Source organism: Pseudomonas citronellolis (assembly GCF_029335315.1).
In the GTDB taxonomy this organism is placed as follows: domain Bacteria; phylum Pseudomonadota; class Gammaproteobacteria; order Pseudomonadales; family Pseudomonadaceae; genus Pseudomonas; species Pseudomonas citronellolis_A.
The window spans coordinates 1-47,430 of sequence record NZ_JARJLT010000208.1 but is presented as its reverse complement, the minus strand read 5'-3'; the positions used below and the strand labels follow the sequence as shown (position 1 = coordinate 47,430).

The following is a 47,430-nucleotide window of genomic DNA, read 5'->3' as shown; positions in this document are numbered from 1 at the left end:
GCGTGCGCTTGGTAGGAGCGGGCCATGCCCGCGATCACGCGCTCGGCGCGCCTGCGCTTTCAGAACAGTCGCTCGTCCTCCTCTTCCACCAGCCCGCCCAGCCCGTCCAGGCTGGCGCGGGTGGTGGCGCGGGCTTCGAGTTTGCGCCGGGCCGCTTCGGGCAGGTCGGTGTAGCGGATCAGGCCACGGTTCACCAGCACCCCCACCAGGTCTTCCAGCACCCGCACCAGCTCCAGGTCCGAGCGCTGCAGGGATTGCAGGCGGGCGTCCAGCGCGCCGTTCATCCAGGCCAGCACCTCGGGGGCGTCGGCGTTCATCGGTTCGGCGCCGGCGAAGGGTTCGCGTTCCACCCGCAGCAGGCGTCCATTCTCATCGCGCTTCACGTAGACCATCACCGCCTCCGGCTCATTTGTCCTTCTTGTACGCCGCCTCCAGCGCATCGTTGATGGTGCGCAGCACCTTGACCCGGGCGAAGCGCTTGTCGTTGGCCTCGACCAGGGTCCAGGGGGCGATCTCGGTGCTGGTGCGGTCGACCATGTCGCCCACCGCGTCGACGTACTGGTCCCACTTGTCGCGGTTGCGCCAGTCCTCGTCGGTGATCTTGTAGCGCTTGAACGGAATCGTCTCGCGCTCCTTGAAGCGGGCGTACTGGGTGTCCTTGTCGATCGACAGCCAGAACTTCACTACCACGATGCCGAAGTCCGTCAGCTGCTCCTCGAAGTCGTTGATCTCCGAATAGGCACGCAGCCAGTCGGCCGGCGAGCAGAAGCCCTCCACCCGCTCCACCAGCACCCGGCCGTACCAGGACCGGTCGAAGATGGTGAACTGCCGGCGCGCCGGCATGTGCCGCCAGAAGCGCCACAGGTAGGGCTGGGCGCGCTCCTCCTCGGTGGGCGCGGCGATCGGCACGATGTGGTACTGGCGCGGGTCCAGGGCGTCGGTGACGCGGCGGATGGCGCCGCCCTTGCCGGCCGCGTCGTTGCCCTCGAACACGGCGATCAGGGAATGCCGGCGGAAGCGCTTGTCGCGGATCAGCGTGGCCAGGCGTGCCTGCTCCTGGGCCAGTTGTTCCTGGTACTGGTCCTTGCTCAGGGCCAGCGTCAGGTCGAGGCTGTCGAGCAGCCCGCGGTTGTCCAGGCTGGCCACCAGGGGCGCCGCGTGGGGCTGGCGGCGCGGACGGTCCTTGAGCTTCAGCGCCGCCTGCAGGCCTTCCAGCAGGGTGCGGCCGACGGTCAGGCTGCGATAGCGCTCGTCGGCGCCCTCGACGATGTACCAGGGCGCGTAGTCGCGGCTGGTGCGGCGCAGCACGCGCTCGCCGTAGCGCACGAATCTGTCGTAGACCTCGCTCTGCAGCCAGTCGATCTCGCTCAACTGCCAGGAGCGCTGCGGGTCGTTCTCCAGCGACTTCAGGCGTTCCTTGAGCTGCTTCTTGGACAGGTGGAACCAGAACTTGAAGATCAGCGCGCCCTCGTCGCAGAGCATGCGTTCGAAGCGTTCGGCGGCGTCGATGGCGACGTCCAGGCGGTTGTCCTTGATGTCGCCGTTGACCCGCGCGTAGAGCATCTGGCTGTACCAGTTGCCGAAGAAGATCGAGGTCCGCCCCTTGGGTGGCAGGCGCCGCCAGAAGCGCCATTGCGAGGGCCGCGAAAGTTCCTCGTCCGAGGGCCGCAGAAAACTTTCCACCTGGATCAGCCGGGGGTCCATCCATTCGTTGAGCAGCTTGACCGTCTCGCCCTTGCCGGCGCCTTCGATGCCGTTGATCAGGATGATCACCGGGAAGCGCGACTGCTGCTTCAACTCGTATTGCGCCTCGAGCAACGCCTCGCGCAACTCGGCGACTTCCCTCTCGTAGGTTTCCTTGTCGATGGAATGGCCGATTTCGGCGGATTCGAACATGCACTGCCTCCTGACTGCGGGATGCATTCAAGGTAGCGGATGTGACGCAGACTGTCTGCGCGAGGGATCGGCTAAAATGCGCCCTTCGCACTCCCGCCGGTACCCCCATGCCCGATCCGCACAATGCCCAGCTCGACTGGGACGAAAACGGCCAGCCCCTGTCGCGCGCCTACGGCGACGTGTACTTCTCCAGCGCCTCGGGGATCGCGGAAACGCACCACGTGTTCCTCGACGGCAGCCAGCTGCCGCGACGCTTCGCCGCGCTGCCCGCCGGCGGGCGCCTGAGCATCGGCGAGACCGGCTTCGGCACCGGTCTGAACTTTCTCTGCGCCTGGCGCCTGTTCGATCAGCTGGCGCCGGCCGACGCGCGCCTGCATTTCGTCAGCGTGGAGAAATACCCGCTGCGCCGCGACGACCTGCAGCGCGCCCTCGGCCTGTGGGACGAGCTGCGGCCCTGGAGCGAGCAGTTGCTGGCGCAGTACCACGCCATCCACCCCGGCTTCCAGCGCCTGGTATTCGCCGGCGGCCGCGTGGTGCTGACCCTGCTGGTGGGCGATGCGCTGGAAATCCTGCCGGAGCTGGACGCGCGCATCGACGCCTGGTTCCTCGACGGCTTCGCCCCGGCGAAGAACCCGGAGATGTGGAGCGAGCCGCTGTTCGAGCAGCTGGCGCGGCTGTCCGGCCCCGGTACGACCCTGGCCAGCTTCACCACCGCCGGCGTCGTCCGCCGCGCGTTGAAAGCCGCCGGCTTCGCCGTGCGGCGGGTCGAGGGCTTCGGCAAGAAATGGGAAAACCTGACGGGTGAGTTCCAGGGCGCCACGCCCGCCGCCGAGAAGCCCTGGTACGCGCGCCCCGCCGCAGCGCCGGGGGAACGCCACGCCCTGGTGATCGGCGGTGGCCTGGCCGGCTGCGCCAGCGCCGCGAGCCTGGCCGCGCGCGGCTGGCGAGTGACCCTGATCGAACGCCATACCGGGCTGGCCCGGGAGGCCTCGGGCAATCCCCAGGGCGTGCTCTACCTGAAGCTGTCGGCCCACGGCACCGCCCTTTCGCGCCTGATCGTGGCCGGCTTCGGGCATACCCGCCGGCTGCTGGAGCGCCTGCAGCGCGACGCCGACTGGCAGGCCTGCGGCGTGCTGCAACTGGCCTTCGACGAGGCCGAGGGCAAGCGCCAGGCGAAACTGGCCGAGGCCTTCCCCAGCGACCTGCTGCGCACGCTCAGCCGCGAGCAGGCCGAAGCCGTCGCCGGCGTGGCGCTGCCCGCCGGCGGGCTGTTCTTCCCCGAAGCCGGCTGGGCGCACCCGCCGGCGCTGTGCCAAACCCTCGCCGAGCACCCGCTGATCACTGTGCTGAGTGGCCGGGAAGTGCGCCTGGAGCGCGACGGCGAGCAGTGGCGCGCCTGGGCCGGCGACGAGTGCCTGGCTGCGGCGCCCGTCGCGATCCTCGCCACCGCTGCCGAGGTGCGTGCCTTCCCCGGCGCCGCCAGCCTGCCGCTCAAGCGCATCCGCGGGCAGATCAGCCGCCTGCCGGCCAGCCCGGAAAGCGCCGCGCTGCGCACCGTAGTCTGCGCCGAGGGCTACGTCGCCCCGCCGCGCCACGGCGAGCACACCCTGGGCGCCAGCTTCGACTTCCACAGCGACGACCTGCAGCCGACCGTCGCCGAGCACCAGGGCAACCTGGAGCTGCTCGCCGAGATTTCCCCGGACCTGGTGCGCCGCCTGCACGCCGACCAGCTCGATCCGGCTACGCTGCAAGGACGCGCGGCGTTCCGCTGCACCACCCCGGACTACCTGCCGCTGATCGGCCCGCTGGCGCACCGCGAGGCCTTCGCCGAGGCCTACGCGGTGCTGGCCAAGGATGCCCGCCAGGTGCCGGACACGCCCTGTCCCTGGCTCGACGGCCTGTACCTGAACAGCGCCCACGGCTCGCGCGGGCTGATCAGCGCGCCGCTGTCCGGCGAGCTGCTGGCGGCGTGGATCGACGGTGAGCCGCTGCCGCTGCCGCGCGCGGTGGCCGAGGCCTGCCACCCCAACCGCTTCTTCCTGCGCGAACTGGTACGCGGCCAGAAGCACTGACACTCCAAGCCACCGGACCACCGGAGCCCGCCAAGCGAATGGACGCCCTGCTCGTCGAATCCACCTTCATCGGCCTGATCCTCGGCGTGCTGCTCGGGCTCACCGGCGCCGGCGGCTCGCTGGTCGCCCTGCCGCTGCTGCTCAGCCTGCACCTGCCGCTGCACGACGCCATCGGCGTGAGCCTGGGCGCGGTGGCGCTGTCGGCGCTGGTCGGCGCCATTCCCCGCGCGCGCCAGGGCCAGGTGGCCTGGCGTCCGCTGGTCTGGCTGACGCTGACCGGCTGGCCGGGCAACGCCGCAGGCCAGTGGCTGGGGCGCTTCATCCCGGACGCGGTGCTGATCCTCGGCTTCTGCGCGCTGGTGTTGTGGTCGGCCTGGCGCATGTGGCGCGGCTCGAGCGCACCCAGGGCGCCGGGCGCCGCCACCGGTCACGCGCCCCTGCTGGGCCTGGGCCTGGCGGTGGGCCTGCTGTCGGGCTTGATGGGGGTGGGCGGCGGCTTCCTGATCGTCCCGGGACTGTTGTGGTTCACACCGCTGTCGATGCTGGCGGCGACCGCCACCTCGATGGCGGTGATCGCCCTGGTTTCCGGCGGCGGCTTCCTGCTCTACCTCAGCCATGCCCAGCCGCCGTTGCCGTTGCTCGCAGCCCTGGCCGCCGGCGGCGCGCTCGGCGTGCTGGCCGGCAACCGCCTGGCGCTGCGCCTGGGCGGCGCCACCCTGCAGCGGATCTTCGCGGTGATGCTGGTGGCGGTGAGCCTGTCGCTGGCGGCGCAGAAGCTGCTGGCGTGATCGCCGGGCAGTTCCTTACCCGCCGGCCGACGGCGGATCACCGCGAACGGTTATTCGCCCCACGCTCACGCGCAGCCTGGCGCTAATCCTCTTCCTCTTCCTCGGGCAGCTCGAACAGCTCCGCCGCCCGCAGCAAGCCGGCCAGCACCGCGTGGCGCTCCCACTCCGGCAGTTCGGCGAAGCGCTCCATCACGTACTCCGGCAACAGCGGCGGCGCCGAGCGCAACGCGTCGCGGCCGGCGTCCTCCAGCAGCAGCCATTGCTTGCGGCGGTCCTGCTCGTCGCGCCGGCGGGCCAGCAGGCCGCGACTTTCCAGGCGGTCCAGCACCCCGGACAGCGAGGCCTGGGACAGGCTCACGCGCTTGGCCAGGCGGCTGGCGGTGATTTCCCGCTCCACCAGCAGCACCTGCAGGATCAGCAACTGCAGCGGCGTCAGCCCGCCGAACCGGCCCAGGCGCTTGGCGTGCACCTCGCTGCCCTGCTGCAAGCGTCGCAAGGCCTGGAACATCGACAGCGCATAGGCTTCTTCCATCGCATTTTCCTTTCAACAAAAATTAATAAACCGTGTGTAAACCGCATTAATTCATAAAAAAATCATAGAACTACTTTCACATGAAAGAGTCAGTCTGTTAACTGGAAAGAAGGGCCCCGGCCTGATCACCCATTCATCCCCAACGGAGAACCGGTAAGGAAAATGTGCGGATTAGCAGGAGAACTACGTTTCGATAACCGACCGGCCGACCTCGCCGCGGTCGAACGAATCACCCACCACCTCGCCCCTCGCGGCCCCGACGCCTGGGGCTTCCACAGCGAAGGCCCACTGGCGCTCGGCCACCGGCGGCTGAAGATCATGGACCTAGCGGAGGCCTCCGGCCAGCCGATGGTCGACACCGCGCTGGGCCTGTCCCTGGTGTTCAACGGCGCCATCTACAACTACCCCGAGCTGCGCAAGGAACTGGAAGCCCTGGGCTACCGCTTCTTCTCCGGCGGCGACACCGAAGTGCTGCTCAAGGGCTACCACGCCTGGGGCGAGGACCTGCTGCCCAGGCTCAACGGCATGTTCGCCTTCGCCATCTGGGAACGCGACGCCCGCCGCCTGTTCATCGCCCGCGACCGCCTGGGCATCAAGCCGCTGTACTTCACCCACGACGAGCAGCGCCTGCGCTTCGCCTCCAGCCTGCCGGCGCTGTTGCAGGGCGGCGGCATCGATACCAGCTTGGACCCGGAAGCGCTCAACCTCTACCTGAATTTCCACGCCGTGGTCCCCGCGCCGCGCACCATCCTCGCCGGCGTGCGCAAGTTGCCGCCGGCGAGCTGGATGAGCGTCGACGCCGACGGCCAGGTCGAGCAGCGCTGCTGGTGGCGCCTGGAATACGGTTGCCGCGACGACGAGCGCGAGCTGCGCCTGGAAGACTGGGAAGACCGCGTGCTGGAAAGCCTGCGCGACGCCGTGGGGATTCGCCAGCGCGCGGCCCGCGAAGTGGGCGTGCTGCTCTCCGGCGGGGTGGACTCCAGCCTGCTGGTCGGCTTGCTGCACGAGGCCGGGGTGGCGGACCTGCTGACCTTCTCCATCGGCTTCGAAGACGCCGGCGGCGAGCGCGGCGACGAATTCCACTACTCCGACCTCATCGCCCGCCGCTACGGCACGCGCCACCACCAGCTGCGCATCGCCGAGCGGGAGGTGATCGAGCAGTTGCCGGCGGCGTTCCGCGCCATGAGCGAGCCGATGGTCAGCCACGACTGCATCGCCTTCTACCTGCTCTCCCGCGAGGTCTCCAGGCACTGCAAGGTGGTGCAGAGCGGCCAGGGCGCCGACGAACTCTTCGCCGGCTACCACTGGTACCCGCGCATGGTCGGCGCCGCCTCGCCGCTGCACGCCTACCGCGAGGCCTTCTTCGACCGCAGCCACGGCGAATACGAAAGCACCGTGCGCCCCGCCATGCGCGTGGAGGACGTGGCCCAGGCCTTCGTCGCCGGGCACTTCGCCACCCCCGGCGCCAGCGACCCGGTGGACAAGGCGCTGCGCCTGGACAGCACCATCATGCTGGTCGACGACCCGGTCAAGCGGGTGGACAACATGACCATGGCCTGGGGCCTGGAAGCCCGCGTGCCGTTCCTCGACTACCGCCTGGCCGAGCTTTCGGCGCGCATCCCGGCGCGCTTCAAGCTCGGCGACGGCGGCAAGCAGGTGCTCAAGGCGGCGGCGCGCAAGGTGATTCCCGCCGAGGTGATCGACCGGCCCAAGGGCTACTTCCCGGTGCCCGGCCTCAAGCACCTGCAGGGCGACACCCGCGCCTGGGTCAGCGAGCTGCTGCTGGACCCCAGCCAGGACCGCGGCCTGTTCGAAGCGGCCTGGATCGACCGCCTGCTCAGCCAGCCGCAGGACGACCTCACCCCCTTGCGCGGCTCCAAGCTCTGGCAGCTGGCCGCCCTCAACCTCTGGCTGACCGAACAGGGACTCTGACCCCAGCCAGCAACGCGGCCGCCGCCCCGCCGGCGGCCCGTTCCAGGGAGCGAACCATGAAAAGCCATTTCAACCTGCCCCACCCGCACAACCAGCGCCTGCTGCGCGGCCAGGTGCCGACCTACCAGCGCCTGCAGGCGCGCTTCGCCGAAGACCACGAGCAGCCCGGCTGCGAACCGCGCAGCCTGCATTGCGGCTGGGGCCGGCTGCTGATCGGGCACACCTTCGCCGAAGCCGAGATCCTGGCCGGCGAACTGCTCAACGAGCGCCCCGGCGAGCGCGACATCGCCCTCTACGTGGCGGCGCCGCAGCAGGTGCTGGCGCACGCCCCGCAACAGCTGTTCCTCGACCCCTCCGACACCCTGCGCCTGTGGTTCACCGACTACCGCCCGGCGCGCCGCTCGTTCCGTGGCTTCCGCATCCGCCGGGTGCACGGCGAGGCCGACTGGGCGGCGGTCAATCGCCTGTACCTGGCGCGCGGCATGCTGCCGGTGGACGCCGGACGGCTGACTCCGCACTACCAGGGCGGGCCGACCTACTGGCTGGCCGAGGACAGCGAGACCGGCGTCGCGGTCGGCGCGGTGATGGGCCTGAACCACGCCAAGGCCTTCCACGACCCGGAGCGTGGCTCCAGCCTCTGGTGCCTGGCGGTGGACCCGCAGTGCAGCCGCCCCGGCGTCGGCGAGGCGCTGGTGCGCCACCTCATCGAACACTTCATGAGCCGCGAGCTGGCCTACCTCGACCTCTCGGTGCTGCACAGCAACCAGCAGGCCAAGGCGCTCTACCGCAAGCTCGGCTTCCGCGAGCTGGCGACCTTCGCCATCAAGCGCAAGAACGGCATCAACCAGCCGCTGTTCCTCGGCCCCGGCCCCGAGCAGGGGCTCAACCCCTACGCCCGCATCATCGTCGACGAGGCGCACCGGCGCGGCATCGAGGTGCAGGTGCAGGACGCCGCCGCCGGGATCTTCAGCCTGACCCAGGGCGGCCGGCGCATCCGCTGCCGCGAGTCGCTCTGCGACCTGACCAGCGCGGTGAGCATGACCCTCTGCCAGGACAAGCAACTGACCCACCGCGCCCTCGCCCGCGCCGGCCTCAAGCAGCCGCAGCAGCGCCTGGCCGGCGACGCCGAGGCCAACGCCGCGTTCCTCGCCGAGCACGGCGCGCTGGTGGTCAAGCCGGTGGATGGCGAGCAGGGCCAGGGCGTGGCGGTCAACCTGGGCAGCGCCGAGGAAGTCGAGGCGGCGATCGCCCACGCCCACCAGTTCGACGGCCGCGTGCTGCTGGAGAGCTACCACCCGGGGCTGGACCTGCGCGTACTGGTGATCGGCTACGACGTGGTGGCCGCGGCGGTGCGCCACCCGGCCACGGTGATCGGCGACGGCCGCCACAGCATCCGCCAGCTGATCGCCGCGCAGAGCCGCCGGCGCCAGGCCGCCACCGGCGGCGAAAGCCGCATCCCGCTGGACGGCGAGACCGAGCGCACCCTGCACGCCGCCGGCTTCGGCTACGACGACGTGCTGCCCGAAGGCCGCCGCCTGGCCGTGCGCGGCACCGCCAACCTGCACACCGGCGGCACCCTGGAAGACGTCACCGAGCGCCTCCACCCGGCCCTGCGCGAGGCCGCCATCCGCGCCGCGCGGGCGCTGGAAATCCCGGTCACCGGGCTCGACCTGCTGGTGCCGGCGGTGGACGCCGAGGACTACGTGATCATCGAGGCCAACGAACGCCCGGGCCTGGCCAACCACGAGCCGCAGCCCACCGCCGAACGCTTCCTCGACCTGCTCTTCCCGCTGAGCCGCGAGCCCCTTGAACGCGAGGTACCCGCATGAGCCGCCTGCCGCAACCCGACCTGAACTACCTGCAACGGGTGCTGCTGGAGATGCTCGCCATCCCCAGCCCCACCGGCTTCACCGACACCATCGTGCGCTACGTCGCCGAGCGTCTCGAAGAGCTCGGCGTACCCTTCGAGATGACCCGCCGCGGGACCATCCGCGCGACCCTCGCCGGCCGGCGCAAGAGCCCGGACCGCGCGGTCTCGGCGCACCTGGACACGATTGGCGCGATCGTCCGCGAGATCAAGCCCAACGGCCGCCTGGCGCTGGCCCCGGTGGGCTGCTGGTCGAGCCGCTTCGCCGAGGGCAGCCGGGTCACGGTGTTCTGCGACAACGGCGTGCTGCGCGGCAGCGTGCTGCCGCTGATGGCTTCCGGGCACGCCTTCAACACCGCGGTGGACAGCCTGCCGATCAGCTGGGACCACGTCGAACTGCGCCTGGACGCCTACACCGTGAGCCTCGCGGACAGCTCCACCCTCGGCGTGTCGATCGGCGATTTCGTCGCCTTCGACCCGCTGCCGGAGTTCACCGACAGCGGCCACATCAGCGCCCGCCACCTCGACGACAAGGCCGGCGTGGCGGCGCTGCTGGCGGCGCTCAAGGCCATAGTCGAAAGCGGCGAGGAACCACCGATCGACTGCCACCCGCTGTTCACCATCACCGAGGAGATCGGCTCCGGCGCGGCCGGCGCGCTGCCCTGGGACGTGAGCGAGTTCGTCGGCATCGACATCGCCCCGGTGGCCGAGGGGCAGAACTCCAGCGAGCACGCGGTGAGCGTGGCCCTGCAGGACTCCGGCGGGCCCTACGACTACCACCTGTCGCGGCACCTGCTGCGCCTGGCCGAGCGCCACGAAGTGGCGGTGCGCCGCGACCTGTTCCGCTACTACCACAGCGACGCGCAGTCGGCGATCGAGGCCGGCCACGACATCCGCACCGCGCTGCTGGCCTTCGGCTGCGACGCCACCCACGGCTACGAGCGCACCCACATCGACAGCCTGGCCAACCTGGCCCGTCTGCTCTGCGCCTACCTGCTGAGCCCGCCGGTGTTCGACAGCGACGCCGAGCCCCAGGAGAACGCCATCGAGCGCTTCAGCAAGCAGCTGGAACACCCGGTGCACATGGAGAGCACCACCCACGTGCAACCGGTGGGCGAGCTGCTCGACCAGCCCCGGGACGACGACAAGGAGCGCCGCTGAGGCATTCCGGGCTCGCCGGCGGGACGGCGCGCGACTAGAATCGCCGCCTGTTCCGCCGAGTACCCGCCATGCTGATCCCCCACGACTTGCTCGAAGCCGAGACCCTGGAAAACCTGCTGGAAGACTTCGTCACCCGCGAAGGCACCGACAACGGCGACGAAACGCCGCTGGACACCCGCGTCGAACGCGCGCGCCGCGCGTTGAAGCGCGGCGACGCGGTGATCGTCTTCGACCCGGAGAGCCAGCAGTGCCAACTGATGCTGAAGAGCGAAGTACCGAAGGAGTGGCTGGAGGACTGAGCGTGCAAGCCACGCCAATGTGCTTTTCGTAGAATGGGTATCGCTTCGCTCAACCCGTCCTACGACGCTGAACGTAGGGCGCATAACGCCTACGGCGTTATCCGCCGAATCGCGGACAGAGTCCGCTCCTACGGTTCAGGGAAGCACGGGCGTAGGAGCGGACTTCGTCCGCGATTGGATTCCCAGGCTGCGCCTGGCCTACCCCCATCAGGGCGCCAGCTTCGGCCCCAGCAGCACCACGCTGGCCCCGGCGATGCACAGCGCCGCCCCCAGCCAGTCGCTCCATAGCGGCCGGCTCTTCTCGATGAACGCCAGCCAGAACAGCGACGCCGCCACGTAGATGCCGCCGTAGGCCGCGTAGGCGCGCCCGGCGTATTGCGCTTCGACGCGGGTCAGCAGCAGCGCGAAGCAGACCAGGCTGAACAGCCCGGGAATTATCCACAGGGGCGTGCGCTCCAGGCGTAGCCAGAGGAAGAAGGCGTAGCAGCCGGCGATCTCGCAGAACGCGGCGAGGAGGAACCAGAGGTAGTTGAGCATGGGATGTCCTTGTCGGTCAGCCGCGCAGGTTGCCTTCGCGCTCCCACACGCAGCGCACCCGCAGGTCGTCTTCCTGGGGGCTGTGGAAGCCGCGCTCGGATTCCCAGCGGAAGGTGTGGCAGCCGTTGAGTTCGGTTTCCAGGTGCACCACCGCGCTGGCCCAGTACAGGCGCTTGAGCAACGCCTCGAACTGTTCCACCCAGAGGCTCCATTCGTATTCGATGGCCTGGTAGCTGGCGCCGAAGTGAATCACCTGCGACTGGTACAGGCCGGCGCCTTCCTGTTCGCAGCGGCTGAACATCTCGCGGCCGATGAACGGCCAGGCCTCGCCCACCGGCAGGCTGTCCAGCACCTTGCGATTGGCCGCGCGACGCATGCGCCGCTCCATGGAGTCGCCGGGCCAGTCGCGGATGCAACCATAGACGATGGATTCGGACTGCAAGGCGGTGAAACTCCCACGGAAAGACGCTGCCTTCTAGCACAGGCGCGGGCGCCGGAAAAGCGCCGCGAGGCAAAGTTGCGCGGCGCATCGCCCGGGCCCTGAAAAGCAAAAGCCCCGCGAACGTGGCGGGGCTCTCACTGGGGTCCAACATAGATCGGCAGGCAGGCCGGTGAAGCAAAACTACGCCTTTGCACCGCCATGGGCAAGCCCTGTTTGAGCCTGCACCGAAGCGGTGCGAAAACTCAGGCCAGGCTGCGCTGCTTGGCCTTCATCTTGCCGGCCATGCTGGTCATTTCGTCGTAGATCGCCTGCGGGTTCTGCTGCTTGATCTTCCAGGCCATGCGGCCCTGTTCATGGGGCAGGATCATGAAGCTGTCGCGGCCGACTTCCTGGTGGATGTAGTCGGCGATGTCGGTGGCGCTGATCGGCGAGCCTTCCAGCAGCTTGCCGACCTGGCTCTTCATTTCCGGGCTCGGGCCGCGGAAGGAGTCCAGCAGGTTGGTCTGGAAGAACGACGGGCAGACCACGTGGACCTTCACGTCCACCAGCGCCAGTTCCGCCAGCAGGCTTTCCGAGAGCGCCACCACGCCGGCCTTGGCCACGTTGTAGTTGCTCATCGCCGGGCCCTGCATCAGTGCGGCCATGGAGGCGATGTTGATGATCCGCCCCTTGCTGCGCTCGAGCAGTGGCAGGAAGGCCTTGCAGCCCTTGACCACGCCCATCAGGTTGATCGCGATCTGCCAGTCCCAGTCTTCCAGCGACAGCTCGTCGAAGAAGCCGCCGGACGCCACGCCGGCGTTGTTGACGATGACGTCGACGCCGCCGAACTTCTCGTCGCAGGCCTGGGCCAGGGCGGTGAGCTGGCTGTAGTCGCGCACGTCGCAGCGCTGGGTGAAGCCGTCGCCGCCGGCCTCGCGCACCAGGCGCAGGGTTTCCGCCAGGCCCGCGTCATTGATGTCGGCCAGGGCCAGGCGCCAGCCTTCGCGGGCCCAGCGCAGGGCGATTTCACGACCCAGGCCGGAACCGGCGCCGGTGATCATCATGCGATTTTGCATAGGGAGTTGCCTTGTCTTGTCTGGGGAGTTGTCGCCAGTTTAGCCAAGGCCTCCCGCCTCCCGCGCTTACATCAGGCTGCTGAATGGCGCCGGCAAACCGACGCCACAGCCCGATGGGACGCGGCCTTCAGAGGTGTGGAAGGAGCAGGCAGGAAAGCTTGCCAAGGACCAGCGCGATACCGGCCGAGACCAGTACGAAAGCGGCGCAGTTGACCTTTTCGCGGCGCAACCCGGCGATAGAGCGCACGCGGTAGCGCAGGAGGAAGAACCCCAGCGCCAGCAGCAGCGAGGGCACCAGGTAGACGAACTGCCAGTAACGCTGGGGGTCGGCCTCGCGCGCCAGCCAGTCAGCCAGCGGCAGGGCCACCAGGCCGCTGAGCAACTGGCCGAGCAGCCACAGGCTGCCCAGTGCGACCAGTACCAGTCCGAGCATTCCCTCTCCCCCCATCCCGAAAAAGCCGCCATGGTAGGACCTGGGGGGCCGGCGGGCTGTGTCCTGGATCACCTTGCGCAGCTCCCGCCGGCCATGTAGCGCGAAAGATACAAGCTAGATGTGTCCCAGTAGCAACATCACCAGCAGCACCACCAGGAGCACGCCGAGAATCCCCGACGGGCCGTAGCCCCAGCTGCGCGAATAGGGGTACACCGGCAGGCCGCCGATGAGCAGAAGGATGAGGATGACCAGCAGAATGGTTCCCATGGTGCGTCTCCCGTAGACAGTCGGGCGACGGCGCCGGCAACGCCGGTCCGCCGACCGCGGAACGGGCAGCGCGCCATGGCTGCCCACCTGCTATTGGGACCGACGGCGCGACAATGGGATTCAGTTTTTTTCCGCCCCGCGTCTCAGCGTGGCGCGTCGGGCAGCGCGCCCTTGCGCAGGCGCAGGAACATCAGCGCCACGCTGCGCGCATCGCCCTGCGCGGTGTGGCGGCCTTCCACGGGGATGTCGAGGGTGCGCGCCAGGGTGTCGAAGCGCAGGTCCAGGTGCAGGTCCGGGTAACGCCGCGCCATCTTGCGCTGGTACAGCGCGGAGACCTCGATGCGCGGGTTGTCCAGGCTGGCGTCCAGCTGCGCGCCCAGGTGCCGGCGCAGCACGGCGACGTCGAACGACAGGTAGTAGCCCAGCAACGGGCGGTCGCCGATGAACGCCAGGGTCCGGCGCAGCGCTTCGGCCAGCGGCAGCTGGCCTTCGAGGTCGGCGCGGCGCAGCTTGTGGATGCGGATCGAGTCGCCGCTCAGGCTCGCCGGTGGCTCCACCAGCAGCTCCAGGCGCTCGCCGAGGACCAGCTTGCCGCGCCGGATGAGCACCGCGCCGATGCTCAGGATATCCGCCTTGCGCGGGTCGAGGCTGGTGGTCTCGAGGTCCAGCGAGACGATTTCCTCGGCTTCCTCGGGAGCGTGCAGGCACCAGTGGAGGCGGCGCCGCCAGAGCGGCCAGTGGCTCTCGGGAAGCTTGACCTGCGCGTTCATCGAGTCTCCAGGTGGAACTGCCGTTCCAGGCTCTGCTTGAATTTCTTCACCGCGTGCAGGCCGAAGCGCAGCATGTCGCGTTCGTGGCGACTCAGGCGGGCGACGTCGAGGCCCTGCTGGCGACCATCGCGCCCGCCGGCCAGTTGCTGGGTCAGGCGCAGCTGGAGGAACAGCTCGAAGGCCTCGGCGAGGTTGTCGGCCAGGCCCGCGTCTATCACCCCGCGCGCCTTCAGCGCCTCCAGCCGGGCCAGGCTGCCGCGCGCCTCCAGGCCTTCGCGCAGGGCCAGCACGCGGCAGCCGTGAACGATCGGGAAAATGCCGCCGCGCTTGATGTCCAGTTGCTCCTCGCGGGTCTTCAACTGGCCGAGGAAGGTCAACGGCGTATCGAACTGCAAGGCCGCCACGGCGATCCCGGCCAGCCAGCGCTCGCCGTCGCGGGCGAAGCACGCCAGGCCCTGGCGCAGCCCGTCGAACAGCCGCCGGTTGCCCGCCACCGGCCAGGCGTCGGCGAGGATCGACAGGCGCATCAGCTGTTCCGGTCGGCCCTCCAGGCCGGTCTGGTTGAGTTCGCGCTGCCAGGCCGGCAGCGCCTTGCACCAGTCGGCGTGGCTGGCCATGACACCGCCCGGGCAAGGCGGATAACCGCACGCCAGCAGCGCCTCGCTGAAGCGCTGCATCAATGCCAGGGCCTGCTCCTGGGGGAAGTCCTCGGCGAGGATCAAGGCGTTGTCCTGGTCGGTCTTGAGCAACTGCTCGCCGCGTCCTTCGCTGCCCATCACCACCAGGCAACAGCGGCTGCGCAGCGGCGCCGGCACCAGCAGCTCGAAGAGGCGTTCGAGCAGTTGCTCGTTGAGCGCGCTGACCAGTTGCATGATGAAGCGCAGGCGGATGCCGTTGCCGGCCAGGGTGGCGATCAGCGTATGCAGGGTCTCGGCGGCGCCGCGCAGCTCTTCCTCGGTCTCGGCGCGGGCAATGCGCAGCGCCAGCACGTGGGAATGGGTGGAGAACAGGCTGAGCACCTGGGTCAGGTGCAGCAGGCCGACCACCTGGCCTTCCTCGCGCACGGCGACGCGCTCGATGCGCAGGCGGGTCATGAGGATCATCGCGTCGAACAGGAAATCGCCCAGCTCGACGCAGGCCAGCGGACCATGGGCCAGCGGGCCGATGGCCTCGCTCTCGTCACGGCCATCGCGGAAGTGCGCGCGCATCAGGTCGGTGCGGGTGACGATGCCCAGCCCGTCGGCGCCGCGCACCAGCAGGGCGTCGGCGCCATGGCTGAGCTGCAGCCGCGCGGCGTCGCCCAGGGTCAGGCCGGCGTCCACTTCCAGGGCCGGCAGCAGGTGCTCGCGGGCGATGCGGGTGAGCATGAATTCGGCCAGGTTCTGCCCGTCGCGCCGCGCCAGCTGGCGCTTGGCCGCGAGGTCGGCCTGGAAGAAACGGGCGAAGCCCGGGTTATCGCCGCACAGCTGGTGGAAGGCGCTGGCCGGCAGTTCGTAGAGGATGCTCTCCTCCACCGCGCGGTAGGCGTGCTTGCTGCTGCCGGAGAACAGCCCGCGGATGTCGAACAGGTCGTCGCCGGCGTACTGGGCGAACAGCCTGCCGTCCTCGCCGCGCTCCTCGACCACGCCCTTGAGCACGATGAACAGGCAGGGCACGGCGGCGCCGGCGTCGAGCACGGCTTCGCCGGTGGTGTAGTAGGCGACGCTGAGCGCCTCGGCGAAGGCCTGGCGTTCGCCCGCACGCAGCAGGTCGAACGGCGGCGCGGAAAAATTGAAGCTCTCGGGCATCGCGAGCCCCTTCTGGCAGTACCGCAAAAAGAACGAAGCCGGAGGCGGGCCTCCGGCTTCGTCGTGGTCAGCCGTGGATCATCAGTGGGCTACCGCGCCACTGGCGCCCAGGCCGGTCTGCGAGCGAATGAACTGCGGGAAGAAGCGCGCGCGCTCTTCGTCGGCAGCCTTCGACTTGTCGGTGATGGAGAAGAACCAGATGCCGATGAAGGCCACGGCCATGGAGAACAGCGCCGGGTACTCGAACGGGTAGATCGGCTTCTCGTGGCCGAGGATCTGCACCCAGATGGTCGGGCCGAGGATCATCAGCACCACCGCGGTGATCAGCCCCATCCAGCCGCCGATGGTGGCGCCACGGGTGGTCAGCTTCTTCCAGTACATCGAGAGCAGCAGCACCGGGAAGTTGCAGCTGGCGGCGATGGAGAAGGCCAGGCCGACCATGAAGGCGATGTTCTGCTTCTCGAACAGGATGCCGAGGAAGATGGCCACCACGCCCAGGGCGACGGTGGTGATCTTCGACACGCGCAGCTCGTCCTTCTCGTTGGCCTTGCCGCCCTTGATGACGCTGGCGTACAGGTCGTGGGACACCGCCGAGGCACCGGCCAGGGTCAGGCCGGCGACCACCGCGAGGATGGTGGCGAAGGCCACCGCCGAGATGAAGCCGAGGAACAGGCTGCCGCCGACGGCGTCGGCCAGGTGCACCGCGGCCATGTTGTTGCCGCCCAGCAGGGCGCCGGCGGCGTCCTTGAAGGCCGGGTTGGTGCTGACCAGCAGGATGGCGCCGAAGCCGATGATGAAGGTCAGGATGTAGAAGTAGCCGATGAAGCCGGTGGCGAAGAACACCGACTTGCGGGCTTCCTTGGCGTCGCTGACGGTGAAGAAGCGCATCAGGATGTGCGGCAGGCCGGCGGTGCCGAACATCAGCGCGAAGCCCAGGGAGAAGGCCGAGATCGGGTCCTTCACCAGGCCGCCGGGGCTCATGATCGCCTCGCCCTTCGGGTGCACCTTGATGGCTTCGGAGAACAGGGTGCTGATGTCGAAGTTGACGTGCTTGAGCACCATGATCGCCATGAAGGTGGCGCCGGAGAGCAGCAGCACCGCCTTGATGATCTGCACCCAGGTGGTGGCGAGCATGCCGCCGAACAGCACGTAGAGCACCATCAGGATGCCGACCATGACCACCGCGACATGGTAGTTCAGGCCGAACAGCAGCTCGATCAGCTTGCCGGCGCCGACCATCTGCGCGATCAGGTAGAAGGCCACCACCACCAGCGAACCGCAGGCGGACAGGGTGCGCACTTCCTTCTGTTTCAGGCGGTAGGAGGCGACGTCGGCGAAGGTGTACTTGCCGAGGTTGCGCAGGCGTTCGGCGATCAGGAAGAGGATGATCGGCCAGCCGACCAGGAAGCCGATGGAGTAGATCAGGCCGTCGTAGCCGGAGGTGAACACCAGCGCGGAAATCCCCAGGAAGGAGGCCGCGGACATGTAGTCACCGGCGATCGCCAGGCCGTTCTGGAAGCCGGTGATGCTGCCGCCGGCGGTGTAGAAGTCGGCAGCGGACTTGCTGCGCTTGGAGGCCCAGTAGGTGATGCACAGGGTAAGGCCGACGAAGGCCACGAACATGACGATGGCCGAGATGTTCAGCGGCTGGCGCTGCACCTCGCCGGTGAGGGCGTCGGCCCAGAGGGCGGGGGCGAAGGCGGCCAGACCGAGGGCCGCGAGCAGGCGGGCCTTCATTGCTGGGCCTCCTTGAGGATCTGCTGGTTCAGGCTGTCGAACTCGCCGTTGGCGCGGCGCACGTAGATGCCGGTGAGGACGAAGGCCGAAACGATCAGCCCGACGCCCAGGGGAATGCCCCAGGTGACCGAGGAATCGGGGCTCACCCTGGTGCCCAGCACTTGCGGTTCGAAAGCGATCAGCAGAATGAAGGCCACGTACAGGCCCAGCATGATCAGCGAGAGCAGCCAGGCGAATCGCTCGCGTTTGGCCACCAGTTCCTTGAAGCGCGGATTGGTATCAATCCGCTGGTAGATGCTGTCGTTCATTTTGTTGTTGTCCTCACAGCGGGGATGACGCGGATGTCGTCGATCCCCACTTTAGGACTCTGGTGCAAGGCCTCCAGACGACTTTAGTCGTAGCACCGGGGAAGACCCGAGATAGAGCCCCTTGGCTGGCAACCGAGAGCTCCGCGTAGGGCGCATAACGCCTACGGCGTTATCCGCCGTCGCCCCGGTTCCGCTGTCCAGGCCAACACGGCGGATGACCGCGAACGGTTATCCGCCCTACGCGTTGCAGGACTGCGCCGACCTTCCCGCCCATGCCGGCCAGCCCCCTCTCCCGCTTGCGGGAGAGGGTTGGGGAGAGGGGCCCTTGTCCTTCGTCAGAGCGCGCCCTGGCGTGCTCGCGGCGCCAGGTACGAAAAAGCCGCTCCCCCTCGCGGGGCAGCGGCTTTTCCGGACGAGCGCCAGCGGCGCTTACTGGGTCCACTCCTTGACCCGCTCCGGATGCGCCGCCACCCATTTCTTCGCGGCCTCTTCCGGCTTGGCGCCGTCCTGGATGGCGAGCATCACCTCGCCGATCTCCGCGCCGTCCTTCCACTGCAGTTTCTTCAGCAGCGCCCAGACTTCCGGGGCCTTCTTCTCCAGCGCCGGGTTGGCCACGCTGTCGACGTGCTCTTCCTCGCCGTAGACCTTCTTCGGATCGTCGAGGAACTTCAGCTTCCACTTGGCGAACATCCAGTGCGGAATCCAGCCGGTCACCGCCACCGCCTTGTGGTCGTTCTCGGCGCGGGTCAGCTCGGCGATCATGCCGCTACCCGAGCTGGCCACCAGCTTGTAGTCCAGGCCGTAGTCCTTGATCGCCTGGTCGGTCTTGAGCATCACCCCGGCGCCGGCGTCGATGCCGACGATGCGGCCGCCGAAGTCGTCCTTCATCGCCTTGAGGTCTTCGATGCTGTTGGCCTTGACGTACTCCGGCACGATCAGGCCGATCTTCGCACCCGGGTAGTTCACGCCCAGGTTGACCACCTGGCCCTTCATTTTCTCGTAGTAGGCGCCGTGGGTCACCGGCAGCCAGGCCGAGAGCATGGCGTCGAGCTTGCCGCGCGCCACGCCCTGCCACATGATGCCGGCCGCCACCGGCATCAGCTTGACCGGGTAGCCGTACTTCTCGCGGATCACCTCGGCGGCCACGTGGGTTGTCGCCACGCTGTCCGACCAGCCGTCGACGTAGCCGATGGTGATCTCCGGCTTGGCCGCCGCACCGGCCAGCCCCGCCGCCGCCGACAGCACCAGGCCCGCGCCCAGGCCCATCAGTCGTCGCATCATTCGCATAAGTGTCTCCCCTTCTTCTCGGTTCACCGGGGCGCACGCCCCGGGACGGTCTTGGCCGCACTCCCATGATCGGCGCGGGCTGCTGGCGAACTGCTCTGAGAGCGACGCGCAACGGTCCTCTGCGCGACAGATTCCGCCCATCCACGACCCACCTGTTCCATCCACGACGGTCCGGGTGGCTATCGCCTGCATAGAGAGGCCCGATTACCCGCCGGGGTTCCATCGCATTAGGCTCCCCCACAACGGAGAATCATTCTCAAGTGGAGACCAGCGCCATGCTCAAGACCGTCACCTTCACCCTGATGTATTTCATCATCGCCTTCAGCGTCGCCTACGCGCTGACCGGCAGCATCGCCGTGGGCGGCCTGCTGGCGATCGTCGAGCCGCTGTGCAACGCGGTCGGCTTCCACTTCCACGAAAAACTCTGGAAACGCTTCGGCGCCGGCGCGACGCGCGATAATCACGGCGCCCACGGCTGCGTTCCGTTGCCCGCCTGAAGCGCCCCGGGGCACTGACGGCGGCGCCCCGGCGTTGCTAAGATGCGCGCCTCCCCCGGCCCGCGCGTCCGCCCCATGACCCCGTCCCCACGCTCCGCGTTCCTGCCCTACTGCCTCACCGTACTGCTGGCCTTCCTCGGCCTGTGCGGCCTCTGGTACGGCCTGGGCGCGGCGGTCAGCCTGCCCGACGCGGCCAGCCCCACGCACAAGCTGCAGTGCGCCTCCTACAGCCCCTTCGGCAAGGACCAGTCGCCCTTCGACCAGCCCTTCAGCCTGCGCCCGGCGCAGATGGACGCCGACCTGGCGCTGCTGGCGACCCGCTTCACCTGCGTGCGCACCTACTCCATGAGCGGCCTGGAAGGCATCCCCGAGCTGGCCCGCAAGCACGGCCTGAAGCTGATCCTCGGCGCCTGGATCAACGCCATGCCGGCCGACAGCGAGCGCGAGGTGCAGAAGCTGATCGCGGCGGCCAACGCCTACCCGGACGTGGTCCAGGCGGTGATCGTCGGCAACGAGACGCTGCTGCGCCAGGAAGTCACCAGCAAGTACCTGGAAGGGCTGCTGGCGCGAGTGAAGAGCCAGGTGCGCCAGCCGGTGTCCTACGCCGAAGTCTGGGAGTACTGGCTCAAGCACCCGCAACTGGCGACCAGCGTCGACTTCATCACCCTGCACCTGCTGCCCTACTGGGACAACCAGCCCAGCGGCATCGACGGCGCCCTGGCGCATGTCGAGGAAATCCGCCTGCGCTTCGACCACGCCTTTCCCGGCAAGGACGTGCTGATCGGCGAGACCGGCTGGCCCAGCGAGGGCCGCCAGCGCCAGACCGCCCTGCCCAGCCGGGTCAATGAAGCGCGCTACCTGCGCGGTTTCGTGGCCCTGGCCGAGGAACGCGGCTGGCGCTACAACCTGATCGAGGCCTTCGACCAGCCGTGGAAGCGCCGCATCGAAGGCGCGGTGGGCGGCTACTGGGGCCTGTTCGACGCCGACCGGCAGGAAAAGAACGTGCTCGCCGGGCCGGTCTCCAACCTGCCCGACTGGCCGCTCTGGCTCGGCCTCTCGCTGGCCCTGTGGAGCGCCGCGCTGCTGCTCGGCGGGCGCCCGCGCGAGGGCCGCGCCGCTCTGCTGCAACCGCTGGGCGCGGCGCTCGGCGCCGCCTGCCTGGGGCTGTGGTGCGCCCAGGCACGGGTCATCTGCACCTTCCTCGATGAATGGCTGTGGGCGGGCTACCTGGTGCTGCTCAACCTGCTGGTGCTGGCGCACCTGAGCCTGGCCCTGGGCGCCGCCGGCGGCTGGCGTGCGCGCCTGCTCGCACAGTTCGAAGCGCGCGGCGGCTGGCTGTTGCTGGCCAGCGGCTTCGCCGGCGCGGTGTGGATGCTGGCGCTGGTGTTCGACGCGCGCTACCGCAACTTCCCCAACGCCGCGCTGCTGTTCCCGGCGTTGTTGTATCTGTGCCGACCGGCCTCGGCTTCCGGCCGCGAAGCCTGCCTGCTGGCCGTGCTGATCGCCGTCGGAATAGTCCCGCAACTGGCCCTGGAGGGTGTGGATAACCTCCAGGCGCTGGGCTGGGCCGGGGTCGCCGCGCTGCTCACCGGCGCGCTCTGGCGCGGCCTGCGCCGGGGCGCCCGGAGCACCACCACGGATCCCGTAGGGCTCGCCGAGGGCACTTGAGGCATCAGGCCGCGCGAGCCTGGCGCACCAGCCGCAACCCGGCCAGGACCACGGCGAACACCGCCATGCTGACGCTGTAGAACACCAGCGCGGTGAGGCCGACGAACAGCGCCAGCGCCGCCAGCGCCCAGCCCCAGCGGCCGGGGATGACGAAAGCCGGCAAGGCCGCCGCCAGGGCCGCCTGGCCGAACACCCCGAAGTGGATCAGCAGGCCCAGCCCGGAACGCGCCTGGCAGGCCCAGAGCGTGGCGTCGTCGGCGCAGACGTCGACCCAGCCACCGTTCTCCAGCAGGCCGAAGCGCACCCAGTAGCAGGCGGCCAGCCAGAGCGCGACCAGGCCCAGCAGAATCAGCGACGAACGACGGGGCATGGCGCCACTCCGGAAGGAAACGGCGCCCAGCATATCCACCGCCACGGCCGATGCAAGGGCGCGCGGCGCTGCACTAGACTTCAGCGGTCCCCCGAGGAGTACGCCATGTCGCGAGCTGCGCCCTTCCCGCCGTGGTGCCTGGTCGCCCTCTGCTGCTGGCTGGCGGGCGCGGTCCAGGCCCAGGAGACGCCGAGCTTCCGCCTGGTGCGCTACAGCGTGCAGCCGTTGCAGGCGTTCCAGCTCGACGCCCTGGTGCTCGGCCGCGAGGACTACTACTTCGGCCGCGAGGCGGAACTCTCGCCCACCGACCTGGCCCTGGGCTGGGGCCCGCTGGGCGATCCGGCGCTGGCCGCGCGCATCCGCTTCAGCCAGAGCGGCCGCTGGTACCACTGGCACGCCGACCCGCTGCCGCTGCCGCGCCGCGAGATCGAGACGCACAGCGCCAACATGCACCTGATCCCGGCCAACCGCGACGTCGCCCGCACCCTGGAGAAAGTCAGCGCCGGCGAGCGCGTGCACATCACCGGGCAACTGGTGCGCATCACCGGCGACGACGGCTGGCAGTGGGTCAGCTCGCTCAGCCGCGAGGACATCGGCGCCGGTTCCTGCGAGCTGATCTGGGTGGAACAGCTGCGCATCGATGCCCCGTGAATTCGCCAGGCCGGCCCCGGCGCGGCGCCCTCGGTAGTCGAACCGACCGACAAGGACGGAACAAGGCGCCTGACGGACAGCACCGCACTTGTCGCACTTGCGCTTGTCATAGTGCTCGGTTTCACTGCATATCGCGTCTTCCTGAAAGGAATCCACTGCATGTCACTGCTAACGCGCGTGGCCGCCCTGCTCGGCCTCGTCATGGGCGTCGTCGGTCCGGCGCTCGCCAGGGACGTCGACCCGGCCAGCTACGGCTACCCCCTGAACAACCCGTTCGAAGCGACCATCGCCAGCACCCCGGCGGAATTGCGCCCGCAATTGCCGGACGACACCGACATCCGCCAGAGCGACTTCTCCCTGAAACTGCGCCCGGAGCGCGAGTACGCCCTGCCCGACAACTTCTGGCCGGTGAAGAAGCTGCACTACCGCCTGGCCCGGCAGAACCACCCGGCGCCGCTGGTGTTCGTCATCGCCGGCACCGGCGCCAGCTACCTCAGCAGCACCCCGGAATACCTCAAGCGCCTGTTCTACGGCGCCGGCTACCACGTGGTGACGCTGTCCTCGCCGACCAGCTGGGACTTCATGGCCGGCGCCTCGCTGCACGCCACGCCCGGCTACAGCCCGGACGACGCCGACGACCTGTACCGGGTGATGCAGGCGGTGCGCGCGCAGCATCCGGAGCTGCCGATCACCGACTACTACCTCACCGGCTACAGCCTCGGCGCGCTGCACGCGGCCTTCGTCAGCCAGCTCGACGAAACCCGCCGCAGCTTCAACTTCAAGCGCGTGCTGCTGCTCAACCCGCCGGTCAACCTGTACACCTCGGTGAGCAACCTGGACAAGCTGGTGCAGACCCAGGTCAAGGGCATCACCGACTCCAAGACCTACTACCAGCTGGTGCTGGCCAAGCTCACCCGCTACTTCCAGCAGAAGGGCTACATCGACCTCAACGAGGCCTTCCTCTACGACTTCCAGCACTCCAAGGAACACCTGACCAACGAAGAGATGGCCATGCTGATCGGCACGGTGTTCCGCTTCTCCTCCGCCGACATCGCCTTCACCTCGGACCTGATCAACCGCCGCGGGCTGATCACCCCGCCGAACTACCCGATCACCGAGGGCACCAGCCTGGAGCCGTTCTTCAAGCGCTCCATGCAGTGCGACTTCGACTGCTACATGATCGAACAACTGATCCCCGCGTGGCGCAAACGCCACGACGGCGGCAGCCTGCCGCAGCTGATCCAGCAGACCAGCCTGTACGCCCTGCGGCAGTACCTGCACGAGAGCCCGAAGATCGCCGTGATGCACAACGCCGACGACGTCATCCTCGGCCCCGGCGACATCGGTTTCCTGCGCCGCACCTTCGGCGACCGGCTGACCCTGTACCCGCTGGGCGGGCACTGCGGCAACCTCAACTACCGGGTCAACGCCCAGGACATGCTGAACTTCTTCCGCGGCCAGGACGCCACGCTGCAAGCCGCCGCCACCACAGGGAACCGTTAGATGACCCGCCGATCCCCCTGGCTGCTCGCCCTGCTGTTGGGCTGCGGCCTGGCCCACGCCGACAACGCCAGCGATCTCGGCCCGCAACCCAGCGTGCCGACCTCCGCCGCCCGCAAGGTGCAGCTGACGCCCGACGACGACGGCTTCAAGCACCCGCTGGACGCGCTCAAGTTCAACCCCGGCCTGGACCAGCGCGAGTTCGAGCGCGCCAGCCTCGACGCGCTCAACGTCTACGACCCCCTGGAATCGTGGAACCGCCGCGTCTACCACTTCAACTACCGCTTCGACGAATGGGTGTTCCTGCCCGTGGTGCGCGGCTACGAGTACGTCACGCCGAGCTTCGTGCGCAGCGGCGTGAGCAACTTCTTCAGCAACATCGGCGAGGTGCCGAGCCTGCTCAACAGCCTGGCCCAGTTCAAGGGCAAGCGGGCCATGAACACCACCGCCCGGCTGCTGTTCAACACCACCTTCGGCGTCCTCGGCCTGTGGGACCCGGCCACCCGCATGGGCCTGCCGAAGCAGTCCGAGGACTTCGGCCAGACCCTGGGCTTCTACGGCGTGCCCGAAGGCCCCTACCTGATGCTGCCGCTGCTCGGCCCATCCAACCTGCGCGACACCGGCGGCCTGGTCACCGACTTCGTCGCCGGCCAGCAGATCGACTACCTGGGCGTCGCCAGCGCCAGCGGCGAGCACTGGGAAATCCCCGTGCTGCAGGTCATCGACCGGCGCTACAGCAACAGCTTCCGCTACGGGCAGATGAACACGCCCTTCGAGTACGAGAAGCTGCGCTACTTCTATACCGAGTCGCGCAAGCTGCAGATCCGGGAATGAGCGTGGCGGGCAAACCATCGAATAAATCGATCATTAGCCCGCAAAACTCGCAACCATTCATTCAATGACCGGGACTACCATAGCCTCCATGCCTGACCGAGGAGGTCCCCCATGACCCAGCTGCGCAACCTGATCGACCTGAACATCGGCCGCCCCGCCTCCGATGGCGCCGGCGTGCGCCTGACCCGCGTGATCGGCGGCCCGGGCCTGGAACGTTTCGACCCGTTCCTGATGCTCGACCAGTTCGACACGCAGAACCCCGACGACTACATCGGCGGCTTCCCCGACCACCCGCACCGCGGCTTCGAGACGGTCACCTACATGCTCGAGGGGCGCATGCGCCACCGCGACCACCTGGGCAACGAAGGCCTGCTCAAGCCCGGCGGCGTACAGTGGATGACTGCCGCCCACGGCATCATCCACAGCGAAATGCCGGAACAGGTGGAAGGCGCCATGCGCGGCTTCCAGCTGTGGCTGAACCTGCCGGCCAAGAGCAAACTGGGCGCTGCCGGTTACCGCGACATCGAGCCGGCCGACGTGCCGCGCCTGACCACCGCCGACGGCGTCGAGGTGACGGTGATCGCCGGCCGCTTCGACGATGGCCGGAGCGTGGTGGAAGGCGCCGTGCAGCGCCCGGACACCGAGCCGCAGTACTACGACCTGAAACTGCCCGCCGGTGCCGCCCTCCACCTGGCCCTGCCACGCAGCCACCGCGTGCTGCTGTACGTCTACGAAGGCGCGCTGCAAGTGGAAGCCGAGCGCGGCGGCGAAGTCGGCACCAACCGCCTGGCCCGCCTGGGCGAAGGCGACGCGGTGCGACTGGCGAGCGCCAACGGCGCCCGCGTGCTGGTGCTGGCCGGCAAGCCGCTGAACGAGCCGATCGTGCAATACGGGCCGTTCGTGATGAACAGCCGCGACGAGATCGAACAGGCGCTGCGCGACTACCGCGACGGCGTGCTGGCGGTCTGACCTCGCCCCCCGTAGTCAACGTCAACGGCGGATAACGCCGTTGGCGTTATGCGCCCTACGCGCTGCCCCACATCCACGCTTCCAGGGAAACGTAGGGGGATAACCGTTCGCGGTTATCCGCCGCAGGCCAGGGCACCGGTGCCCGACGGCTGCCCCCGGCCCGTAGGAGCGCGCCATGCGCGCGAATCGCGGGCATGGCCCGCCCCTACAGGCTGCGCTCCTCCAGGCCGAGGAAGCGCACCAACTCCCCGCGCTTGTCCATCGCGTCCTTGTAGCCCAGGCGGATCAGCTCGTGGCAGTAGCCCTGCTCGAACAGCAGGTAGCTCAGCACCCCCGCCCCGCTCGCCCGCGTCGCGCCAGGGCCACGCAGGAACAGGCGCACCGCCCAGGGCAGCTCCTTGCGATGCCGGGCGGCGATCTCGTCCAGCGGCCGCGACGGCGACACCAGCAACACCTCCACCTCGCGCAACCCCGGCTCCTGGCGGCGGCGTTCTTCCGGCACCAGCGCACCCAGGTGGTTGATACGCTGCAGCACCTCGATATCACCCTCCAGGCTGTCGATGAACGTCCCGTTGAGCAAGTGGATGCCCATCTGCGCCAGGCTCGGCGGGCGCTCGCCGTGGGTAGCGGCGACGCCGGCGTTGGCCACCGGGTGCGCCGGGTTGTCGCTGACGCCGATCACCAGCACGCGGTTGGCGCCCAGGTGCAGCGCCGGGCTGATCGGCGCCTGCTGGCGCACCGCGCCGTCGCCGAAATACTCGCGCTGGATGCGCACCGGGGCGAACAGCAGCGGGATCGCCGAACTGGCCAGCAGGTGTTCCAGTTGCAGCCGCGTGGGCGTACCGATGCGCCGATGGCGCAGCCAGGGTTCGATGGTGGCACGGCCCTGGTAGAAGGTCACCGCCTGCCCCGAGCCGTAGCCGAACGCGGTCACCGCCACGGCCCGCAGCTGGCGTTGCTGCAGGGCCGCGCTGATGCCGGAGAAATCCATCTCGCGCGCCAGCAGGTGGCTCAACGGGCGGCTGTCGAGCAGCGCCACCGGCTTGCGCCGGCCCAGGCCCAGCAGGCTGTGGCCGAGGAAGCGCAAGGCCTGGCCACAGACGCCGAGCAGGTCGGCGCGGTACACCTGGCCGGTGTGGAAGCCCTTCCACACCCGCGTCAGGCTGTGGATCGCCTCGCGGAACGACAGCGCGCCACAGGCCAGGCCCACGGCGTTGATGGCGCCGGCGGAGGTGCCGACGATCACCGGAAAGGGATTGGCCGAGCCTTCCGGCAGCAGCTCGGCGATGGCCGCCAGCACCCCGACCTGGTAGGCGGCGCGGGCGCCGCCGCCGGAAAGGATCAGGCCGGTGACGGCGCGGGGCTTGTAGGGCGTGGTGGGCTGTTCGGCGGATTCAGTCACGGCTGGAGTCCTGGATGCGTCCTGCCCTCACAGTATGCAGCGGCGCCCGCCGCGGTAAAGCTCAGCGCTTGGCGTAAAGCTTGGGTTCGCCTTGCGGGCGGCTCTTGAACCGGCGGTGGGCCCAGAGGTACTGCTCCGGCTGGTTGCGGATCTCCGCTTCCACCCACTGGTTGATGCGCAGGCAGTCGGCCTCCTCGCTTTCGCCGGGGAAGTCCTGCAGCGGCGGGTGGATCACCAGGCGGTAGCCGGAGCCGTCGGCCAGGCGCGTCTGGGTGAACGGCATCACCAGCGCGCGGCCCAGGCGGGCGAACTTGGTGGTGGCGGTGACGGTGGCGGCGGGAATGCCGAACAGTGGCACGAACAGGCTCTGCTTGGCGCCGTAGTCCTGGTCCGGCGCGTACCAGATGGCGCGGCCGGCGCGCAGCACCTTGAGCATCGCGCGCACGTCCTCGCGCTCGATGGCGCTGGCGTCGGCGTTGTGCCGCTCGCGGCCGCTGCGCTGGACGAAGTCGAACACCGGGTTGTCGTGCTCGCGGTACATGCCGTCGATGGTCTGCACCTGGCCCAGCAGCGCGGCGCCGATCTCCAGGGTGGTGAAGTGCATGGCCATGAGGATCACGCCCTTGCCCTCGGCCTGGGCCTGGCGCAGGTGTTCCAGGCCTTCGATGTGGGCCAGCCTGGCCAGGCGCGCCTTCGGCCACCACCAGCTCATGGCCATCTCGAAGAAGGCGATGCCGGTGGAGGCGAAGTTGGCCTTGAGCAGGCGCTTGCGCTCGGCGGCGGAGAGCTCCGGGAAGCACAGCTCCAGGTTACGCGCGGCGATCGCCCGGCGCCCGCCGACCACCCGGTACATCAATGCGCCCAGCGCGCGGCCCAGGCGCAGCAGGATCGGATAGGGCAGCTGCACCACCAGCCACAGCGCGCCCAGGCCCAGCCACAGGAGCCAGTAGCGCGGATGGAGGAAGGCGGTGCTGAAACGGGGACGGTCCATGAACGATTCCGGGTCTTCGGGCAAAGACCGGCATTCTAGCGCGAGCGGCCCGCTTTGCGCGCCTTGCAGGTGGCGCCGCGCCAGGCTTGCGGGCGTCGGACCGGTCCGCTATAAGTCGAGGCCATTTAGTGATGCAGTGCGACCATGAGCCAAGCCGACCTTCTCGACCAAGATCCCGTATTCCAGCTAAAGGGCAGCATGCTCGCCGTCACCGTGCTGGAACTGGCGCACAACGACCTGCCGCGTCTGGACCGGCAGCTCGCGGACAAGGTCGCCCAGGCTCCCAACTTCTTCCGCGACACGCCCCTGGTGCTGGCGCTGGACAAGCTGCCCGACGGCGAAGGCCAGCTCGACCTGCAAGGCGTGCTGCACATCTGCCGCCGCCACGGCCTGCGCACCCTGGCCATCCGTGCCAACCGCGAGGAAGACCTGCGCCTGGCGACCATGCTGGACATCCCCGTGCTGCCGCCCTCCGGCTCGCGCGAGCGCCCGCTGGAGCCCAAGGACGCCGGCAGCCCGCCGACCGACGGCATAGTCCGTCGTCCGCGCAGCGAGAAGCTGGCGGGACCGGTGGTCGAAAAGGCCATCGAGCAGAACGCCCCGGCCGAAGCGGCCAAAGAGCAAGCCGAAGCCGCCAAGGACGAACCGGCGGCGCCCGAAGCGGCCGCTGAAAAGGAACCGGAGAAGCCCGCCGAGCCGCCGGCCCCGGTGGTTCGCCCGACCAAGCTGGTGACCGCCCCGGTACGCGGCGGCGTGCAGATCTACGCCGCCGGTGGCGACCTCATCGTGCTCGCCCCGGTGAGCCCCGGCGCGGAACTTCTCGCCGACGGCAACATCCACGTATACGGTCCGATGCGCGGCCGTGCCCTGGCGGGTGTCAAGGGCGACACCAGCGCACGCATCTTCTGCCAGCAACTGGGCGCCGAACTGGTCTCCATCGCTGGAAATTACAAGGTTGCAGAAGACCTTAGGCGCAGTCCGCAATGGGGTCAGGCGGTGCACGTCAGCCTGTCGGGAGACGTGTTGAACATCACCCGCCTTTAACGGATACTGCCGCGAATTTCAGGGACCTGAATTCTTCGTTTTTCATTGGGGTGAATCACCTTGGCCAAGATCCTCGTAGTCACTTCCGGTAAGGGTGGCGTCGGTAAAACCACCACCAGTGCCGCCATCGGTACCGGCCTGGCCCTGCGCGGCCACAAGACTGTCATCGTCGACTTCGACGTGGGCCTGCGTAACCTCGACCTGATCATGGGCTGCGAACGCCGCGTGGTTTACGACTTCGTCAACGTCATCAACGGCGAAGCCTCCCTGACCCAGGCCCTGATCAAGGACAAGCGCCTCGAGAACCTGTTCGTCCTGGCCGCCAGCCAGACCCGTGACAAGGACGCGCTGACCCAGGAAGGCGTCGGCAAGGTCATGGAAGAGCTCAAGCAGAGTTTCGAATACATCATCTGCGACTCCCCGGCGGGCATCGAGAAAGGCGCCCACCTGGCCATGTACTTCGCCGACGAGGCGATCGTCGTGACCAACCCGGAAGTCTCCTCCGTGCGTGACTCCGACCGCATGCTCGGCCTGCTGGCCAGCAAGTCGGCGCGCTCCGAGAAAGGCGAGGAGCCGATCAAGGAACACCTGCTGCTGACCCGCTACAACCCCGAGCGCGTCACCAAGGGCGAGATGCTCGGCGTGGAAGACGTCGAGGAAATCCTGGCGATCCGCCTGCTCGGCGTGATCCCCGAGTCGCAAGCCGTGCTCAAGGCTTCGAACCAGGGCGTGCCGGTCATCCTCGACGAGCAGAGCGACGCAGGCCAGGCCTACAGCGACGCTGTCGACCGTCTGCTGGGCAAAGAGATGCCACATCGATTCCTCGATGTGCAGAAGAAAGGATTCCTGCAACGACTGTTCGGAGGACGTGAATGAGCCTTTTAGACTTCTTTCGCAGCCGGAAAGCGCCGAACAGCGCCTCCATCGCGAAGGAAAGACTCCAGATCATAGTCGCCCACGAGCGCGGCAATCGCTCGCAACCGGATTACCTCCCGCAGCTGCAGAAAGACCTGCTGGAAGTCATCCGCAAGTACGTGCCTATCGACCAGGAACAGGTCCAGGTGGAACTGGCCAACCAGGGCAGCTGCTCTATCCTGGAGCTCAACATCACCCTGCCCGAACGCTGAGTTCGCCGGGGTACCCTGCGGCGGCCTAGGCCGCCGCAGTCGTTTCTATTCTCGGGTCGCAAACCATGCCGCTGTCGAACATCCAGATCGTCCACCAGGACGCCGCCCTGCTGGTGGTGAACAAGCCCACCCTGCTGCTTTCGGTGCCCGGCCGCGCCGAAGACAACAAGGATTGCCTGGTCACCCGTCTGCAGGAAAACGGCTACCCGGAAGCGCGCATCGTCCACCGCCTGGACTGGGAGACGTCCGGCCTGATCGTCCTGGCCCGCGACGCCGACAGCCATCGCGAGCTGTCCCGGCAGTTCCACGACCGCGAGACCGAGAAGGCCTACACCGCGCTGTGCTGGGGCGAACCGGAACGCGACAGCGGGCGCATCGAACTGCCGCTGCGCTACGACCCGGAGAACAAGCCGCGACACATCGTCGACCATGAGCAGGGTCGCCACGCCCTGACCTTCTGGCGCGTGCTGGAGCGCTGCGGGAAATACGCCCGGGTGGAGCTGACGCCGATCACCGGCCGCTCGCACCAGTTACGCGTACACATGCTCGCCATCGGCCACGCGCTGCTCGGCGATCGCCTCTACGCCGAGGGCGAAGGCCTGGCCCTGCGCGACCGCCTGTGCCTGCACGCCAGCCTGCTGTGCCTGACCCACCCGCAGAGCGGCGAGCGCCTGCGCTTCGAGTCTCCCGCACCGTTCTGACCTTTTGCCAAAGGTGTAGGGCGCATAACGCCTACGGCGTTATCCGCCATCGCCCCGGGCAGCGGTGTTCCAGCCGACGGCGGATAACCGCGAACGGTTATGCGCCCTACAGATCTGGCTCCCCTGCGCGCGAATCGCGGACGGCGTCCGTGATGAATCCCGCCCACGGAAGGTCCGGGCATTGGCACCGTCCGCCACGGTCACCATTTGCGATAAACTTCCGCCCATCGTTGTCCGGAGTTTCCCATGCGCGCAGATCTCAACCAGGGCCTGATCGACTTCCTCGCGGCCTCGCCGACGCCCTTCCACGCCACCACCAGCCTCGCCCGTCGCCTGGAAGAGGCCGGCTACCAGCGCCTCGACGAGCGCGACGCCTGGCGCACCGAAGCTGGCGGCCGCTACTACGTGACCCGCAACGACTCCTCGCTGATCGCCTTCAAGCTGGGCAACGACAGCCCGCTGGAACAAGGCCTGCGCCTGGTCGGCGCGCACACCGACAGCCCCTGCCTGCGGGTCAAGCCGAACCCGGAACTGGCACGCAAGGGCTACTGGCAACTGGGCGTCGAAGTCTACGGCGGCGCCCTGTTCGCGCCCTGGTTCGACCGCGACCTGTCGCTGGCCGGGCGCGTCACCTTCCGCCTGGCGGGCAAGGTCGAGAGCCGCCTGGTCGACTTCCGCGCGCCGATCGCGGTGATCCCCAACCTGGCCATCCACCTCAACCGCGAGGCCAACATGGGCTGGGCGATCAACGCCCAGACCGAGCTGCCGCCGATCCTCGCGCAGCTGGCCGCCGGCGAGAGCCGCGACTTCCGCGACCTGCTCGGCGAACAGCTGCAGCACGAGCACGGCATCATCGCCGACGCCATCCTCGACTATGAACTGAGCTTCTACGACACCCAGCGCGCGGCGGTTGTAGGCCTGGGCGGCGAATTCATCGCCGGTGCCCGCCTGGACAACCTGCTGTCCTGCTACGCCGGCCTGGAAGCGCTGCTGACCAGCGGCGACGAGCAGAGCGCGGTGCTGGTCTGCACCGACCACGAGGAAGTCGGTTCCTGCTCCGCCTGCGGCGCCGATGGCCCGTTCCTGGAGCAAGTGCTGCGCCGCCTGCTGCCCGACGGCGACGCCTTCGTGCGGGTGATCCAGCGCTCGCTGCTGGTCTCCGCCGACAACGCCCACGGCGTGCACCCGAACTACGCCGACAAGCACGACGGCAACCATGGCCCGCTGCTCAACGGCGGCCCGGTGATCAAGGTCAACAGCAACCAGCGCTACGCCACCAGCAGCGAAACCGCCGGCTTCTTCCGCCACCTGTGCCTGGAAAACGAAGTGCCGGTGCAGAGTTTCGTGACCCGCAGCGACATGGGTTGCGGCTCCACCATCGGCCCGCTCACCGCCAGCCAGCTGGGCGTGCGCACCGTCGACATCGGCCTGCCGACCTTCGCCATGCACAGCATCCGCGAACTCGCCGGCAGCCAGGACCTGCGCTACCTGGCCAAGGTGCTCAGCGCCTTCTACGACAGCGCCGAGCTGCCCTGACGCTACGCAGGCCCCGCAGGAGCGGGCTTGCCCGCTCCTACAAAAGCCCCCTCACTCCGGCACTTCCACGCTCACGTGGATGGCATCGTGCCGCCAGAACTCCAGGTCGCAGTCGATCACCCGCCCGTGCTGGTCACGGTTGATCCGGGTGATGCGCAGCGCCGGGCTGCCCTCGGCCACCCGCAGCGCGCTGGCCGCTTCGCCGTGCAGCGCCGTGGGAACCATATCGAAGCGCACCCGGCCGTAGCGGATGTCGTAGCGGCTGGAGTAGAGATCGGTCAGCGACTGGCGCAGGTCGCAGTCGAGGATGCCGGGGAAGTACGCCGGGTTCAGGTAGTGCTCGACGTACAGCACCAGGCGCCCGTCCACCCGTCGCGCGCGGCGGATCTGGTAGACGCTGGACAGCGCGGGCAGCTCCAGGTGCGCGCAGATCGCCGGGCTCGCCGGCACCTGCCGCGCCGACAGCGCTTCGGTGGCCGGCAGGCGGTCCTGGCCCGCGACCATGGCGTGGAAGTGACTGCGCACCAACGGGTTGTACAGCAGCCGCGGCGGCGACACATACCAGCCACGGCGCTCCTCGCGATAGATCAGGCCGCGCGACTCCAGCTGCGTCAGCGCCTCGCGCAGGGTGATGCGCGTGGTGTCGAACAGCTCGCTCAGGCGCCGCTCGGCCGGCAGCTTGCCGCCCGCGGGCAGCAACCCGCTGTCGATCTGTTCCAGCAGCGCCCGGCAGATCGCCGTCACCGTCGGTAGCGCTTCGTCGCGCATGCTGACTCCTTTTGGACTAGTCCAGCTCCGATGTGGAGCATTTCAACGTCACCGCGGACGCCCTTCACTCTAGAAACATCGGGTGACTATCGCATGACAAGGGCATGCCAAGCAGGCCCCGTGCCACCTCGGGGCACAGCATAGACCAGGCGAATCAATATGTTGCCCATGGTCTAGGCTGTATCCGGGAACCCCGGCCGGTCGGCGCGGGCCAACAGTGGACACGAAACTGTCACTGCCCCTGGGTAGATTGGCCTGGGTCTTGCTGATCTAGACCAGATTCAGAGCCCATCCTCGACACCAATGACCGAAGGAGCACCGAATGCGACGCTTGCTTGCTTCACTGCTGGGAACCGCAATCGCCCTGGGCGGCGCGACCGCCATGGCCGCCGACGCCGACCTGCAGGCGCTGGAACAGGCCGCGCGCCAGGAGGGCCAGGTGAACAGCGTGGGCATGCCCGACAGCTGGGCGAACTGGAAGGACACCTGGAAGGACCTGGAGAGCAAGTACGGCCTCAAGCACATGGACACCGACATGAGCTCGGCCCAGGAGCTGGCCAAGTTCAAGGCCGAGGGCGAGAACGCCAGCGCCGACATCGGCGACGTCGGCGCCGCCTTCGGCCCCATCGCCGCGCAGCAGGGCATCAGCCAGGCCTACAAGCCGAGCACCTGGGAGCAGGTCCCGGCCTGGGCCAAGGACCCGGACGGCCACTGGGCCCTGGCCTACACAGGGACCATCGCCTTCATCGTCAACAAGCAGCTGGTCAAGGACGCGCCGCGCAGCTGGGCCGACCTGCTCAAGGGCACCTACAAGGTCACCATCGGCGACGTCGGCACCGCCGCCCAGGCGGTCAACGGCGTGCTCGCCGCGGCCATCGCCAACGGCGGCGACGAGAAGAACGTCAAGCCGGGCCTGGAATTCTTCGCCCAGCTGGCCAAGCAGGGCCGCCTGTCGCTGACCAACCCGGTGATCAACACCCTGGAGAAGGGCGAGGTGGAGGTCGGCATCGTCTGGGACTTCAACGGCCTGAGCTACCGCGAACAGATCGACCCCAGCCGCTTCGAGGTGCTGATACCCGCCGACGGCTCGGTGATCTCCGGCTACACCACCATCATCAACAAGTACGCCAGGCACCCCAATGCCGCCAAGCTGGCCCGCGAGTACATCTTCAGCGACGCCGGTCAGATCAACCTGGCCAAGGGCAACGCCCGGCCGATCCGCGCCGAGCACCTCACCCTGCCCGAGGACGTGAAGGCCCGGCTGCTGCCCAACGAGCAGTACGCCAAGGCCCAGCCAATCAAGGACGCCGCGGCCTGGGAGGAAACCTCCAGGCGCCTGCCGCGCCTGTGGCAGGAGAACGTCATCATGAACATGCAGTGAGCCGCTTCCCGACACCGTCAGCACAGGCAGTCACGATGCTCCGTCCCACCGTCGATCACCTGAACCACAGCGGCGCCCCCGAACGGCAGGTGCCGCTGGCATGAAGCGCAGCCACGGGAAACACCTGGCGCTGCTCTGCCTGCTGCCCTTCGCGCTGTTCTTCTTCGCCTTCCAGCTCGCCCCGCTGCTCTGGGTGGCGATCAACAGCCTGCGCGGCGCCGACTGCTGGGGCCTGGGCAACTTCGCGGAAATCCTCGGCTCGCCCTTCTACCGCCAGGCGATCCGCTACAGCCTGGAAATCTCGCTGTGGTCGAGCCTGCTCGGGCTGCTCGTCGCGGTGCTCGGCAGCTACTCGCTGCGCCAGGTGGACAGCCGCCTGCGCGACTTCGTCATGGCCTTCGCCAACATGACCAGCAACTTCGCCGGGGTGCCGCTGGCCTTCGCCTTCATCATCATCCTCGGCTTCAACGGCGCCATCACCCTGCTGCTCAAGCAGGCCGGGATCATCCAGGACTTCAACCTCTACTCGAAGACCGGCCTGATCATTCTCTACACCTACTTCCAGATTCCCCTGGGGGTGATGCTGCTCTACCCGGCCTTCGACGCCCTGCGCGACGACTGGCGCGAGTCCGCCGCGCTGCTCGGCGCCGGCCCCTGGGCGTTCTGGCGGCACATCGGCATCCCGGTGCTGACCCCGGCGCTGCTGGGCACCTTCGTCATCCTCCTGGCCAACGCCCTGGGCGCCTACGCCACCGTCTACGCGCTGACCACCGGCAACTTCAACGTGGTGCCGATCCGCATCGCCGGCCTGGTCTCCGGCGACGTCTTCCTCGACCCGAACCTGGCCAGCGCCCTGGCGATGCTGCTGGTCGGCCTGATGACCCTGATCACCCTGGTCCACCAGTGGCTGCTGCGGCGGAGCTACCATGTCCAGAAACGCTAGCCCGCTGTACCACCGCCTGGTGGTCTACGCGCTGTTCCTGATCCTCCTGCTGCCGCTGGCGGCCACCCTGCTCTACTCCCTGGCCACCCAGTGGTCGGCCAGCGTGCTGCCCGACGGCCTGACCTTGAAGTGGTACCTGCAGCTGTGGGGCGACCCACGCTTCCTCACCGCCTTCGGCCAGTCGCTGCTGGTGTGCTTCGGCGCGCTGCTGCTGAGCGTGCTGCTGATCCTGCCGCTGATGTTCGTGGTGCACTACCACTTCCCGCGCCTGGACGCGCTGATGAACGTGCTCATCCTGCTGCCCTTCGCGGTGCCGCCGGTGGTCTCCTCGGTGGGCCTGCTGCAGCTCTACGCGTCCGGCCCGCTGCCGCTGACCGGCACGCCGTGGATACTCATCGGCTGCTACTTCACCGTCGCCCTGCCGTTCATGTACCGCGCCATCGGCAACAACCTGCAGGCGATCAACCTGCACGACCTGATGGACGCCGCCCACCTGCTCGGTGCCAGCACCTGGCAGGCGGCGCTGCTAGTGGTGCTGCCGAACCTGCGCAAGGGCCTGATGGTGGCACTGTTCCTGTCCTTCAGCTTCCTCATTGGCGAGTTCGTCTTCGCCAACCTGCTGGTCGGCACCCGCTACGAGACACTGCAGGTGTTCCTCAACAACATGCGCAACAGCAGCGGCCACTACACCAGCGCGGTGGTGGTCTCCTACTTCCTGTTCATCCTGCTGCTGACCTGGGCCGCCAACCGCCTGAACAAGGACCGCACATGAGCTTCCTCAGCGTCGAACGTCTGAACAAGAGCTTCGGCAACACCCAGGTGTTCCACGACATCGACTTCGCCGCCGAACGCGGCGAGTTCGTCACCCTGCTCGGCCCCAGCGGCTGCGGCAAGTCCACCCTGCTGCGCTGCATCGCCGGGCTCACTAGCGTGGACGGTGGCCGCGTGCTGCTGGACGGCCACGACCTGGTGCCGCTGTCGCCGCAGAAGCGCGGCATCGGCATGGTGTTCCAGAGCTACGCGCTGTTCCCCAACATGACCGTGCAGCAAAACGTCGCCTTCGGCCTGCGCATGCAGAAGGTCGCCGCCGCCGAAAGCCGGACGCGCGTCGCCGAGGCGCTGGAGATGGTCGAGCTGGGCCCGCTCGCGGCGCGCTACCCGCACCAGCTCTCCGGCGGCCAGAGCCAGCGCGTGGCCCTGGCCCGCTCGCTGGTCACCCGCCCGCGCCTGCTGCTGCTCGACGAACCGCTGTCGGCGCTGGACGCGCGCATCCGCAAGCACCTGCGCGAGCAGATTCGCCGCATCCAGCAGGAACTGAAGCTGACCACGGTGTTCGTCACCCACGACCAGGAAGAGGCGCTGACCCTCTCCGACCGCATCGTCCTGATGAACGCCGGGCGCATCGTCCAGAGCGGCGACGCCGAAACCCTCTACACCGCGCCGGTGGACGCCTTCGCCGCCGGCTTCATCGGCAACTACAACTTGCTCGACGCCGAGCAGGCCGGCAAGCTGCTCGGCCGCGCCTTCGCCGGGCGGGTGGCGATCCGCCCGGAGGCCCTGCGCCTGAGCCGGGAAAGCGGCGACGGGATCGCCGTGAAAGTGCTCTCGCACAGCCTCCTGGGCAACGTCATCCGTTACCGGGTGGAGGCCAACGGCGTCGAACTGACGGTGGACGCGCTCAACCGCGGCGCCGAACGCCTGTACCCCGCCGGCAGCCACCTGGCCCTGGCGATAGACCCTGACAGTATCCGGGAGGTGGGCTGATGGCCCTGGTGATCTTCGACCTTGACGAAACCCTGATCGACGGCGACTGCGCCAGCCTTTGGAGCCGGCGCATGGCCCAGCTCGGCTGGGTCGACGGCGAATCCTTCGTGCGCCGCGACACCGAGCTGATGGCGCGCTACGCCCTCGGCGAGCTGTCCATGGAGGACTACATGGCGTTCAGCCTGGAGCCCATGGCCGGGCGCAGCGTCGACGAAGTCGAGCGCGAGGTCGAGCCCTTCGTCGAGGACGTCATCGAGCCGCTGATCTACAGCGAGGCCTGCAGCACCCTGGCACGCCACCGCGCCGCCGGCGACCGCCCGCTGGTGATCTCCGCTTCCGCCGTGCACCTGGTGCAGGCGATCGCCGAACGCATCGGCATCGAAGAGGTGCTGGCGATCGACCTGGAAGTCCGCGACGGCCACTACACCGGCCGCACCCAGGGCGTGCTGACCTACCGCGAAGGCAAGATCGTCCGCCTGCTCGACTGGCTCGGCGGCGACGCAAGCCAGCTGGCCGGCGCGCACTTCTACTCCGACTCGCGCAACGACCTGCCGCTGCTGCGCCGCGTCGGCAACCCGCACACGGTCAACCCCGACCCGGTGCTGCGCGCCGAGGCCGAGACACACGGCTGGGAAATCCTCGCCTGGCGCTGAGGACGCCAACGCCCTTCGCCACGCTATTCCCCTGTAGGAGCGCGCCCTGCGCGCGAAATCGCGGGCAGGGCCCGCTCCTGCGGGTACGGTGCGGAACTGCCCGTCAGGCCAGGCTCTCGTCGATCAGCAGCACCACCTTGCCCTGCACCTGGTTGCTGGCCAGCGTCTCGAAGGCCGGCTCGGCGTCCTTGGCGGCGAAGGTGCGCTCCAGCTGCGGCTTCAGCTGCCCGCTGGCGAACAGCGGCCAGACCCGGGTGCCCAGCTCGGCGATCAGTTGCGCCTTGAAGTCGGCGTCGCGGGTGCGCAGGGTCGAGCCGGTGAGCTGGATGCGCTTGCCCAGCAGCAGGGCCAGGTCCAGCTCGGCCTTGCGCCCGCCCATCAGGCCGATCACCACCCAGCGCCCGTCCAGGCGCAGCACCTGCAGATTGATCGCCGCGTAGTTGGCGCCCACCGGGTCGAGGATCACGTCGAAGGGCGCGAAGTCACGCAGCGCCTCCAGGCCGTCGCCGCGCAGCACGCCGCCTTCGGCGCCGAGGGCCTCGCAGTAGGCCAGGCGCTCGGCGGAACCGACGCTGACCCAGCAGGGGCTGCCAAAGGCCTTGCACAGCTGGATGCCGGCCGAACCAACGCCACTGGCGCCGGCGTGCAGCAGGACCTTCTCGCCCGGGCGCAGGCCGCCGAGCTGGAACAGGTTGAGCCAGGCGGTGGCATACACCTCCGGCAGCCCCGCCGCCTCGGCCAGCGACAGGCCGGCCGGCACCGGCAGCACGTGGCGGGCGTCGACCACCACCTCGTCGGCCATGCCGCCACCGGCCAGCAGCGCGCAGACGCGGTCGCCAACCTGCCAGGTGGCGCCGGCGCCGACTTCACTGATCACCCCGGAGCACTCCAGGCCCAGGGCGTCGCTGGCCCCGGGCGGTGGCGGATAGAGCCCCGCGCGCTGCAACAGGTCGGCGCGATTCAGACCGGCGGCGGCGACGCGGATGCGCACCTGTCCCGCCGCGCAGACCGGCGCCGGGCGTTCGCCCCATTGCGCCCGACCTTCGATACCTTGCAATGCGTTCACGCTACCTCCATAGTGCTTCAACAGGCCCGCACCACTTGGTCGGGCCTTTTCTTCGCTCGTCGCACCGGCTTCCACTTTCCTCGAAAGGGGAACCGGCGCCGCCAGATACGGCCTAATATGCGTCATAACTCCGCACCCAGTCGAATAAGCATGAAGCGATTTTTGCCCCGTACCGCCCTGCTGCTGGTCCTCGGTGCCAGCGCCCTGTCCTCGTTCGCCGCGCCCACGGCCGGCACGAACTCCTGGGACGGCCTGCAACCGGACCGCGACCAGGTGATCGCCAGCCTCAACATCGTCGAGCTGCTCAAGCGTCACCACTACAGCAAGCCGCCGCTCAACGACGATCGCTCGGCGAAGATCTACGACGCCTACATCAAGGCCCTGGACCCGTCGCGGATGTACTTCACCGCCGCCGATATCGCCCAGTTCACCCCCTGGCGCACGCAGTTCGACGACTTCCTCAAGAGCGGCGAGCTGGACCCGGGCTTCACCATCTACAAGCGTCACCTCGACCGCCTCAAGGAGCGCCTGGACTTCGCCCTGGCGACGCTCGGCAAGGGCGTCGACAAGATCGACTTCAAGGTCGACGAGAGCCTGACCATCGACCGCGAGAACGCCGCGTGGGCGAAGAACAGCGCCGAACTCGACGACCTCTGGCGCAAGAAGGTCAAGGACGAAGTCCTGCGCCTGAAGATCGCCGGCAAGGATGACAAGGCCATCCAGGAACAGCTGACCAAGCGCTACAAGAACCAGCTGATGCGTCTGGAGCAGACCCGCAGCGAGGACATCTTCCAGGCCTACATCAACGCCTTCGCGCAGACCTACGACCCGCACACCCAGTACCTGTCGCCGGACAGCGCGGAAAACTTCGACATCAACATGAGCCTTTCCCTGGAAGGCATCGGCGCGGTGCTGCAGAGCGACAACGACTACGTCAAGGTCGTGCGCCTGGTGCCGGCCGGCCCGGCGGAGAAGAGCAAGCAGATCGCCACCTCGGACAAGATCATCGGCGTCGCCCAGGGCAAGGGCGAGATGGTCGACGTGGTCGGCTGGCGCCTCGACGAAGTGGTCAAGCTGATCCGCGGCCCGAAAGGCTCGCAGGTGCGCCTGGAAGTGATTCCGTCGAGCAACGCGCCGAACGACCAGACCAGCAAGATCGTCACCATCACCCGCGAGGCGGTGAAGCTCGAAGACCAGGCGGCGAAGAAGTCGGAAATCACCCTCGACCACGACGGCCGCAGCTACAAGCTCGGCGTGATCGACGTGCCGGCCTTCTACCTGGACTTCAAGGCCTACCGCGCCGGCGACCCGAACTACAAGAGCACCACGCGCGACGTGAAGAAGCTCATCGGCGAGCTGCAGAAGGACAAGGTCGACGGCATCGTCATCGACCTGCGCAACAACGGCGGCGGCTCCCTCCAGGAAGCCACCGAGCTGACCGGCCTGTTCATCGACCAGGGCCCGACCGTGCTGGTGCGCAACAGCGACGGCCGCGTCGACGTGCTCAACGATGACGAGGGCAAGGCCTTCTACAGCGGCCCGATGACCGTGCTGGTCAACCGCCTCTCGGCCTCGGCCTCGGAGATCTTCGCCGGCGCCATGCAGGACTACCACCGCGCGCTCATCGTCGGCGGCCAGACCTTCGGCAAGGGCACCGTGCAGACCATCCAGCCGCTCAACCACGGCGAGCTGAAGCTGACCCTGGCGAAGTTCTACCGCGTCTCCGGGCAGAGCACCCAGCACCAGGGCGTGATCCCGGACATCAGCTACCCGTCGATCGTCGACGACAAGGAAATCGGCGAGAGCGCCCTGCCCGACTCCATGCCCTGGGACACCATCCGCCCGGTGCTGTCGGCGCAAAGCGACCCGTTCAAGCCGTTCCTCGACCAGCTGAGGATCCAGCACGACGCGCGCACCGAGCACAACGCCGACTTCGTCTACGCCCGTCAGCGCCTGGCCCTGGCCCAGGAACTGATGAAAGAGAAGACCGTCAGCCTCAACGAAGCCAAGCGCCGCGCCCAGCAGAGCAGCATCGAGGGCCGTCAACTGGCCATGGAGAACGCCCTGCGCAAATCCAAGGGCCAGGAGCCGCTGAAAGTGCTCAAGCAGGAAGACGACAACGCCCTGCCGGACGACGACAAGACCAAGCCGCAGGATGACGCCTACCTCACCGAGTCCGGGCACATCCTGCTGGACTTCCTGACGCTCAGCTCGGCGGTGGCCAAGCACTAAAGCGTCGAGTCGTCACGAAACAGTCATGACGCAGTAGTGAAATGCGCAAGGGCCGGAATACCGGCCCTTCGTCTTTTCACCCCACAGAGAACCGTCATGACCGTCACCGAGCAGTTGAGCGCGCTGGGCCAGATCCTCGCTCACGGCGACCTGCATTGTCTGTTCCAACCCATAGTGTCGCTCTCCGAGCGGCGCCTGGTGGGCTACGAGGCTCTCACCCGAGGCCCCTCCAACAGCCCGTTGCATTCCCCCCTGACACTGTTCAGCACCGCGCGCCACGCCGGGCGCCTGAGTGAACTGGACGCGCTCTGCCGGCGCGTCGCCTGTCAGCGCTTCCGGGAACTCAAGCTGGACGGCAAGCTGTTCCTCAACGTCTCCCCAGAGTCGCTGCTGGACCCCAACCACCAGCCGGGGCGCACCCTGCAATTGCTGCAGACCCTGGGCATCGCGCCGGGCGACGTGGTCATCGAGCTGACCGAGCAGGCCCCCATCGAAGACTTCGGCCTGCTCGACACCGCCCTGCACCACTACCGCGCCATGGGCTTCTGCATCGCCCTGGACGACCTCGGCGCCGGCTACTCCAGCCTGCGCCTGTGGTCGGAACTGCGCCCGGACTACGTGAAGATCGACCGCCACTTCATCGACGGCATCCACCAGGATGGGGTCAAGCGCGAGTTCGTCGGCTCGATCCTGAAGATGGCCCACGCCTCCCGCGCCCAGGTGATCGCCGAAGGCATCGAGCTGACGGAGGAGCTGGCGGTGCTCTCGGAGATGGGCGTCGACCTGGTCCAGGGCTACCTGATCGGCCGCCCCAATGAGCAGCCGTCGCGCGACGTGCGCAGCATGCTGCCGGAGCTGGAGCAGAGCGACAGCCTGCACGGCGAGGAACAGGGCGACCTGCGCCCGCTGCTGCTGGAGCAGCCGGCGGTGCAGCGCGACACGCCGATCCAGGAGGTGCTCGAAGCCTTCCGCGCCCAGGCCAACCTGAACTCCCTGGCGGTGCTCGACGAACACCGCCAGCCGATCGGCATCGTCCACCGCCACGTACTCTCCGACGCCCTGCTCAAGCCGTTCGGCACCGAGCTGTACGCGCGCAAGCCGATCAGCCGGCTGATGACCGACGACTTCCTGGCCGTCGAGCAAAGCCAGTCGCTGCAGCAGGTCAGCCGGCTGCTCACCAGCCGCGCGCGGCAGCGCATCGAGGAAGACTTCATCATCACCCAGGGCGGTCGCTACCTCGGCCTGGGCCGGGTGATCGACGTGCTCAAGCTGATCACCGAGCTGAAGATCCGCCAGGCGCGCTACGCCAATCCGCTGACCCTGCTGCCGGGCAACGTGCCGATCCAGCAGTGCCTCGGCCGCCTGCTGCAGCAGCACCGCGAGGCGGCGGTGTGCTACGTCGACATCGACAGCTTCAAGCCCTTCAACGACCTCTACGGCTACGCCCGTGGCGACGAGGTGCTGCTGTGCCTGGCGCAATGCCTGAGCGACCGGGTCGACCCCGGCAGCGACTTCGTCGGCCACATCGGCGGCGACGACTTCATGCTGGTGATCGCCTCGGAGGACTGGCGCACCCGCCTGAACCACCTGCTGGAGGACTTCCAGGGCCAGTGCCGGCGCTTCTACAGCCAGGAGCACCTGCAGGCCGGCTGCTTCGTCTCGCACAACCGCAGCGGCCAGCGCCAGGAGTTCCCGTTGCTGTCGCTATCGATCGGGGTGGTGCGCATCCACGCCGGCGCCGGCGAGCACCTGGACGCCTCGCAACTGGCCAGCGTGGCCTCGGAGGCCAAGCGTCACGCCAAGGAAGTGCCGGGCTACAGCCTGCACATCATCGAGCTGGACTGACTCAGAGCCCCAGCTGTGCCGCGCGCTCGGCATAGCGCACGGCCTGCTCGGCATCGGCCGCCAGGCCGGGGCCGCCTTCGCGGTAGAGATCGGCCAGGCGTCGCGCGGCCAGCGGATGGCCCGCCGCGGCGGCCTGGGCCCAGAAGCGCGCGGCCCGCTCGGCGTCCGGCGATTGCTGCGGGCTGCCCTGCAGCGCCTGCGCGCCGAGCTGGTAGGCGGCCTTGGCGTCGCCGCCTGCCGCCGCCAGCGCCAGCAGGCGCAGGCCTTCCTCGCGGGCGCCGAAGCCCTGGCCGCGGAACAGCAGGAGGTGACCGTAGAAACTCTGCGCCGGCACGTCGCCGAGCGCGGCCATGCGCGCGAACTGCCCCTGCATCCACTGCCAGGCGCGCGGCTGGCGCACCAGCCAGGGCCAGCCCAGCAGGCGCCGCGCCACGGCGTAGGCCAGGCGTGCGCGCAGGCGCCAGTACCATTCGCGGTTCAAAGTTCTTCCGGGTAGTCGAACTCGAACACCCGCACCACCTCGGCGGCGTGCCAGCCGGCGGCGGCGGGACCGTCCGAGGCGCCGGCGAAGCGCCCCAGGCGCTCCACGCACTCGAAGAAGCCGGTGCGCGGCAGGCGGCTGGCGCCCTGGCTGATCACCAGCGAGCTGCGCAGCGGCCGCCCGGCGCGGGCATCGAGCGCCGCCAGGTGTTCCAGCGCGGCGGTCAGGGTGGTCATCGCCGGGGTCGGCAGTTGCAGGCGCTCGATCAGCGCCCGGTAGGTCAGCAGGTGGCGCTGGCGGCGCGCGTCTTCCAGCTCGTCCAGCAGTCCCTGCCAGTGCTTGCGGCTGATATGCACGCTCAAGGTGCCGGCTCCGGTTTCACTCCCAGGGCGCGGCGCAGGCCATGTTCGACAGCCTCGCTGGCTTCGCGCTCGCCGCTCTCGATCATCGCCAGGTAGCTGGGGCTGATGCCCACGTCGCGCGCCAGCGCCTCCAGCGACATACCGCGCGCCTCGCGCAGCTCGCGCCAGGAGGCCTGCGCGACAGGCGCGGCGACGGGAGCCGCGGGCGTGGCGCCACGGGCGTCGGCAGCGGCCAGCAGCGCCTGGTATTCGGCCCAGGGAAGCACGGCGTACTCCGCTTCGCCGTCTTTCAGGATCACTTGCACATTCATCGACAACACTCCTTGCACGCCGACATCTTAACAGGCACCGATGGCGACTACTGCCACCGACTCGGCATACCGGCCCTCTACAGTATCGCCCATGAAACGCCTGTCGGCCTCCCGGAGCGCCCACCGTAGCGGCCTCGAACCCTCGCTCAGCCGCGCAGCGGTCGCTCCGGCGGCGGCAACAGGGCCAGGGACTCGCGGGTTTCGCGGCTCTGCGCGTCGCGCCAGAGCTTGAAGCCGTCCAGCTCGGACTGCCAATGGCGGACCACCCAGGCCAGCACCGCGAGGTCATCGAGCAGGCCGATGCCGGGCAGCCAGTCGGGAATCACATCCACCGGCGAGAGGAAATACAGCAGCGCCGCCACCACCGCCAGCAGCGCCTTGGGGTTCAGCCCGCGATACTGGCCACGCACGGTCGCCAGGGCCAGCTCCTGGAGCAGCCGAAGATCGCTTTTCACCAGTTTCAGCCGCGAGCTCTTGCGCGCCACCGCGAACAGCAGCGCCGGCACCCGGCCACGGGCCAGGAAGCGTTCGGCCAGCCCCAGGTAACGATCGAATCCGACGGGTTTCTTCATCGGGCACCTCTTCCCGGCGGCTGCGCCGGGCGCTTGCGGGTTATCCACCTTTCCTGTGGATAACTCTGTTGAAAGATTACCCTCCAGCCGCCGAAACGCCCGCCGCCAGCGGCCTGCAGACAGATCGGCGATTTTTTATCCAGGCCTGGAAACCTGTTAAAAATCATGCAGTTGCGACTATTCGATTATCGCTGTCGCTGTCAAGCACCGATGGCCGGAGCGGCTGCGACATAGATGTGCATAAGGGTAACACCCACCCTCAGGCTACTCCCAAACAGACTCTCCGGTCAGGCCCGGATTCACCGCCTCGGCCCTGAAGCAAGAACGCCCCGCGCGGGCGGGGCGTTCTTTCTGGTACGAATGTACTCAGTTCTGCGCGGGCGCTTGCGGCTGATCGCCACCGGCCTGGCTCGGGTCCTTGATACCCAGCAGTTCCAGGTCGAACACCAGCACCGAGTTGGCCGGAATGGTCGGGCTCGGGCTCTGCGAGCCGTAGGCCAGCTCGCTCGGGATGTACAGCTTGATCTTCTCGCCGACGTGCATCAGCTGCAGCGCTTCGACCCAACCCGGGATCACGCCGTTGACCGGCAGGTCGATGGGGCTGCCGCGCTGGATCGAGCTGTCGAACACGGTACCGTCGGTCAGCTTGCCCTCGTAGTGCACGGTGACCACGTCGGTCGCCTTGGGCTGCGGGCCGTCGGCCTTCTTCACGACTTCGTACTGCAGGCCGGACTTGGTGGTGACCACGCCTTCGCGCTTGCCGTTGTCCTCGAGGAACTTCTTGCCGGCCTTGAGGGTTTCGTCGCCCAGCTTGGCCATGCGCTCTTCGGAACGCTTCTGCAGGTCGGTGAACGCCTGGGTCAGCTCTTCATCGGTGACGCGCTGCGGCTTCTTGCCGACGGCATCTTCGATGCCCTGGGCGACGGCCTTGGAGTCGAGATCGTTCATGCCTTCCTGGGCCAGGCTCTTGCCCATGTTCAGGCCGATGCCGTAGGAAGCCTTCTGTGCCGAAGTCTTGAGCTCCACAGTGGCAGCCTGCTGATCGCAGCCTGCGAGAACCAGGCCGACCAGTGCGATCGCTGCCGCCAACCGATGTTGTTTCATGCTGATTCCTTGTCTGATTGCCATGCTGGCATTTCGGTGAAGCCGCGAGCTTATCAGGGCGTCGCGGCCAATGGCTATGGGCAATAGGAACCACCGCCGCAGGATAAGTTCCCACAGCAAACTTATAGAAAAATTAACAGGATAGGCGTTGCGAACGGCGTCGCGAAGAAGCCTTTTCCGGGACCGGAAAAGACAAAGCCCCCAGGCATTTCTGCCTGAGGGCTTGGAATATGGCGCAGCGGACGGGACTCGAACCCGCGACCCCCGGCGTGACAGGCCGGTATTCTAACCGACTGAACTACCGCTGCGTCGGACCCCGAGATTGGTGGGTGATGACGGGATCGAACCGCCGACCCTCTGCTTGTAAGGCAGATGCTCTCCCAGCTGAGCTAATCACCCTTCACTCTCGAAGTGGGGCGCATTCTACGGGCGCTTCTTCACCCTGGCAAGCCCTTGAATGAAAAAATTTTTCTGCCGTTCCAAAGGCTTAGGAATGGGCGGCGAATCGCCATGGGCTTGGCCTGGACCGCCGCTGGCGGAATAATGCAGACCTTTGTGCCCAGGAGTTTGATCCTTATGTGGTTCCGTAACCTGCTCGTCTACCGCCTCACCCAGGATCTGCAGATCGATGCCGATGCCCTCGAGAAAGCCCTGGCCAGCAAGCCGGCGCGCCCCTGCGCCAGCCAGGAACTGACCACCTACGGCTTCACCGCGCCGTTCGGCAAGGGCCCCGACGCGCCCCTGGCGCACGTCAGCCAGGGCTTCTACCTGATCAGCACGCGCAAGGAGGAACGCATCCTCCCCGGCAGCGTGGTGCGTGACGCCCTCAAGGAAAAGGTCGACGAGATCGAGACCGCGCAGATGCGCAAGGTCTACAAGAAGGAGCGCGACCAGCTCAAGGACGAGATCGTCCAGAGCCTGCTGCCGCGCGCCTTCATCCGCCGCTCCTCGACCTTCGCCGCGATCGCCCCCGAGCTGGGCCTGATCCTGGTGGACTCGGCCAGCGCGAAGAAGGCCGAGGACCTGCTCTCCACCCTGCGCGAAGCCCTCGGTTCGCTGCCGGTGCGCCCGCTCACCGTCAAGGTCGCGCCCAGCGCCACCCTGACCGACTGGGTGAAGACCCAGGAAGCCGCCGGCGACTTCTTCGTGCTGGACGAGTGCGAGCTGCGCGACACCCATGAAGACGGCGGCGTGGTGCGCTGCAAGCGCCAGGACCTGACCAGCGACGAGATCCAGCTGCACCTGTCCTCCGGCAAGCTGGTCACCCAGCTGTCCCTGGCCTGGTCCGACAAGCTCAGCTTCGTGCTCGACGACAAACTGGCGATCAAGCGCCTGCGCTTCGAGGAACTGCTCCAGGAGCAGGCCGAGAAGGACGGTGGCGACGACGCCCTCGGCCAGCTCGACGCCAGCTTCATCCTGATGATGCTGACCTTCGGCCAGTTCCTCCCGGCGCTGTTCGAGGCGCTCGGCGGCGAGGAAATCCCCCAG

48 protein-coding genes and 2 tRNA genes are annotated in these 47,430 nt (G+C 68.2%); 25 read left to right on the top strand and 25 right to left on the bottom strand.

The features are described 5' to 3' along the window. Positions 1-59: 59 nt before the first annotated feature. Positions 60-392 (bottom strand): tryptophan synthase subunit beta, encoded by a 333-nt coding sequence (locus P3W75_RS16670; RefSeq protein ID WP_276228417.1) that lies wholly within the window; start codon positions 390-392, stop codon positions 60-62. Positions 393-405: 13 nt separating this feature from the next. Then, positions 406-1,896: a polyphosphate:AMP phosphotransferase gene (gene pap / locus P3W75_RS16665; protein WP_276228416.1), complete on the bottom strand. Its 1,491-nt coding sequence runs from the start codon at positions 1,894-1,896 to the stop codon at positions 406-408. Positions 1,897-2,003: 107 nt separating this feature from the next. Between pap and mnmC the strand changes: the two genes are divergently transcribed. Together mnmC and P3W75_RS16655 are read left to right on the top strand one after the other, a co-directional pair. Continuing rightward, positions 2,004-3,968, top strand: coding sequence for a bifunctional tRNA (5-methylaminomethyl-2-thiouridine)(34)-methyltransferase MnmD/FAD-dependent 5-carboxymethylaminomethyl-2-thiouridine(34) oxidoreductase MnmC (gene mnmC, locus P3W75_RS16660; protein ID WP_276228415.1), 1,965 nt, complete (start codon positions 2,004-2,006; stop codon positions 3,966-3,968). Between the two features lie 38 nt (positions 3,969-4,006). Further along, positions 4,007-4,756 (top strand): sulfite exporter TauE/SafE family protein, encoded by a 750-nt coding sequence (locus P3W75_RS16655; protein WP_276228414.1) that lies wholly within the window; start codon positions 4,007-4,009, stop codon positions 4,754-4,756. 82 nt (positions 4,757-4,838) lie between these two features. On the opposite strand, the gene P3W75_RS16650 is transcribed toward P3W75_RS16655, so the two are convergent. Then, the gene (locus P3W75_RS16650; protein WP_276228413.1) at positions 4,839-5,288 is read right to left on the bottom strand and encodes a MarR family winged helix-turn-helix transcriptional regulator; all 450 of its coding nucleotides are present in this window, start codon (positions 5,286-5,288) and stop codon (positions 4,839-4,841) included. A gap of 162 nt (positions 5,289-5,450) precedes the next feature. Between P3W75_RS16650 and P3W75_RS16645 the strand changes: the two genes are divergently transcribed. The 4 genes from P3W75_RS16645 to P3W75_RS16630 all read left to right on the top strand — a co-directional run bounded on the left by P3W75_RS16645 (position 5,451) and on the right by P3W75_RS16630 (position 10,547). Further along, positions 5,451-7,220 (top strand): N-acetylglutaminylglutamine amidotransferase, encoded by a 1,770-nt coding sequence (locus P3W75_RS16645; RefSeq protein WP_276228412.1) that lies wholly within the window; start codon positions 5,451-5,453, stop codon positions 7,218-7,220. Positions 7,221-7,276: 56 nt separating this feature from the next. Then, positions 7,277-9,049, top strand: a complete 1,773-nt coding sequence (gene ngg / locus P3W75_RS16640) for an N-acetylglutaminylglutamine synthetase (RefSeq protein ID WP_276228411.1) — start codon at positions 7,277-7,279, stop codon at positions 9,047-9,049. Next, the gene (locus tag P3W75_RS16635; protein ID WP_276228410.1) at positions 9,046-10,248 is read left to right on the top strand and encodes an osmoprotectant NAGGN system M42 family peptidase; all 1,203 of its coding nucleotides are present in this window, start codon (positions 9,046-9,048) and stop codon (positions 10,246-10,248) included. The genes ngg and P3W75_RS16635 overlap by 4 nt, the downstream gene beginning before the upstream one ends. A 68-nt stretch (positions 10,249-10,316) precedes the next feature. Continuing rightward, positions 10,317-10,547, top strand: coding sequence for a YheU family protein (locus tag P3W75_RS16630; RefSeq protein ID WP_276228409.1), 231 nt, complete (start codon positions 10,317-10,319; stop codon positions 10,545-10,547). Between the two features lie 207 nt (positions 10,548-10,754). Here P3W75_RS16630 and P3W75_RS16625 read toward each other — a convergent pair whose 3' ends face one another. The 10 genes from P3W75_RS16625 to P3W75_RS16580 form a co-directional block, all read right to left on the bottom strand. Continuing rightward, the gene (locus P3W75_RS16625; RefSeq protein ID WP_276228408.1) at positions 10,755-11,084 is read right to left on the bottom strand and encodes a YnfA family protein; all 330 of its coding nucleotides are present in this window, start codon (positions 11,082-11,084) and stop codon (positions 10,755-10,757) included. A gap of 16 nt (positions 11,085-11,100) precedes the next feature. Then, a complete protein-coding gene (locus tag P3W75_RS16620; RefSeq protein ID WP_276228407.1) occupies positions 11,101-11,526 on the bottom strand; it encodes a hypothetical protein in 426 nt (141 codons plus the stop codon). A gap of 242 nt (positions 11,527-11,768) precedes the next feature. Next, complete coding sequence (locus tag P3W75_RS16615; RefSeq protein ID WP_276228406.1) at positions 11,769-12,581, bottom strand: SDR family oxidoreductase; 813 nt, start codon at positions 12,579-12,581, stop codon at positions 11,769-11,771. Positions 12,582-12,708: 127 nt separating this feature from the next. After that, positions 12,709-13,014: a hypothetical protein gene (locus P3W75_RS16610; RefSeq protein ID WP_276228405.1), complete on the bottom strand. Its 306-nt coding sequence runs from the start codon at positions 13,012-13,014 to the stop codon at positions 12,709-12,711. Positions 13,015-13,128: 114 nt separating this feature from the next. Beyond that, positions 13,129-13,281 (bottom strand): DUF3309 family protein, encoded by a 153-nt coding sequence (locus P3W75_RS16605; RefSeq protein WP_276228404.1) that lies wholly within the window; start codon positions 13,279-13,281, stop codon positions 13,129-13,131. A gap of 143 nt (positions 13,282-13,424) precedes the next feature. After that, positions 13,425-14,051, bottom strand: a complete 627-nt coding sequence (locus P3W75_RS16600) for a 3'-5' exonuclease (protein ID WP_276228403.1) — start codon at positions 14,049-14,051, stop codon at positions 13,425-13,427. After that, entirely contained in the window at positions 14,048-15,838 is a 1,791-nt protein-coding gene (locus P3W75_RS16595; protein WP_276228402.1) for a DUF294 nucleotidyltransferase-like domain-containing protein, read from the bottom strand. Before P3W75_RS16595 ends, P3W75_RS16600 begins: the two co-directional genes overlap by 4 nt. A gap of 81 nt (positions 15,839-15,919) precedes the next feature. Next, positions 15,920-17,575, bottom strand: a complete 1,656-nt coding sequence (locus P3W75_RS16590) for a cation acetate symporter (RefSeq protein WP_276228401.1) — start codon at positions 17,573-17,575, stop codon at positions 15,920-15,922. Next, a complete protein-coding gene (locus P3W75_RS16585; protein WP_276228400.1) occupies positions 17,572-17,883 on the bottom strand; it encodes a DUF485 domain-containing protein in 312 nt (103 codons plus the stop codon). Before P3W75_RS16585 ends, P3W75_RS16590 begins: the two co-directional genes overlap by 4 nt. Positions 17,884-18,312: 429 nt before the next feature. Continuing rightward, the gene (locus tag P3W75_RS16580) at positions 18,313-19,170 is read right to left on the bottom strand and encodes a glycine betaine ABC transporter substrate-binding protein (protein WP_276228399.1); all 858 of its coding nucleotides are present in this window, start codon (positions 19,168-19,170) and stop codon (positions 18,313-18,315) included. Between the two features lie 275 nt (positions 19,171-19,445). On the opposite strand from P3W75_RS16580, the gene P3W75_RS16575 reads away from it, so the two are divergent. Then, positions 19,446-19,667 (top strand): DUF2061 domain-containing protein, encoded by a 222-nt coding sequence (locus P3W75_RS16575; protein ID WP_276228398.1) that lies wholly within the window; start codon positions 19,446-19,448, stop codon positions 19,665-19,667. 75 nt (positions 19,668-19,742) lie between these two features. Continuing rightward, positions 19,743-21,335 (top strand): beta (1-6) glucans synthase, encoded by a 1,593-nt coding sequence (locus P3W75_RS16570; RefSeq protein WP_276228397.1) that lies wholly within the window; start codon positions 19,743-19,745, stop codon positions 21,333-21,335. Between the two features lie 4 nt (positions 21,336-21,339). On the opposite strand, the gene P3W75_RS16565 is transcribed toward P3W75_RS16570, so the two are convergent. Next, entirely contained in the window at positions 21,340-21,705 is a 366-nt protein-coding gene (locus P3W75_RS16565; RefSeq protein ID WP_276228396.1) for a hypothetical protein, read from the bottom strand. A 105-nt stretch (positions 21,706-21,810) separates the two neighbouring features. On the opposite strand from P3W75_RS16565, the gene P3W75_RS16560 reads away from it, so the two are divergent. The 4 genes from P3W75_RS16560 to P3W75_RS16545 all read left to right on the top strand — a co-directional run bounded on the left by P3W75_RS16560 (position 21,811) and on the right by P3W75_RS16545 (position 25,659). Beyond that, positions 21,811-22,356 carry a hypothetical protein gene (locus P3W75_RS16560; RefSeq protein ID WP_276228395.1) on the top strand — a complete coding sequence of 182 codons (546 nt, stop codon included), beginning with the start codon at positions 21,811-21,813 and terminating at the stop codon, positions 22,354-22,356. A 159-nt stretch (positions 22,357-22,515) separates the two neighbouring features. Continuing rightward, positions 22,516-23,859: a serine/threonine protein kinase gene (locus tag P3W75_RS16555; protein WP_276228394.1), complete on the top strand. Its 1,344-nt coding sequence runs from the start codon at positions 22,516-22,518 to the stop codon at positions 23,857-23,859. Next, positions 23,860-24,690, top strand: a complete 831-nt coding sequence (locus tag P3W75_RS16550) for an MlaA family lipoprotein (protein WP_276228393.1) — start codon at positions 23,860-23,862, stop codon at positions 24,688-24,690. It abuts the gene before it with no gap. A 111-nt stretch (positions 24,691-24,801) separates the two neighbouring features. Then, the gene (locus tag P3W75_RS16545) at positions 24,802-25,659 is read left to right on the top strand and encodes a pirin family protein (RefSeq protein ID WP_276228392.1); all 858 of its coding nucleotides are present in this window, start codon (positions 24,802-24,804) and stop codon (positions 25,657-25,659) included. A 205-nt stretch (positions 25,660-25,864) separates the two neighbouring features. Here the strand turns inward: P3W75_RS16545 and P3W75_RS16540 are convergent, their stop codons facing one another. Beyond that, on the bottom strand, positions 25,865-27,061 hold the full coding sequence (locus P3W75_RS16540; protein WP_276228391.1) for a patatin-like phospholipase family protein: 1,197 nt from the start codon (positions 27,059-27,061) through the stop codon (positions 25,865-25,867). Between the two features lie 61 nt (positions 27,062-27,122). Continuing rightward, the gene (locus tag P3W75_RS16535) at positions 27,123-28,052 is read right to left on the bottom strand and encodes a lipid A biosynthesis lauroyl acyltransferase (RefSeq protein WP_276228390.1); all 930 of its coding nucleotides are present in this window, start codon (positions 28,050-28,052) and stop codon (positions 27,123-27,125) included. Between the two features lie 144 nt (positions 28,053-28,196). Here P3W75_RS16535 and minC point away from each other — a divergent pair, with 144 nt between their 5' ends. The 5 genes from minC to P3W75_RS16510 all read left to right on the top strand — a co-directional run bounded on the left by minC (position 28,197) and on the right by P3W75_RS16510 (position 32,460). Then, on the top strand, positions 28,197-29,096 hold the full coding sequence (minC, locus tag P3W75_RS16530) for a septum site-determining protein MinC (protein WP_276228389.1): 900 nt from the start codon (positions 28,197-28,199) through the stop codon (positions 29,094-29,096). Between the two features lie 60 nt (positions 29,097-29,156). Then, complete coding sequence (minD, locus tag P3W75_RS16525) at positions 29,157-29,972, top strand: septum site-determining protein MinD (protein WP_276228388.1); 816 nt, start codon at positions 29,157-29,159, stop codon at positions 29,970-29,972. Further along, positions 29,969-30,223 carry a cell division topological specificity factor MinE gene (minE, locus tag P3W75_RS16520; protein WP_009620516.1) on the top strand — a complete coding sequence of 85 codons (255 nt, stop codon included), beginning with the start codon at positions 29,969-29,971 and terminating at the stop codon, positions 30,221-30,223. Before minD ends, minE begins: the two co-directional genes overlap by 4 nt. 65 nt (positions 30,224-30,288) lie before the next feature. Further along, the gene (locus P3W75_RS16515; RefSeq protein ID WP_276228387.1) at positions 30,289-30,924 is read left to right on the top strand and encodes an RluA family pseudouridine synthase; all 636 of its coding nucleotides are present in this window, start codon (positions 30,289-30,291) and stop codon (positions 30,922-30,924) included. Between the two features lie 246 nt (positions 30,925-31,170). Next, positions 31,171-32,460 (top strand): M18 family aminopeptidase, encoded by a 1,290-nt coding sequence (locus P3W75_RS16510; protein WP_276228386.1) that lies wholly within the window; start codon positions 31,171-31,173, stop codon positions 32,458-32,460. A gap of 51 nt (positions 32,461-32,511) precedes the next feature. On the opposite strand, the gene P3W75_RS16505 is transcribed toward P3W75_RS16510, so the two are convergent. Next, on the bottom strand, positions 32,512-33,228 hold the full coding sequence (locus P3W75_RS16505; protein ID WP_276228385.1) for a UTRA domain-containing protein: 717 nt from the start codon (positions 33,226-33,228) through the stop codon (positions 32,512-32,514). A 322-nt stretch (positions 33,229-33,550) separates the two neighbouring features. On the opposite strand from P3W75_RS16505, the gene P3W75_RS16500 reads away from it, so the two are divergent. From P3W75_RS16500 to P3W75_RS16480, 5 genes are all read left to right on the top strand, one after another. Beyond that, the gene (locus P3W75_RS16500; protein WP_276228384.1) at positions 33,551-34,609 is read left to right on the top strand and encodes an ABC transporter substrate-binding protein; all 1,059 of its coding nucleotides are present in this window, start codon (positions 33,551-33,553) and stop codon (positions 34,607-34,609) included. A gap of 100 nt (positions 34,610-34,709) precedes the next feature. Further along, positions 34,710-35,552, top strand: coding sequence for an ABC transporter permease (locus P3W75_RS16495; RefSeq protein ID WP_276228383.1), 843 nt, complete (start codon positions 34,710-34,712; stop codon positions 35,550-35,552). Further along, positions 35,536-36,324: an ABC transporter permease gene (locus tag P3W75_RS16490; RefSeq protein ID WP_276228382.1), complete on the top strand. Its 789-nt coding sequence runs from the start codon at positions 35,536-35,538 to the stop codon at positions 36,322-36,324. The genes P3W75_RS16495 and P3W75_RS16490 overlap by 17 nt, the downstream gene beginning before the upstream one ends. Then, positions 36,321-37,316, top strand: a complete 996-nt coding sequence (locus P3W75_RS16485; protein ID WP_276228381.1) for an ABC transporter ATP-binding protein — start codon at positions 36,321-36,323, stop codon at positions 37,314-37,316. The genes P3W75_RS16490 and P3W75_RS16485 overlap by 4 nt, the downstream gene beginning before the upstream one ends. Further along, the gene (locus P3W75_RS16480; RefSeq protein WP_276228380.1) at positions 37,316-37,969 is read left to right on the top strand and encodes an HAD family hydrolase; all 654 of its coding nucleotides are present in this window, start codon (positions 37,316-37,318) and stop codon (positions 37,967-37,969) included. The genes P3W75_RS16485 and P3W75_RS16480 overlap by 1 nt, the downstream gene beginning before the upstream one ends. Before the next feature lie 103 nt (positions 37,970-38,072). On the opposite strand, the gene P3W75_RS16475 is transcribed toward P3W75_RS16480, so the two are convergent. Next, positions 38,073-39,035 (bottom strand): NAD(P)H-quinone oxidoreductase, encoded by a 963-nt coding sequence (locus P3W75_RS16475; RefSeq protein WP_276228379.1) that lies wholly within the window; start codon positions 39,033-39,035, stop codon positions 38,073-38,075. Between the two features lie 150 nt (positions 39,036-39,185). Between P3W75_RS16475 and P3W75_RS16470 the strand changes: the two genes are divergently transcribed. Both P3W75_RS16470 and P3W75_RS16465 read left to right on the top strand, forming a co-directional pair. Beyond that, the gene (locus P3W75_RS16470; protein WP_276228378.1) at positions 39,186-41,267 is read left to right on the top strand and encodes a carboxy terminal-processing peptidase; all 2,082 of its coding nucleotides are present in this window, start codon (positions 39,186-39,188) and stop codon (positions 41,265-41,267) included. 96 nt (positions 41,268-41,363) lie between these two features. Beyond that, positions 41,364-43,112 carry a GGDEF domain-containing protein gene (locus P3W75_RS16465; protein ID WP_276228377.1) on the top strand — a complete coding sequence of 583 codons (1,749 nt, stop codon included), beginning with the start codon at positions 41,364-41,366 and terminating at the stop codon, positions 43,110-43,112. Position 43,113: 1 nt separating this feature from the next. On the opposite strand, the gene P3W75_RS16460 is transcribed toward P3W75_RS16465, so the two are convergent. From P3W75_RS16460 to P3W75_RS16430, 7 genes are all read right to left on the bottom strand, one after another. Beyond that, positions 43,114-43,593, bottom strand: a complete 480-nt coding sequence (locus P3W75_RS16460) for a sel1 repeat family protein (RefSeq protein ID WP_276228376.1) — start codon at positions 43,591-43,593, stop codon at positions 43,114-43,116. Then, positions 43,590-43,955 carry a hypothetical protein gene (locus P3W75_RS16455; RefSeq protein WP_276228375.1) on the bottom strand — a complete coding sequence of 122 codons (366 nt, stop codon included), beginning with the start codon at positions 43,953-43,955 and terminating at the stop codon, positions 43,590-43,592. The genes P3W75_RS16460 and P3W75_RS16455 overlap by 4 nt, the downstream gene beginning before the upstream one ends. Further along, positions 43,952-44,266, bottom strand: coding sequence for a helix-turn-helix domain-containing protein (locus tag P3W75_RS16450; protein WP_276228374.1), 315 nt, complete (start codon positions 44,264-44,266; stop codon positions 43,952-43,954). The genes P3W75_RS16455 and P3W75_RS16450 overlap by 4 nt, the downstream gene beginning before the upstream one ends. A gap of 146 nt (positions 44,267-44,412) precedes the next feature. Beyond that, positions 44,413-44,838, bottom strand: a complete 426-nt coding sequence (locus P3W75_RS16445) for a YkvA family protein (RefSeq protein ID WP_276228373.1) — start codon at positions 44,836-44,838, stop codon at positions 44,413-44,415. 366 nt (positions 44,839-45,204) lie between these two features. Further along, positions 45,205-45,942 carry an FKBP-type peptidyl-prolyl cis-trans isomerase gene (locus P3W75_RS16440; protein ID WP_276228372.1) on the bottom strand — a complete coding sequence of 246 codons (738 nt, stop codon included), beginning with the start codon at positions 45,940-45,942 and terminating at the stop codon, positions 45,205-45,207. Positions 45,943-46,173: 231 nt separating this feature from the next. Beyond that, positions 46,174-46,250, bottom strand: a tRNA-Asp gene (locus tag P3W75_RS16435). 15 nt (positions 46,251-46,265) lie between these two features. Beyond that, a tRNA-Val gene (locus P3W75_RS16430) sits at positions 46,266-46,341 on the bottom strand. Between the two features lie 177 nt (positions 46,342-46,518). On the opposite strand from P3W75_RS16430, the gene rdgC reads away from it, so the two are divergent. Then, on the top strand, positions 46,519-47,430 hold a 912-nt coding region (gene rdgC, locus P3W75_RS16425; protein WP_276228371.1), incomplete at its 3' end, for a recombination-associated protein RdgC.

Coding starts and splice junctions, on each gene's coding strand:
- P3W75_RS16670 (WP_276228417.1), bottom strand. CDS start 392: ATGGTCTACGTGAAGCGCGATGAGAATGGACGCCTGCTGCGGGTGGAA.
- pap (WP_276228416.1), bottom strand. CDS start 1,896: ATGTTCGAATCCGCCGAAATCGGCCATTCCATCGACAAGGAAACCTAC.
- mnmC (WP_276228415.1), top strand. CDS start 2,004: ATGCCCGATCCGCACAATGCCCAGCTCGACTGGGACGAAAACGGCCAG.
- P3W75_RS16655 (WP_276228414.1), top strand. CDS start 4,007: ATGGACGCCCTGCTCGTCGAATCCACCTTCATCGGCCTGATCCTCGGC.
- P3W75_RS16650 (WP_276228413.1), bottom strand. CDS start 5,288: ATGGAAGAAGCCTATGCGCTGTCGATGTTCCAGGCCTTGCGACGCTTG.
- P3W75_RS16645 (WP_276228412.1), top strand. CDS start 5,451: ATGTGCGGATTAGCAGGAGAACTACGTTTCGATAACCGACCGGCCGAC.
- ngg (WP_276228411.1), top strand. CDS start 7,277: ATGAAAAGCCATTTCAACCTGCCCCACCCGCACAACCAGCGCCTGCTG.
- P3W75_RS16635 (WP_276228410.1), top strand. CDS start 9,046: ATGAGCCGCCTGCCGCAACCCGACCTGAACTACCTGCAACGGGTGCTG.
- P3W75_RS16630 (WP_276228409.1), top strand. CDS start 10,317: ATGCTGATCCCCCACGACTTGCTCGAAGCCGAGACCCTGGAAAACCTG.
- P3W75_RS16625 (WP_276228408.1), bottom strand. CDS start 11,084: ATGCTCAACTACCTCTGGTTCCTCCTCGCCGCGTTCTGCGAGATCGCC.
- P3W75_RS16615 (WP_276228406.1), bottom strand. CDS start 12,581: ATGCAAAATCGCATGATGATCACCGGCGCCGGTTCCGGCCTGGGTCGT.
- P3W75_RS16610 (WP_276228405.1), bottom strand. CDS start 13,014: ATGCTCGGACTGGTACTGGTCGCACTGGGCAGCCTGTGGCTGCTCGGC.
- P3W75_RS16605 (WP_276228404.1), bottom strand. CDS start 13,281: ATGGGAACCATTCTGCTGGTCATCCTCATCCTTCTGCTCATCGGCGGC.
- P3W75_RS16600 (WP_276228403.1), bottom strand. CDS start 14,051: ATGAACGCGCAGGTCAAGCTTCCCGAGAGCCACTGGCCGCTCTGGCGG.
- P3W75_RS16595 (WP_276228402.1), bottom strand. CDS start 15,838: ATGCCCGAGAGCTTCAATTTTTCCGCGCCGCCGTTCGACCTGCTGCGT.
- P3W75_RS16590 (WP_276228401.1), bottom strand. CDS start 17,575: ATGAAGGCCCGCCTGCTCGCGGCCCTCGGTCTGGCCGCCTTCGCCCCC.
- P3W75_RS16585 (WP_276228400.1), bottom strand. CDS start 17,883: ATGAACGACAGCATCTACCAGCGGATTGATACCAATCCGCGCTTCAAG.
- P3W75_RS16580 (WP_276228399.1), bottom strand. CDS start 19,170: ATGCGAATGATGCGACGACTGATGGGCCTGGGCGCGGGCCTGGTGCTG.
- P3W75_RS16575 (WP_276228398.1), top strand. CDS start 19,446: ATGCTCAAGACCGTCACCTTCACCCTGATGTATTTCATCATCGCCTTC.
- P3W75_RS16570 (WP_276228397.1), top strand. CDS start 19,743: ATGACCCCGTCCCCACGCTCCGCGTTCCTGCCCTACTGCCTCACCGTA.
- P3W75_RS16565 (WP_276228396.1), bottom strand. CDS start 21,705: ATGCCCCGTCGTTCGTCGCTGATTCTGCTGGGCCTGGTCGCGCTCTGG.
- P3W75_RS16560 (WP_276228395.1), top strand. CDS start 21,811: ATGTCGCGAGCTGCGCCCTTCCCGCCGTGGTGCCTGGTCGCCCTCTGC.
- P3W75_RS16555 (WP_276228394.1), top strand. CDS start 22,516: ATGTCACTGCTAACGCGCGTGGCCGCCCTGCTCGGCCTCGTCATGGGC.
- P3W75_RS16550 (WP_276228393.1), top strand. CDS start 23,860: ATGACCCGCCGATCCCCCTGGCTGCTCGCCCTGCTGTTGGGCTGCGGC.
- P3W75_RS16545 (WP_276228392.1), top strand. CDS start 24,802: ATGACCCAGCTGCGCAACCTGATCGACCTGAACATCGGCCGCCCCGCC.
- P3W75_RS16535 (WP_276228390.1), bottom strand. CDS start 28,052: ATGGACCGTCCCCGTTTCAGCACCGCCTTCCTCCATCCGCGCTACTGG.
- minC (WP_276228389.1), top strand. CDS start 28,197: ATGAGCCAAGCCGACCTTCTCGACCAAGATCCCGTATTCCAGCTAAAG.
- minE (WP_009620516.1), top strand. CDS start 29,969: ATGAGCCTTTTAGACTTCTTTCGCAGCCGGAAAGCGCCGAACAGCGCC.
- P3W75_RS16515 (WP_276228387.1), top strand. CDS start 30,289: ATGCCGCTGTCGAACATCCAGATCGTCCACCAGGACGCCGCCCTGCTG.
- P3W75_RS16510 (WP_276228386.1), top strand. CDS start 31,171: ATGCGCGCAGATCTCAACCAGGGCCTGATCGACTTCCTCGCGGCCTCG.
- P3W75_RS16505 (WP_276228385.1), bottom strand. CDS start 33,228: ATGCGCGACGAAGCGCTACCGACGGTGACGGCGATCTGCCGGGCGCTG.
- P3W75_RS16500 (WP_276228384.1), top strand. CDS start 33,551: ATGCGACGCTTGCTTGCTTCACTGCTGGGAACCGCAATCGCCCTGGGC.
- P3W75_RS16495 (WP_276228383.1), top strand. CDS start 34,710: ATGAAGCGCAGCCACGGGAAACACCTGGCGCTGCTCTGCCTGCTGCCC.
- P3W75_RS16490 (WP_276228382.1), top strand. CDS start 35,536: ATGTCCAGAAACGCTAGCCCGCTGTACCACCGCCTGGTGGTCTACGCG.
- P3W75_RS16485 (WP_276228381.1), top strand. CDS start 36,321: ATGAGCTTCCTCAGCGTCGAACGTCTGAACAAGAGCTTCGGCAACACC.
- P3W75_RS16480 (WP_276228380.1), top strand. CDS start 37,316: ATGGCCCTGGTGATCTTCGACCTTGACGAAACCCTGATCGACGGCGAC.
- P3W75_RS16470 (WP_276228378.1), top strand. CDS start 39,186: ATGAAGCGATTTTTGCCCCGTACCGCCCTGCTGCTGGTCCTCGGTGCC.
- P3W75_RS16465 (WP_276228377.1), top strand. CDS start 41,364: ATGACCGTCACCGAGCAGTTGAGCGCGCTGGGCCAGATCCTCGCTCAC.
- P3W75_RS16450 (WP_276228374.1), bottom strand. CDS start 44,266: ATGAATGTGCAAGTGATCCTGAAAGACGGCGAAGCGGAGTACGCCGTG.
- P3W75_RS16445 (WP_276228373.1), bottom strand. CDS start 44,838: ATGAAGAAACCCGTCGGATTCGATCGTTACCTGGGGCTGGCCGAACGC.
- P3W75_RS16440 (WP_276228372.1), bottom strand. CDS start 45,942: ATGAAACAACATCGGTTGGCGGCAGCGATCGCACTGGTCGGCCTGGTT.